Annotated in this window: 33 protein-coding genes (1 of these 33 running past the window's edge); 32 read left to right on the top strand and 1 reads right to left on the bottom strand. The window is 36.6% G+C overall.

Annotated elements, in window-relative coordinates:
* From ACUNWD_RS13105 to ACUNWD_RS12960, 30 genes are all read left to right on the top strand, one after another.
* Positions 1-1101, top strand: the 3' portion of a protein-coding gene (locus ACUNWD_RS13105) for a hypothetical protein (protein WP_445588275.1). Its footprint begins 285 nt before the window's first position; only the last 1101 of its 1386 coding nucleotides appear in the window; its start codon lies off the left edge, out of view; it ends in the stop codon at positions 1099-1101.
* Between the two features lie 23 nt (positions 1102-1124).
* Positions 1125-2174, top strand: a complete 1050-nt coding sequence (locus tag ACUNWD_RS13100; protein WP_445588274.1) for a nucleoside hydrolase — start codon at positions 1125-1127, stop codon at positions 2172-2174.
* On the top strand, positions 2171-4288 hold the full coding sequence (locus tag ACUNWD_RS13095) for a glycosyl hydrolase (protein ID WP_445588273.1): 2118 nt from the start codon (positions 2171-2173) through the stop codon (positions 4286-4288). Before ACUNWD_RS13100 ends, ACUNWD_RS13095 begins: the two co-directional genes overlap by 4 nt.
* A 28-nt stretch (positions 4289-4316) precedes the next feature.
* A complete protein-coding gene (locus tag ACUNWD_RS13090; protein ID WP_445588272.1) occupies positions 4317-5117 on the top strand; it encodes a DUF4886 domain-containing protein in 801 nt (266 codons plus the stop codon).
* 43 nt (positions 5118-5160) lie between these two features.
* Positions 5161-6999, top strand: coding sequence for an arylsulfatase (locus ACUNWD_RS13085; protein ID WP_445588271.1), 1839 nt, complete (start codon positions 5161-5163; stop codon positions 6997-6999).
* A gap of 26 nt (positions 7000-7025) precedes the next feature.
* A complete protein-coding gene (locus ACUNWD_RS13080) occupies positions 7026-9329 on the top strand; it encodes an alpha-L-rhamnosidase-related protein (protein WP_445588270.1) in 2304 nt (767 codons plus the stop codon).
* 33 nt (positions 9330-9362) lie between these two features.
* A complete protein-coding gene (locus ACUNWD_RS13075; RefSeq protein WP_445588269.1) occupies positions 9363-13235 on the top strand; it encodes a DUF5722 domain-containing protein in 3873 nt (1290 codons plus the stop codon).
* 219 nt (positions 13236-13454) lie between these two features.
* The gene (locus tag ACUNWD_RS13070) at positions 13455-16616 is read left to right on the top strand and encodes a SusC/RagA family TonB-linked outer membrane protein (protein WP_445588268.1); all 3162 of its coding nucleotides are present in this window, start codon (positions 13455-13457) and stop codon (positions 16614-16616) included.
* Positions 16617-16649: 33 nt separating this feature from the next.
* Positions 16650-18122, top strand: coding sequence for a RagB/SusD family nutrient uptake outer membrane protein (locus tag ACUNWD_RS13065; protein ID WP_445588267.1), 1473 nt, complete (start codon positions 16650-16652; stop codon positions 18120-18122).
* A 353-nt stretch (positions 18123-18475) separates the two neighbouring features.
* Positions 18476-19045: an RNA polymerase sigma factor gene (locus ACUNWD_RS13060; protein WP_445588266.1), complete on the top strand. Its 570-nt coding sequence runs from the start codon at positions 18476-18478 to the stop codon at positions 19043-19045.
* A 59-nt stretch (positions 19046-19104) separates the two neighbouring features.
* The gene (locus ACUNWD_RS13055) at positions 19105-20100 is read left to right on the top strand and encodes a FecR family protein (protein WP_445588265.1); all 996 of its coding nucleotides are present in this window, start codon (positions 19105-19107) and stop codon (positions 20098-20100) included.
* A gap of 93 nt (positions 20101-20193) precedes the next feature.
* On the top strand, positions 20194-23565 hold the full coding sequence (locus ACUNWD_RS13050) for a SusC/RagA family TonB-linked outer membrane protein (RefSeq protein WP_445588264.1): 3372 nt from the start codon (positions 20194-20196) through the stop codon (positions 23563-23565).
* An 11-nt stretch (positions 23566-23576) separates the two neighbouring features.
* Positions 23577-25031, top strand: coding sequence for a RagB/SusD family nutrient uptake outer membrane protein (locus ACUNWD_RS13045; protein ID WP_445588263.1), 1455 nt, complete (start codon positions 23577-23579; stop codon positions 25029-25031).
* A gap of 333 nt (positions 25032-25364) precedes the next feature.
* Positions 25365-27296 (top strand): FG-GAP repeat domain-containing protein, encoded by a 1932-nt coding sequence (locus tag ACUNWD_RS13040; protein WP_445588262.1) that lies wholly within the window; start codon positions 25365-25367, stop codon positions 27294-27296.
* 18 nt (positions 27297-27314) lie between these two features.
* Positions 27315-28838 (top strand): sulfatase, encoded by a 1524-nt coding sequence (locus tag ACUNWD_RS13035; protein WP_445588261.1) that lies wholly within the window; start codon positions 27315-27317, stop codon positions 28836-28838.
* Between the two features lie 8 nt (positions 28839-28846).
* Entirely contained in the window at positions 28847-30328 is a 1482-nt protein-coding gene (locus ACUNWD_RS13030) for a sulfatase family protein (protein WP_445588260.1), read from the top strand.
* A 331-nt stretch (positions 30329-30659) separates the two neighbouring features.
* Positions 30660-31238, top strand: coding sequence for an RNA polymerase sigma factor (locus ACUNWD_RS13025; RefSeq protein ID WP_445588259.1), 579 nt, complete (start codon positions 30660-30662; stop codon positions 31236-31238).
* 104 nt (positions 31239-31342) lie between these two features.
* Complete coding sequence (locus tag ACUNWD_RS13020; protein WP_445588258.1) at positions 31343-32353, top strand: FecR family protein; 1011 nt, start codon at positions 31343-31345, stop codon at positions 32351-32353.
* A 93-nt stretch (positions 32354-32446) separates the two neighbouring features.
* On the top strand, positions 32447-35896 hold the full coding sequence (locus ACUNWD_RS13015) for a TonB-dependent receptor (RefSeq protein ID WP_445588257.1): 3450 nt from the start codon (positions 32447-32449) through the stop codon (positions 35894-35896).
* A 12-nt stretch (positions 35897-35908) separates the two neighbouring features.
* Entirely contained in the window at positions 35909-37723 is a 1815-nt protein-coding gene (locus ACUNWD_RS13010) for a RagB/SusD family nutrient uptake outer membrane protein (RefSeq protein WP_445588256.1), read from the top strand.
* Positions 37724-37821: 98 nt separating this feature from the next.
* Positions 37822-39690, top strand: coding sequence for a hypothetical protein (locus ACUNWD_RS13005; RefSeq protein ID WP_445588255.1), 1869 nt, complete (start codon positions 37822-37824; stop codon positions 39688-39690).
* A gap of 356 nt (positions 39691-40046) precedes the next feature.
* Positions 40047-40616, top strand: coding sequence for a YhcH/YjgK/YiaL family protein (locus tag ACUNWD_RS13000; protein ID WP_445588254.1), 570 nt, complete (start codon positions 40047-40049; stop codon positions 40614-40616).
* A 14-nt stretch (positions 40617-40630) separates the two neighbouring features.
* Entirely contained in the window at positions 40631-42937 is a 2307-nt protein-coding gene (locus ACUNWD_RS12995; protein ID WP_445588253.1) for a TIM-barrel domain-containing protein, read from the top strand.
* Between the two features lie 82 nt (positions 42938-43019).
* Positions 43020-43859, top strand: coding sequence for a DUF4886 domain-containing protein (locus tag ACUNWD_RS12990; protein ID WP_445588252.1), 840 nt, complete (start codon positions 43020-43022; stop codon positions 43857-43859).
* Positions 43860-44304: 445 nt separating this feature from the next.
* A complete protein-coding gene (locus ACUNWD_RS12985; RefSeq protein WP_445588251.1) occupies positions 44305-44877 on the top strand; it encodes an RNA polymerase sigma-70 factor in 573 nt (190 codons plus the stop codon).
* 112 nt (positions 44878-44989) lie between these two features.
* Positions 44990-46021, top strand: a complete 1032-nt coding sequence (locus tag ACUNWD_RS12980; protein WP_445588250.1) for a FecR family protein — start codon at positions 44990-44992, stop codon at positions 46019-46021.
* A 114-nt stretch (positions 46022-46135) separates the two neighbouring features.
* Positions 46136-49513 carry a TonB-dependent receptor gene (locus ACUNWD_RS12975; protein ID WP_445588249.1) on the top strand — a complete coding sequence of 1126 codons (3378 nt, stop codon included), beginning with the start codon at positions 46136-46138 and terminating at the stop codon, positions 49511-49513.
* Positions 49514-49525: 12 nt separating this feature from the next.
* A complete protein-coding gene (locus ACUNWD_RS12970; RefSeq protein ID WP_445588248.1) occupies positions 49526-50980 on the top strand; it encodes a RagB/SusD family nutrient uptake outer membrane protein in 1455 nt (484 codons plus the stop codon).
* 200 nt (positions 50981-51180) lie between these two features.
* Complete coding sequence (locus ACUNWD_RS12965) at positions 51181-52644, top strand: sulfatase (protein WP_445588247.1); 1464 nt, start codon at positions 51181-51183, stop codon at positions 52642-52644.
* Positions 52645-52692: 48 nt separating this feature from the next.
* The gene (locus tag ACUNWD_RS12960; RefSeq protein ID WP_445588246.1) at positions 52693-54057 is read left to right on the top strand and encodes a sulfatase-like hydrolase/transferase; all 1365 of its coding nucleotides are present in this window, start codon (positions 52693-52695) and stop codon (positions 54055-54057) included.
* Positions 54058-54095: 38 nt separating this feature from the next.
* On the opposite strand, the gene ACUNWD_RS12955 is transcribed toward ACUNWD_RS12960, so the two are convergent.
* Positions 54096-54947, bottom strand: a complete 852-nt coding sequence (locus ACUNWD_RS12955; protein WP_445588245.1) for an AraC family transcriptional regulator — start codon at positions 54945-54947, stop codon at positions 54096-54098.
* A gap of 155 nt (positions 54948-55102) precedes the next feature.
* Here ACUNWD_RS12955 and ACUNWD_RS12950 point away from each other — a divergent pair, with 155 nt between their 5' ends.
* Entirely contained in the window at positions 55103-56017 is a 915-nt protein-coding gene (locus tag ACUNWD_RS12950) for a dihydrodipicolinate synthase family protein (protein ID WP_445588244.1), read from the top strand.
* 34 nt (positions 56018-56051) lie between these two features.
* Positions 56052-57533, top strand: coding sequence for a sodium:solute symporter (locus ACUNWD_RS12945; RefSeq protein WP_445588243.1), 1482 nt, complete (start codon positions 56052-56054; stop codon positions 57531-57533).
* Positions 57534-57671: the final 138 nt, after the last annotated feature.

The raw sequence follows: 57671 nt of genomic DNA, 5'->3' as shown, positions 1-57671 counted from the left end.
CCGTATAAATATGCCTATGGCCTACCTGGCCCCATGTTGCTCACTCAGTCTATTGAGGAGATGAATTATCAGGTAAACAAAGCCTTTGATTTAGCTGAAGAATTTGATGTGCCTGTTTATTTTCAGTTAGATGATTGCAATAATTATACAGATGCTTTTGGTTCGGGAGCTACACCAAAATTTTATGAAAATCCAGACTGGTGTGAGTGGGTGGATTTTCCAACGGCAGAAGAAGACTGGGGCGGACAATCACATGGAAGGTTGCCGTATTATTGGTTTAATTGGGGGTCATGGATACATGTGGAAGCTTTTCCTTGTTTTCAATCTCCAGGTTTTTGCAAATTTGTGACCACTCAAATGCAGGATGGAGTTCTTGATCCTTTGATGCAAAGATATAATCAACTAATTGCAGAAGGAAAAGAATATCTGTTTGCAGGAATGGCGATTGGTTGGGAAACCCATATTCCTGACTATTCTATTAATAACACGAATATTAACCGAAATAATTTGCCTGTCAATTCCTTGGCAGGAGATCAAATGCCTTTGTGGGAGGCTACAGAGTTTGGTTATCATTCGTTGCATTTAAAAGGTTATGACGAATATAGTCTCTCAGCACTGGATACAGTTTTACACGACTATATTGAATTGCTTTCAAAAACTGCGTATAATGCGGGAGTTCCGAAGGAAAAAATATTCAGTCATATTGTTGGAATCCGATCTGCTCAAAATAAGGTAATTTCTAACTATCCACCAATTTGGACTGCTGTAAACGACTACTGTATTCCTGGGTTTACCATGTCACCTGTTACGGCTCCTTACGACTTGTACACCTTAACCTTACGAATAAAAGAAGCTGATAATACTCAACAAAGTTTTGCATGTGCGGAAGGTTATGCTCGTGGAGTAGATGGATCATTCGCTATTGCTGATGATTATTTTGATTCCATGTTTAAAAAAGGGGCTTCATTGGTCACTGTTTATGGCTGGGGAAGAGCTGCAGCCACATCAAAGTTTGCGGTCTCTCATAGTACGGATAACCCTTTTGTTATAGCTGCTGGGAAATGGTTGGGAATGAATCCGGCAGATAATACTAAGCCTTAATTTTTGCTATGAATAAAATGAAAATGACAAAAAGAAAATTTAATTTGAACTTTATCAATCTTATCAATTTCATATTGATTAGTAGTTGCTTCCTAATTATATCCTGTACAACAGGAAAGCAAAATCAAAATGCAAAAAATCAATCGACTAATCCTATATCGGTAATCTTTGATACAGACATTCAAGGCGATTATGATGATGTGGGTGCAATAGCCATGCTGCATGCATTTGCCGATAGCGGGTACATTGAAATATTAGCGACGATGGCATCCAATCGAAGTCCGTTGGTTGTTCCTACGATAGATGTAATTAATACTTACTTTGGTAGACCAGAAATCCCAATTGGAGTTTTGAAGGAAGGCGGTGTTTCTCAAGATTCGAGAGAACTTCACTGGCCCGATTCCCTGATTGCACATTTCCCTCATAAATACCAATCGAACGATGAAGCATCGGATGCGGTTGAAGTTTACCGAAGAATTTTATCTGAACAACCGGATACCTCAGTTACTATTATTTCAGTGGGTTTCCTCACAAACTTAAAAAACTTGCTGTTGTCGAAGCCAGATTCTTTGTCATCTCTAGATGGTCGTGATTTGGTTGCTCAAAAAGTCAAGCATTGGGTTGCAATGGCCGGTGGCTTCCCTGAGGGTAAGGAAGCCAATGTTCGAAAAGATTCGACATCTTCTGTTTACGCTATTGATAACTGGCCAACCCCAATCATATTTAGTGGATTTGAAATAGGCCTACAAATCAAGACTGGATTACGCTTGATAAATGATTGCTCTGAGGAGAATCCGATAAGAATGGCCTACGCAATAAGTATCCCTAAACGCCCTTACGACAAAGAAGGCCGACGAAGCTGGGATCAAACAGCCGTATTAGCTGCGGTAAAAGGTTTTGATCCATATTTTAAATATCAAGCAGGATGTTTTATTACAAGTAAGGACGGTAGTAACTATTGGAAAAATGACCCGAATGGCAAGCATAAGCACCTAGTAATGAAAATGCAGCCAGATTCATTAACAACCATAATTGAGGATTTAATGATGCATCAGCCAAAATCACAAAAATGATAAGAGCTTTTCTTTTAATAATATTTCTGATAGTTGGTTCATGGAGTTTGATAGCACAACAGAAACAAGCTCCTGATCATTTGCCCAATACATTTCGGATGAACCAGAATATCCATTATATATCTTCAGATAAGGATAAACAACTGAGTTTGATTGATAATTATCTTTCAAAAGGATATGGAGGGTTTGCTGTAAATTTCAGCTACAATGATTATTTGACAGAATCAGGCATGAATGCTTTTAAGTCGTTTTGTGAATTGGCAAAAGCCAATAGCATGGAATTGTGGCTGTATGATGAACAAGGATATCCTTCAGGAAGTGCTGGAGGAAGAGTTTTTCTGCAAAATGAAGAGTGGGAAGCAAAAGGAATTTTTAAACAAGATACACTGGTAACTGGAGGACAGTTTAAATATGGTTTGCCTAAGGGTGAAATAATAAATGTTTATGCCATAAATAAAACGGATACTTTAGATCTTGAAGGTTATCTAGTTGAGAATATATTGAACTGGAAAGCTCCTGATGGAGAATGGCGGTTAATTGTTTTCTACAAAAATAACTTATATCATCATTTTCAGGTATCCATGAACCCCCATGCACCACGGGAAAAACTTAGTTCGCATTACCCTTCATTAATGATCCCGGAGGTAACTCAGGCATTTATAGATATCACGCATAAGAAGTATGCAGAGTTGTTGGGGAAAGATCCGGGCAAATACTTTGCATCAACTTTTACCGATGAACCTTCGCTAATGGCGATTTCTTTTTTTAAGGAGAAATGGAGTGTTATCCCATGGACAGAACTAGTTTCACAGACTATAGAAAAGAAATATGGATATAAGCCGGAGGACAAACTTTTGGAATTATTTAATGACAAAGGGGGTGGGGGGCAGAAAATTCGGCACCAATATTTTCATACCATTAGTGAGTTGATTTCACTTAATTATTTCAAACAGCTAAAAGATTGGTGTGCTCAGCATAACATCAAATCAGGGGGACATTTGCTATTGGAGGAAACCATGATGGCTCATGTGCCTTTGTATGGTAGTGTCATGTCATGTTTTAGGCAGATGGATGCACCAGGAGTTGATGCTTTAAGTTGCTTGCCGGAAAATACGCCTGTTCACGCTACCAAACTTGCATCAAGTGCTGCTGAGCTCACTGGGGCGTCACGTGTAATGTGCGAGCCGTGCCCGGTTATCGACAAGCGGGCTTTGGGAGGCAAAGAACCAGCCACTGAACGGGTTCGTGGTTTTATGAATATTCAGTTGGCAGCGGGAGTAACGGATTTTAACAACTACCTGAAACTCTCGAATGCAGATGATGAAGAGAAACAAGAATTTAATCAGTATGTAGCACGTATTGCTGAAAGTCTTCGCGGAGGACATAGTGTTGCAGATATTGCAATTCTTTATCCGATAGAGTCTCTCTGGGCCGATTTTATTCCTGAACCTATGCAGGTTTCTGGCTGGGACTCAGTTAGAGGTGGTAATCCTAAAGCCATTTACATTGAGCAGTCTTTTAGAAATACAGCTCGCATTTTATACAAAAACAGGTGGGAATATAATATTATCGACATCAAAGCTATTGAAGATTCAAAAGTTAAAGATGGCAGACTTGTTCATGGTAAATTGAAATGGAGACTGGTAATTCTTCCCAACGTCAGTACTTTGTCGATGGCTGCAATGACGAAATTGAAAGATTTTGTTGAAGAGGGTGGTTATGTAATTGCAATTGGTCAAACTCCCGTTAATTCTACTATAAACTTTCCAGATAGCAAGATTGAAGCTATTGTAAAGGAACTATTTGATTCGCCAAATACCATAAAGCTGGATGCAGTTTCTGGAAAAATAGATAGTCAAATTGAAAAATGGATACAAAGGGATTTAATGGTTGGTTCTACCGAGTCTGCATTGAGGTTTACCCATCGGTTTATTAATAGCAAGCATGTGTATTTTGTCTTTAATGATTCCAATTCAACTGTTGATTCTAAAATTTCATTGAGAGATTTAAAAAAAGGTTTTCTGTTGCATCCGGTTGATGGAGAGGTGTCAAACGTGAAGGATGAAATGGCAATCCAGTTAACCTCATACGAAGGTGTAATAATTAAAGAGTGATATAATAATTTAAAATGAATTTTATTAAATGAAAAGATTAAACCTTTTTCTGATAATACTGGTTGGTGCCTTAATATTGTTGACAAACCAACAGACAAGTGCAAAAAGTAATAGGCATCAAGATTTATCTGATACTATTCGAATTCTAACAATTGGTAATAGCTTTGCTGATAATGCATGTCTTTTTTTACAGCGGATAACTGAATCAGTAGAAGGATGTAATATTATTATCGGTAAAGCCAATATTGGAGGTTGCTTTTTGGAGAAACATGCGAATCTAATACAACAATGTGAACTAGATTCAATGTTAAAGCCCTATTCCGGTAAATCTTTAAAAGAAATTCTGCAGCAAGATTATTGGAATGTTGTTACCATTCAGCAAGTAAGCTATTTAAGCTTTAAGGCAGAAACTTACCAACCATATGCAAATGAGATATGTGACTTTGTTAATAAATATGCCTCGCAAGCCAAGATATTTATTCATGAGACTTGGGCATATGCGCCAGACTGTTCTCGTCTTGAGGAATTTGGAATGACTTCCGGACAAATGTATAGGCGATTGAAAAAGAACTATAACATTTTATCCAGAAATAATAGTTTGCCCATCTTGCCTTCCGGCGATGCTTTTCACCGTTCATCAAGAAAAAATAAAGAGATAAACCTTTGGAGCATAAAAGACAGGTATCATGCCAGTATTAATGGTTGTTATCTGGCAGGTTGTGTATGGTTTGGAAAATTATTTGGTCGATCCCCGAATGAAATCACCTATATACCGAAAGGGATGAAAAAAGAAACTGCAAAATTCCTCCAAACTATTGCATCCAGATAAGCTGTTTTAAAGCGTTAATTTGTAATCCTTAAATAAAAGAACAATGAGAGTTAAAGTGTTGATATATAGTATTTCAGTGTGGATTGCTTGTTTTTTATTATCATGTACAAGCGAGACTTCACAGTCAAACGTTGACAACAAAGAGGTGAAGCGTCCAAATGTTATTATACTAATGACAGATGATCAGGGGTATGGTGAGCTTTCGGTTCATGGAAATCCTATTCTGCAAACCCCTCAATTGGATAAACTACATGACCAAAGTATTCGGTTTACAGATTTTCATGTTGAACCGATGTGTACACCAACTAGGGGGCAATTGATGACCGGTTTGGATGCAGTGGTTAATGGAGCTGTTAATGTAAGTAGTGGACGGTCGCTAATGAGAAGAAATGTGAAAACGATTGCCAATTATTTTTCAGACAATGGGTATAAAACCGGAATCTTTGGCAAATGGCATTTGGGTGATAATTACCCATTTAGGCCGGAAGACCGGGGCTTTGATGAAACGCTTTGGTTTCCATCATCACATATTAGTTCTGTTCCAGATTATTGGGGTAATGACTATTTCGATGATGTATATACAAAGAATGGGAAACGAGAAACTTTCAAAGGATTTTGTACTGATGTGTTCTTTCAGAATGCTAAAGAATGGATGAAAAAGTGTTTTGATCAGGGGCAACCGTTTTTTACTTATTTACCAACAAATGCACCTCACCAACCATTTTTTGCAAAAGAAGAAGATATTGCAGAAATGAAAGAAGTGGTTGAAAATTCACAATGGTCATCGATGCCAGCCAGAAAAAGGCATGACTTTATTCGCTATCTGGCTATGATTCGAAATATAGACTGGAATGTCGGTGAGCTTATGAAATTCATGGATGATGAAGGCCTGACAGATAATACCATTTTTATATTCTTAACTGATAATGGGAGCACCTTTGGACCTGATTATTATAATGCAGGTATGCGCGGTAAAAAAACGCAATTGTACGAAGGAGGTCATCGTGTACCATTTTTCATTCGTTGGCCTAAAGGAAAAGGGTTCGATCAGCCACGAGACATCGATGGCCTGACACAGGTTCAGGATATTGTTCCAACACTTATGGATCTATGCGAAATAAGCTACGCCGAAGGCAGTTTCTCAGGACAAAGTTTAGCTTCAGTTTTAGCGGGGGATAAGACGATTGATGAAGACAGAACTTTATTTGTCAATTTCAGCGAAATGCCATTTATGTTTGACTATCCGTCTCCCTATAGCAATACCATTATGAAAGAGAGTGGAGCGGCTGTTCTTTGGAAAAACTGGCGATTATTGAGAGACTCAGAATTATATGACTTGGAGAACGATCCACTTCAAAAAAAGAATATTATTGATGAACATCCTGAAATCGTTAGCTCATTAATGAGCAAAAGAGCCAAATGGTGGTCTGGTGTTGAGGATATCGCAAATAAGCCGGTAAGAATCATTATTGGCAATGAACATGAGAATCCACTATTGCTTTCATCGTGTGATTGGATGGATGTTTTCGTTGATCAGCAGGGGCAAGTAAAACAAGGTGAACGAAAAAACAGTTACTGGTTGCTGGAGGTTGAACAGGAAGGTCTTTATGAGTTTGAATTAAGGCGTTGGCCAAAAGAATATGATATTCCTTTAAATGAAGCCAGTATAAATGAAACTGCGTTACCTATTGGAGTTGCAAAAATATTTATTACTGGAGAAAACGCCGATTTTAGAAGACGAGTTGAGGTGAAAAATGAAGATACGAAGGTGGTTTTCCAAACGATATTAAAACCTGGTACAATTACATTACATACTTGGTTTGATGCTTCAAATGGTGAGGCGATTACAGGTGCCTATTACGTGTATGTGACCAGAAAATAAATTCAACCACTAAATCTAAAAAGCAGATGAAGACGATTATAATTTCAATGTGGCTGTTAAGCTTTATTTTCTTAAATCTACATGCTGAAAATAAAGCACAATGGATAACTGCTGCTGATTGCCAAAATACAACTAATCTCTGGATGTGTTTTAGATACAATTTTGATGTAGATAAAGTTCCACAATCAGCAAAAACCCGAATTGCAGTTGATACAAAATACTGGCTCTGGATTAATGGAGAAATGCTTGTTTTTGAAGGAGGAGTTAAGCGTGGTCCCAATCCAAATGATACTTATTACGATGAGGTTGATGTTGCACCATATCTTCAATCAGGGAAAAATACCATAGCATTTTTGGTTTGGCATTTTGGCAAAGAAGGCTTCTCACACAACCCGAGCGGTAAGGCAGGATTATTTGTTGATTGCCATGCTGCGAATGGATTCGAATTGGTAAGTAATAATCAGTGGTTTTCATGTGTTCACCAGGCTTATCAAACAGCATCTCCACCAATCCCAAACTACCGATTGCCAGAATCCAGCATTTCTTATGATGCCAGGTTTGAGATTAAAGATTGGCAAAAACCATCATTTCAACCTAGAGGATGGAAAAGATCAAAAACACTTGGCGAAGAGGGTGTGGCTCCATGGAATAAACTTCATCCAAGAATTATTCCGCAGTGGAAAAATTATGGTATCGCTAATTACATCAAAACGGAGTTGAAAGTAGGAGAAGATAAAGACACATTGGTAGCCTATCTTCCATACAACGCACACATTACACCTTATTTAAAATTAAAAGCTCCGGCAGGAGAGAAAATCATTATGCACACTGATCATTTTCAGGGTGGTGGTCCCTATAATATTAAAGCAGAGTATATCACCAAAGAAGGTATTCAGGAATACGAAAGTTATGGTTGGATGAATGGACACAAAGTTTTTTATATCATCCCTAAAAATGTTGAATTATTGTCTGCCAAATATCGTGAAACCTCTTACAATACTGAATTTGCAGGGCTTTTCGAGTGTAGCGATCCGTTCTTAAATGAGTTGTGGGAAAAATCACGCAGAACCTTGCTGGTAACCATGCGTGATACCTATATGGATTGTCCGGACAGGGAACGTGCCCAATGGTGGGGTGACGCGGTTAACGAGTCGGGCGAAGCGTTTTATGCATTAGATACCATGAGTCACTTGTTGATGAAAAAAGGGATGTATGAGCTAATTGAATGGCAAAAAGATAATGGTGTATTAATTTCTCCAATTCCTTCAAATTACGAGTTGGAGCTTCCCGGGCAGATGTTGGCTTCGATTGGTCAATATGGTTTTTGGAATTACTATTTAAATACTGGTGATAAACAGCCGATAGCTGATTTGTATGACGGTGTGACCAAGTATCTTGATTTATGGGAATTGAATGAAAATGGAAATCTGAAGTTGCGAAAAGGTGGCTGGTTCTGGGGAGATTGGGGACCTAATGTAGATAAAGAAATCCTCTTTAATGAATGGTATTATCTTGCCATGAAAGGAGCAAAAAACATGGCGAACCTGTTAGGCTTGCAGGAAGATGTTAATTACTATTCCCAACGCATGGAAGCATTTAAGAAAGCATTCAATCAAAGTTTCTGGAATGGAAAATCTTACCGACATCCTAAATATAATGGAGAAACAGATGATCGTGCTCAGGCGCTTGCTGTTGCAGCGGGTTTGGCTGATCCTAATATATATCCGGCCATTCTTGAAGTTTTAAAGACGCAGGAATATGCGAGCCCATATATGGAGAAATACGTAATTGAGTCGCTGTTTATAATGGGCTATGAGGAGTATGGTATTGAACGATTAAAAAATCGTTTTGGAGAAATGGTAAATGATTCCGGTTTGACGACTCTTTACGAAGGATGGGGCATTGGCAAGAAAGGTTATGGTGGTGGTACTACTAATCATGCATGGAGCGGTGGCGGACTTACGATCATGTCACAGTATGTGTGTGGTGTTGCTCCAGTTGAACCCGGCTATAAAGTCTTCCACGTTCTCCCACAACCGGCAGGACTTGAATTCGCAAATGCAGAAGTCCCAACGGTTGCGGGGGAAATTAAGACTTCGTTTCAGAATAAACCTGATCAATTTATTCTGAATGTGCATGTTCCAAAAGGTAGCTCAGCTGTTGTGGGAGTGCCTCGTGATAATTTTTCCGAGATAAAGGCAGGTGATAAAAGTATATGGGCGAAAGGTAAATATATTTCGCACAAATCATTTAAAAAAGCAGACACCAATGAATCCCATATTCAATTTGAAGTTGGAGAAGGGACTTATGAGCTAAAAGCCTTTCGATAGAATGAGATGATTTTAATCTAACAAACCTATATCATGAAAAAAATATTTATACCAATAATACTGATACTTGGACTTATTCTGAATACCTCAATTATCTATTCACAAGATAAAACGACTACAAAACTGGAAATTGAACAGGACTCAATCTCAGGAATAGAGATAGATAAAGTTGATGGAAATGCATTTAAATTTCATACAATAAGTTTAACTCCACGAATTGTAACAAAACCATTGAAATATAAAAGGCAAGCAGAGAATCTGGTGCTGACTTTCGAATACATTTGTCCCAAAGGAATGGATATAGTTACCATTTGGTTTGGACCTGATTTTGATAATGAACGCAAAAAATTTATCCGTCGAGTTTCTCCCTCAAAAGATTGGGTTGTTTGCTCAATTGATTTAAGTGAGAATATTCAGGATTGGGGCAAACCTGGTGATGTATTAAGAATAGAATTAGGAGATGACCCTAATGAAGAAATCCAGATTCGTAGTATTCAGCTTCGTCCTATGAATAAAGAAGAAGAAAGGATTTCGGATGCCAGGAAGGCAAAGAAAAAGCAAGATGCTGTTTTAGAAAAGAATTTGAGATGCTACTTAAATGGGAATTATGGTTCTTCAATAGAAAAGGTTGTGGTAACTGCCGAAAAGATTAGTATTGAGGGAGAAGTCGAGAAAAATGAAAATATATTTCTTTGCGAAGTACCTCCTTATATGGATGTGACCGAAGAACAAGAATTTGCAACAGTGATTTCAATTACTGATTTTCAATTTACAGTAGATCAAAATCGTTTTGTGGAGCGAGATGGAACTACATATGACCGCTTACTTTCAAAATGGGTGTTGGCAGAAAAAACTAAAGCAGCTTATCGTTTGGTTTCCAATGCTCGTTATGCAGATGAGATAGAGTCACTTTATAAACTTCCTAAAGAAATACCTGCTACTAAAAAAGGGTTGGGTGGTTTTTACCTGGGCAAAGGTCCGGTTAGCGATCTGGATGAACTTGGTATTTCAAGTGTTACTGTTAATATTCGTTTTGCAACCTTTATGTATTCAGAACCGGCTAACGACAGAATAGCTTATTCCTACAATGGAAAGGATTATTATTTCGGGACTAAAGCTGTTGAGCGTTTGGATGCAACTTTGTTGGAAACTGCAAAACGTAACATCATCGTAGCAGCAATTTTGTTGGTTAATAAAGCAGAACAATGTCCTGATCCAAAGATCGGAAAGTTGTTGCAACATCCAGATATGGATCCGGCCGGGAATTACAGCATGCCCAATATGACAACTCCTGAAAGTGTTGATTGCTATGCTGCCGCACTGGATTTCTTGGCTTCCCGTTATAGTCGTCCCGACAAGAAATATGGCCGTGTTCATCACTGGATTATCCACAATGAGGTAAATATGGGAACCGAATGGACTAATATGGGAAAAAGAACTGAATTGGTATTTATGGACACATATATTAAGTCAATGCGAATGTGTTACAACATCGCCAGGAATTATAATCCACATTCAGAAGTGATGATTTCAGTAACAAAACAATGGCTTTGGAAATCAGCACCAAGGTTTTATCTGGTTAAAAACTTGATGGATATTTTACTGGATTATACCAGGGTTGAAGGCGATTTTCAATGGGGAATGGCCAATCATCCTTACCCCCAATCGCTATTTGAACCTAAAACCTGGCTGGATACAAAAGCTCAGTTTCATTTTGATACTCCAATTATTACATTCAAAAATCTGGAAGTTCTGGATGCGTGGATCAAACTTCCTGAGGTTTTATATAAAGGGAAATACAAAAGAACTTTATGGCTTTCCGAAAACGGTACTAATTCGAGAACATATTCAGAAAAGGATTTGGAAGAACAGGCTGCAGGACTGGCTTATGCCTGGAAGAAAATTGAAAAATTGGATGGTATTGATGGTATTCAGTGGCACAATTGGATCGATAGCAGAAGGGAATATGGTTTGCGGATTGGCCTTCGTCGTTTCCCGGATGATGAAACTGAGCCAATGGGGAAGAAACCCGTGTGGTATGTCTATCAGGCAGCAGGAACTAATAATGAAGACGAAGTGCTGAATCCTTATAAGAAGACAATTGGGATTAGTGAATGGGATGAAGTGAACTATTGTGGTGAAATTGATCAGAATAATAAAAAGAAATCATACCGGGATATTCAATCAGATACTTGGGTAGCTACAGATGCTTTGGGGCGAGAGCTGTCTACTACTGAAGAATGCAGCGATCCCAAAGATGATCGTTTTGTTGGGATGTTTTATTTCCTAACCAAAATACACCCTGGGGAAGAGGGTTTTTCTAATGATGTAAGTAAAATATTGAAGGAAAATCCAGATAATCCGAAGTGGGGAACTGGAAAGCATTATTGGGCAGAACCGGAAATTGGTTATTACCTGAGCTATGATGAATGGGTAATTCGTAGGCATGCTTATCAATTATCTGATGCAGGTGTTGATGTTGTAATTTTTGATGTGACAAATGATAAAACTTTCCCAGAGGTTTATTTGCCAATTTGTAAGGTTTGGAGACAGATGCGCAAGGAAGGGGAACGAACACCATATATTACTTTTTTAGGTAGTGAAATTTCAATTAATCAGTTGTGGACAGATTTTTATAAAAAGGGTATGTATCCTGATTTGTGGTTCTATTGGAAAGGAAAACCATTATTGCTGTATGGCCAGCATGAAGTTCCGGTGAGAAACAAAGTAAATGACATTGAATTCTCAGAGGATATAAAAAAATTCTTTAATCTTCGTCAGAGTTGGGCATGGACTTCACTTCCATGGTATGATGATGGGCACGATGAATGGCCTTGGGTTGATCACTTCCCTCAAACAATTGGTTGGCATGAAAGTCCTGATAAAGCGGAAAATGTACCGGTGGCTGTTGGACAGCATCCGTTGTCAAATATCGGAAGGAGTTTTCATCAATTTCATCAGCCTGAAACAGACAAATACGATTTGACCCCATATACTGATCAGGGATTACATTTTCAGGAACAATGGGATTATGCATTGAAGGTAGACCCTGAGTTTATATTTGTTACAGGGTGGAATGAGTGGACTGCCAGTTGTAAAGTAATGGAAGAAAATGTTACTGAGGAATTATTAAAATGGAAGTTTTATCCTGGGGCACATTTAGGAAGAGCAGGCAAAGAATTAAAGGCTGGTGATCGATATTTTTTAGATCAATACAACCAGGAATACAGCCGTGATATTGAACCTATGAAAGGTGGACACACCGACAATTATTATTATCAGTTAATTAGTAATGTGCGGAAATATAAAGGAGCAAGAAAAGGCCCTGATGCTGGAGAAATGAGAACTATTGATTTATCAAAGGGATTTGATCAGTGGAAGGACATCAAAACAGTTTATTACGATCACGTGGGCGATGTGGCAGAACGTAACAGTCAGGGAGAAGGGAAATCTGGTGTATATAAAAATAGCACAGGAAGAAATGATATTATTGAGTCGAAAGTGGCACGAGATGAAGACAATATTTATGTCTATGTCAAGACAATGGAAGCATTGACCCTTTATTCTGATAACAATTGGATGCTTTTATATATAGATGCAGATCAGAACAAAAGTACTGGTTGGGAAGGTTATGATTATTTAATTAATAGTGAGATACTGTCAGAGAATAAAACAACTGTAAAAGACTGGGTAAAAAATAAATGGAAAAAACTTGATGAAGTTTCTTATACCTATTCTGGAAATGAATTGATGATTTCAATACCTAAAAGTTTAATTGAAGAAGAAAAGGTTTCTTTTGATTTCCACTGGACTGATAACATTCAAGAACTAAACGATATCAATGAATTCTTCTTAAATGGAGATAATGCCCCGGAGAGAAGATTCAATTATCGTTATGCCGAATAAGAACCTTTACTTCTTTTGAGTAAGAAGTATGAGATAAAAGAAAAGTAAAATTAAAACTGATATGTATATGGATTGAAAAAAGTTAAGTAAAACAATGAAGGCCACTCTTAGAGAGAAGCCTTCACGAATGGTAATTAATTAAATTTTTAACAGTAGTTCTCAAATGAAAAATTTGGCGATTTGACATATCTGAGTAACTGCAAAAACCTAAACAAAAATATGAAAAAAAAATCTGAATCAGGAGGATTCAGAGTGCTTGAATTCTCCGTGTTTGAAATGTTAAGGATTATCAACTTAATAGTTGTAATGATCTGTTTTGTAGGTTTGTTGAGTAGTATTGGTTATACAAATTCCTTTGATGAAAAACAAGCTGTACACCAACAGTTAACAGTTTCCGGAAAAGTTACAGATTCTTCAGGTGCAGCTCTGCCGGGAGTGACTGTTGTTATTAAAGGTACAACTCAAGGTACTATTACAGACCCAGATGGTAACTATATTCTTTCAAACCTTTCGAAAGACGCGATACTGGTTTTTTCTTTTGTTGGTATGAAACCCCAGGAAATTGCAGCTAAGGGAGAATCTGTAATTAATGTATCCCTTGAGGATGAGTCTTTTGGGATTGGAGAGGTGGTTGCAATTGGATATGGTACAGTTAAAAGACGAGATTTAACTGGTTCTACATCGTCTGTTCATGTTGATGAGCTGAGTGAAGGTGTTACTACTTCTGTTGATCAAATGATTTCTGGAAAAAGTGCTGGCGTAAGCGTTGTTCAAAATAGTGGAGAACCTGGAGGTGCAGTTTCGATAAACATTAGGGGCTCGAGTTCAATTGGAGCTTCTAATAGTCCTTTGTTCGTAATTGATGGAATTCCCTTTAATGATGATAAACCTATTAACAGGAACAACATTGGATATGGGAATAGTGATACTCCCAGAAATCCATTGAGAGGAATTAATCCCGGTGATATTGAAAGTATTGAAATCTTGAAGGATGCGTCAGCTACAGCAATTTATGGTTCTCGGGCTGCTAATGGAGTTGTGTTAATAACCACTAAAAGTGGGAAAAAAGGTGATGTTGGCACTCAAATCAACTATCACAGCCAAGTTGGAATTCAGAACTGGTCGAATGAGATAGATGTGTTAAATGCACAGCAATATAAAGAAGCATTAAATGAAATAATTGATGCAGGAGCTGCTGATCAATCTTTTAAAGTTGGGGAAATAGCAAATGGAGGACAGGGAACTGATTGGCAAGATGCAATCAAAAATATTAATGCTCCTATTTTAGATCAGCAAATTTCGGTAGTCGGCAAATCTCCTAAAACTTCTTATTACTTTTCATTAAATTATAAAAATCAAGAAGGAACTATAAAAGGATTTAACTATCAAAATTATTCTTCCAGAATTAATCTAGACTCTGAATTATCCGAAAATCTAAGAATTGGGTTAAAAGTGTCTGGCAGTTACAGTCGGGACGAATTTGCTCCGCATGGCCGTGGAAAGATTGAGGAGTCTGGGGTTGTTCGAGGGGCTATCAATTTTGATCCAACTTTTCCAATTAAGAATCCTGATGGAAGTTTTGCTTTAAATGAACTTCTTAGTCTTGATAATCCTGTTGCATTGATTGAAGGGGTTGATGACGAATCCAATATCATTTCAATTTATTCCAACCTATTTGCTGAGCTTGATATAACTAATTCATTGACAGCAAAAGTAAGGGTTGGAGGTGATTTTATTAATGAAAATAGAAAGTCTTTTATAGATGATCAGACTAAAAAAGGACGGGAACAAAATGGGTATGGGAGACTTCAAAATTCCGAATCATCACACTATCTGATTGAAGGGTTACTGACCTATCTAAAGTCAAATGACAATTATAGTATTAATGCAGTAGGCGGTATTACTTATGAACGATTTGTTACAGATTATTTAACCACAGCTGCATCTGACTTTCCCTCCCTAGAACTAGGGGCAAATAAGCTCAACTTGGGAGACCAATCAACTTATATTATTGGGAATAATAAATATGGTAATAGGCTTTCTTCATACTTGGGAAGGGTAAATTATTCACTTTACGATAAGTACTTATTTACTATCTCGGGTCGTTTGGATGGATCATCACGATTTGGTAGTAATAACAGGTTTGCGTTTTTCCCATCTGCTGCTATTGGATGGAGATTGTCAGAAGAAAATTTCATGAAAGGGGTTGAGGCTATTGACAATCTCAAGTTAACCAGTAGTTGGGGGAAATCGGGTAACCAGGCAATCGGAAATTATACACATCTTTCAACATTCAGTACTGGCAATAAGGCGGTTCTTGACAACAACTTGGTAAGCACAACAACCCCCACCAGAATGGGAAATCCCGATCTAAAGTGGGAAACGACTGATCAGATAAACTTCGGTTTGAGTTTTGGCTTATGGAATTATAAGATAGAAGGTAATGTTGATTATTATATTAAAACAACTGAAGACCTTCTTCTGGATGTTCCAATTCCAACTTCAAGTGGATTCAATACAATGAAGTCCAATGTTGGTAATATGGAAAACAAGGGTTTTGAATTGGCTTTAAATACCAGAAATATAAAAACAAATAAATTTACATGGAATACTACTTTTAACTTCACAACATTTAAAAATGAAGTAACTAAAAACGGAGGATTCGACATTTTTGTTGAAGACATTGGCTGGGGGATTAACACCGGAATTATTAGAGAAGGAGAGGCTCTTAAATCATTTTATGGCTGGGAAGTGGAAGGTATTTGGCAAACGGATGATGACTTTTCAGTTACAAAAGAAAATGTTCAGCCTGGTAATATTAAATTTAAGGATCAGAATGGTGATGGATATATTCGTGATGACGATAGGGTAATCCTAGGGAATTCTTTCCCTGACTTTTTTTGGTCTATTGGTAATACATTCAATTATAGGGGTTTTGAGTTGTTCGTGTATGTAACTTCCGAACAAGGCTTTGAAATATTTAATGAGAATATAATGGAAACTTTTTATCCTATAAATATTCGAAGAAATAAATATGCTGAACCATTTTTGAATCGATGGACTCCTGAAAATCCGACAAACCAGTATCCTTCCTTTGTTCATACAGATGCACAGGGAAAGAAAGCCCCTAATACATTCATGATTGAAGACGGGTCTTATGTAAAACTTAAAAGTGTCAGACTAAGTTATGACCTTAAGAATTTATTCAAATCATTAAGATCAGCACAGGTGTATGTGGTTGGTGAGAATATTTATACAATTACAGATTTTAATGGTATTGATCCTGCTGCAAATCCAAGAGGAAATGCTAACTACCGAATGGAAAGAAATCCGTTCCCTACTTCTACAACATTCATGCTTGGCCTTCAATTAGGATTTTAACACTTTAATTGAAATATAAAATAGTTTATCATTATGAAAGCAAAATATATACAAATAATTCTATTCTTGTTTTTAATTCAGGGATGTAAGTCTATTTTGGATGAACCTGTTCATTCAGAATTTGCAGGTGGAAATTTGTTAACTACCGAACCTGGAATAGAATCTTTACTTTTTGATGCCTATAGCTGGTCTTCGAATATGCTTGGTCCGCAAAGCCAGCATGAAATTAAGAGAGCGGAAATGACCGCAGATATATTGACTCAAACAGGCGGAGGGGAGCATGGGAATGCAACCTATCTTTTAAATTTCACATGGGATGCAACTACCAACGATGACAATGCATTCATGTGGGGATCATGCTGGAACGCAATTCGAAATGCAAACATTGTATTGGATAACATTATGAATGTTGAAAATATCAATGAACAAGACAGGGAGAGAATATCTGCGGAAGCACGTTTCATTAGAGCCATAGAGTACTACGATCTTTGGAATCAATATGGAGGTGTTCCTTTAAGAAAAAGTACGAATGATCCATTGGAATTACCAAGAGTCGGAGACGATGAGTTAATAAGCTTTGTTATAGCTGAATTGGAGGATATAGAACAGATTCTTCCAGCGCCAGGAAATGAACCTAATCATGGTAGGGCAAATAGTGGTGCAGTAAGAGCATTTCTGACAAAAATTTATCTGAACACAATGCAATGGCAAGATGCGGCAGATATGAGCCAAAAAATTATTTCAAATGGCTACTATGAATTGTATCCGGATTATAATGAAATGTTTGCACTTGAAAATGAACAAAACAGTGAATTTATTTGGGTTCGTTCAGCGTATACCAATAATGAAGCTACTTCCAATACTTGCACCGCAACGGCATTCCCTTGGGGATTTTACAAAGCATTGGATGGGGGGATTGAAGGAGTTACGCAGCAGGGGTGGACGAACTGGGCTTCTCAGTACAGGCTATACGATGAATTTTATTTCTCCTTTTCTCCAAACGATACCCGTAAAAAGAGAATATTAACAAAATATATTCATGCAAATGGTGATACAATTAATTTGCTGGCGACCCCTGATAATACAAGATCTATGAAATATCCTCCGGATCCTAATGCTACTGGTAATATGCATGGTAATGATATTCCATTTATCAGGTATGCAGATATTCTATTGTCAAGAGCGGAAGCTTTGAATGAGATTCAGGGACCAAATAGTGAAAGTATATCACTAATCAATCAAATTAGGTCCCGGGCAGGGATTGAGGATTTGAGTTTATCTGATTATAATTCAAAAGATGAATTGAGAGATCATATTTTAGATGAAAGAAGATGGGAATTTTGGTATGAAGGAAAGCGCAGAAGGGATCTGTTGCGGATGGGTAAGTTTATTGAGTTTGCACAAAGTAGAGGAGTTACAAATGCACAGGAATTCCATAGGAAATTTCCGATTCCACAATACGCTTTAGAAGCAAATCCTTTGCTGGAGCAAAATGCTGGATATTAACTTATTAGTCTGGGTTTTGCTGGATGTAAAATAGCCAGACTAATGTTAGGGAATGCTGTTGAAATCCAAATGTTTAATATCAGAAATTTGGTTTTGACAGCATTTTTATTTTACGTTTTTTATTTTCGATTATTTAAATCGTCAAGAATAATCAAGTTTTTGCTATAACTATATAATGATCATCAAAGTTTTTTTCTGATTTTTCTCCTTCAACTTTTTTTCTAAATGCTTTGGTTAAGGAACATTATTTTAGGAAAACATATAAAGATGTTGGATCGAGAACTCTTTTTTGTTATTGGTTACCTTCAAGAAAATTTGATTTTTCTAACTTTGGCTGAAGTAAAACGGGTCAAATGTCAGGAAATGATCAAATGATTTGGGAAGATATTTGTAATGGGAATGTTGATTCTCTTCGTATTTTACATGATCGTTACTACTTGCAATTATGCTCTTACGCCAGGAGATATGTGAATAATTCTATTCATGTGGAAGAACTTGTTTCAGATTGTTTTGTAAAGCTTTGGGTACATCGAAAGAATATAATGATTGAGAAATCAATCAAATCATATGTTTTTCTCATGCTTAGAAACCGAATTGTTGATGAAGCAAGAAAATCTGAATCAAATATTGTACTGAGTTCTGAGTCATTGCCAGACATCCCGGATGAGGCTGTCATTAACAAAAGTGATTTTTATGCAGAGCTTTATGGGGCGATCCAAAGACTTCCAGAACAAAGGAAAAAGATACTTGAATTGGCAGCATTTGAGTCATATACATATAAAGAAATTGCATCTGAACTCAGTATATCTGTAAATACTGTTAAAACTCAAATGAGTCGGGCCTACAAGTTCTTAAAAGAAGAATTAGATCCTAATAGCTTTTTATTTTTGTATCTCCGAGTTAAAAAAGATAATAAATTGTAAGATTGCTGTCACCCTCCAACTTAATTATATCCGTCCTATAAGTAGAAACCTGTTTTGGGATGGACAAAAAAGACAAAATATTTTGGGAGATAGTCACCGGTGATTTATACAATGAACTGGATGAAAAGGAAAAGAATACTTTTCACGAAATTTCTCGGAAAATTGATCACGAATCAACTTTGAGAAAAATAAAGAAAATTAATAGTGGACTTGTTGAAGCCCATGAATTAGATGCTTTTGATAAAGAGAAATCGTGGAACACAATATCTATCCAGGTTAGGAAATCGAAGGTGAGGCAGTTATCGGTCTCTGTTTTGAAATATGCTGCTATTTTGGTTTTTGCAATTTTAACTGGGTGGATATCAAAAGGATATTTAACTCAGACAACTGTGGAATATACCGAAATCGAAGTTTTAGATGGACAGATGGGGCATATATTTTTATCAGATGGAACAGAAGTTTGGTTGAATTCAGGTAGTCGGTTTAAATACCCAAATCATTTTAATAGAAGTACAAGGGAAGTTTTACTAAACGGTGAAGGTTACTTTGATGTAGCATCAGATAAAGAAAAACCGTTTTTTGTTAAAACCAGCAAATTGCAGGTAAGGGTTTTGGGTACAGAATTTAACGTTATGGCTTATGAATCGGAGAATAAGCAGGAAGTAGTTCTGGAAGAAGGTAAAGTGCAAATATTCAATTTGTCAGGTACGAAAATAGGCGAACTTGATCCAGGAGAGAGAATTGTGAGACTAAATAGCTCTTCTAAATTTATTCAAGATAAAGTAGACACACAAAATTTTACAGCCTGGAAGGATGGAGTAGTGGTTTTTGAAGAAGAAACACTTGAAGATATAGCAAGAAAACTTGAACGTTGGTATAATGTTGAGGTCAGGTTTGACGAGCAAAATACACAAACCTATAAAATTACAGGTACAATGCTTCGAAATAAACCGATTGATCAGGTGATACAGGCAATTGAGCTACTTGCCCCAGTAGATTGTATTTGTCAAACTAACTTGGGTGAAAAAGACTTGGTTACTATTAAAAAACGTTGATGCCTATGAAATAAAAAAAAAGCGGAAAAACGCTGGTACCGTTTTCCCGCGGGTTAATAAAACAAATTGTTTCATTAAAAACTATTCAAATTTATGAAAAAACATCGAGAATTTGGCGGCCATTTTTGGTTGCCCCAAAAATTAGTACGCGTTATGAAACTAACCTGCTTTTTGATTCTAGCTTTTGCACTTACAGTAAGTGCTTCGAGTTACTCGCAGTCTTCAAAACTTAGTCTTAGTCTTAAAAAAGGCTCATTAATTGATGTTTTGAGCCAAATTGAAGATCAGTCTGACTACTATTTTTATTATAGCAAAGAGGAGTTAACTGATATTGATGGTCTGTCTGCGGAAATTAGAGGTGAAAATATTAATGTCATATTGGATCGGTTACTTATTAATACAGGTCTTGAATACAAAATTATTGATAAATATATTGTAGTAAAAAGAGCATCGGAAGGTAATTCTGTTGTTGGTCAAAAAACAAGAATTAAGGGTAATGTAACTGACCTGTTAGGAGCTCCACTTCCGGGTGTAACTGTATTTGTAAAGGGGACAACTCAAGGAACTGTTTCCGATAGTGATGGAAACTATACGTTGGATGATGTTGTAACAGATGCCATCTTAGTTTTTTCTTTTGTGGGTATGCAGACTCAAGAAATACCTGTAGCAGGACAAACATCCATTGATGTGATAATGGAGGAAGATGCTATTGGAATTGAAGAGGTCGTGGCTATTGGCTATGGCTCTGTAAAAAAGAGCGATTTAACAGGATCTGTGAATTCAATTAAAGCTGAAGATCTTCGCAAAGAAGGAGCAAGCTCAATTAATCAGTTGTTGCAGGGAGCATCCACAGGTGTACAGGTTGTTCAAAACAGTTCTGAACCAGGTGGCGGTCTTTCTATTCAAATTCGTGGTTCCGGATCTATTAATGCAGGAACAGCTCCCTTGTATGTAATAGATGGCATGCCAATTGACAATGGTTCGCCAGTTACAGGAGGCGGCTCAGGATACGATAATCAAAGAACTCCAAGAAATCCATTAAGCAGCTTAAATCCAGCAGATGTAGAGTCGATTGAAATATTAAAAGATGCTTCAGCAACAGCTATTTATGGAGCACGTGGTGCCAATGGTGTAATAATCATTACAACTAAAAAAGGAGAAGCTGGAGAATTGAAAGTGAGCTACGATGGGTATGTTGGTATTCAAGGAAATGTAAAAAAACTGGATATTTTGAATGCTGAAGAGTATATGTCTGAGATGAATGCTATTCAGGAAGCAGGTGGAGCTGATGCCACTGAACATGTAAGTGGTATTGTCAACGGCGGCAATGACTGGCAAGATCTTATCTATAATAATAATGCAGTTATTCAAAGCCATAATTTGTCCTTTTCCGGAGGGAATGATAAAACTAACTTTTATGCGTCATTTAGTTATTTCGATCAGGATGGTGTTATAAAAAGTTCAGGCATTAAGCGATATACCGGAAGGGTTAACCTTAATTATAAAGCTTCGGACAAATTTAACATGGGAATCAATGTGACGAGTTCATATACTTTTGATGATTTCAATTCAGGTGGTTTTGGAACAAACGAAGCTGCAGGAGTGCTGTATGCCGCATTAAATTGGGATCCAACAAGTCCCGCATATTTTGATGATGGTTCCTATTATATTTCTGATTTCATAAATACGGATAATCCTTTAGCATTATTATACGGTGAGGATGCTATTTCGAATAAGTACAGAACCTTTGGAACCGTTTTCGGAGAATATAGCTTACTTCCCGAATTAAAGGTAAGATTGAATGTAGGTGGTGATATGCACTATCAACGAAAGGATGTCTATATTGATAAAACGACAATCGATGGATATGCTTCTTCTGGCATAGGTACTATTCTACAAGGACATAATTCAAATTACTTAGTGGAAGGTTTAGCTACTTATGAAAAGCAGTTTGATCAGCATAAATTAACTGCCTTGGCTGGTATAACAGCTCAGAAATTTATTTATGAAGACGTTACAACCAAAGCTGAAGGTTTTGTTTCTGACGTTACAAGAACCTACAATCTTAGTTCCGGTGATCCTTTGCTTTATGGTGTTGGAAGCGGTAAATCAGATAATAAACTGTTGTCTTATTTGACAAGGATTAACTATTCCTATATGGGAAAATATTTGTTGACCGCAAGTTTTCGTGCTGATGGTTCGTCTAGATTTGGGGCCAATAATAAATTCGGATATTTCCCATCAGTGGCATTAGCATGGAGAGTTGATCAGGAAGACTTTATTAAAAATATTGAAGAATTAAGTTCGCTGAAGTTACGCTTAAGTTGGGGACAAACAGGAAACCAGTCGATAGGTAATTTTCAATCATTAACTACTTTTAGCAATGGGCCTTTGTATGTTTATGATGAAGAATTGGCTAAGTCTCAACAACCTGCCCGTTTTTCAAATCCAGATTTAAAATGGGAGACCACGGAACAGATTGATATAGGAATCGATTTTGGGCTTTTAGATAATAGAATCTATGGTACCCTGGATTATTTTGAAAAGACTACTTCCGATATGCTGCTGAATCTTCCTGTGCCAACTACTACTGGATTTAATATCAAAAAGACAAATATTGGTAGTGTAAAAAACAGTGGATTTGAATTTGGTTTAACGACCCGGAACTTGGTTAATAAGTTAAAATGGACTACTTCCATAAACATGACTACCTTGAAGAATGAAGTTCTTGATTTGGGAGGAATATCTGAAATAATTACAGGTGGTGCTGGTTGGGCTAGTCAGATTTCGATTATTAAAGAAGGGGAACCGGTTTATTCTTTTTATGGTTATGAAATAGAAGGTATTTGGCAAACTGGTGATGATTTTTCTGTAACAACAGATAATGTTAGTCCCGGTGATATCAAATACAAAGATCAAAACGGGGATCAAACGATTAATGCTGATGATCGGACCATCTTGGGGAATTCAATCCCTAAATTAATTTGGTCAATGAATAATAACTTGAGCTACAAGGGATTTTCATTGGATATTTTATTGGAAGGTGTGCATGGGGTTAACATGTTCAACAATAATTTGGCTGAAACTTACTTCCCTATTTCATTTAGAAGAAATCGATATGCTGAACCAATTTTGAACCGCTGGACTCCTGAAAATCCATCTGATGAATTTCCTTCTTTTGTTGATCCGTTAGGTCAAGGTCAAAAGTATGTAAATTCTTATACTGTTGAAGACGCTTCCTATATCAAGTTGAAAAGTGTGAAGCTTTCATACAATATCAATGCGAGGAACTTATTTTTTGACTCAGCAACCGTATTTGTAAGTGGTGAGAATCTTGCACTGTTTACTAATTATAAAGGTTTGGATCCATCGTTGAATCCAAATGGTAGCGCTGATTTTAGAATAGATTTTAACGCTTATCCAAGCTCTACTACTACGATGTTGGGTGTAAGTCTAAACTTTTAAACTTAATCAAGATGAAACGAGTATTTAAATATATTTTAATATTAATTGTTGCAGTTTCATTTACAAACTGCGAAGGTTTCCTGGATGAAACCGTCTATAATCAATTGGCTCCTGATAATTTATTAAAAACAAAAGAAGGAATTGAGTCGGTGCTAACAGCAGCTTATGCGGAAACAAGTTTCGGAAGTTCCAAATATCATCAGATAGAAGCTGAATGGTCTACAGATATCTCCTGGCAATCTGGAGGTGGCGAGAATGTTTATGCCTTATTGTATATGAACTTCACAATTGATGCCTCTGAAGGAAACTTATTTTCCCGTTTATGGAGTCAACCGTATCAGGGGATCAGGAACTGTAATATTATTTTGGATAATATTGATGATACTGGACTAGCTGAGGATGTTGTAAATGAATTTAAAGCAGAAGCAAGATTCTTAAGAGCAGTTAACTATATCAAATTGTATGAGTCATTTGGTCCAACTGTATTACGAACTAGTGACAATGATGAATTATCAAAACCCAGGGCAACTGAAGAAGAAATTCTAAATTTCATAGAAACTGAATTGGTTGAAGCCATTCCTGTTCTTCCAGATTGGGGAAACGAAGAAGCCTATGGAAGGATTACCAAAGATGCGGCCAAAGCAGTTTTATGTAAATTTTACTTAAACAATAAAGAGTGGCAAAAAAGTGCGTCTTTAGCACAGGAAATTATTAGTTCCGGAAAATTCGATTTATATCCTGAATATGTAGACTTATTTAAAGTTGAAAATGAACGTAATTCAGAATTTATTTATGTACGTCCAAGAACAGCTCTTTCTCGAGAGCAAAGTTTAGACTGGATGGCGTCTGCTTTTCCTGCAGGATTTATGAAAGACCCTAAGTCTGGCCTTACTTTCCAGAGCAATTGGAAAAATTTTGGGTCTCAATATCGTCTATATGATGGTTGGACTAATTCTTTTGAAGATGGTGATAAACGGAAAGAATTAATTTTAACAAAATATATAAGGACGAGTGGTGATACCATTAATTTATTAGGGAACAATGACTCTCGTTCATTTAAATTTTGGCCTGACCCAAATGCAGATGGTGCTGCGCATGGAAATGATTGGCCAGTAATTCGTTATGCCGATATTTTGTTGTCGCTAGCAGAGGCGCAGAATGAGTTAAACGGTCCAACACAGGAGGCTCTTGATTTAATTAATCAGGTTAGAAATAGAGCTGGTTTGGCAGATATTACATTATCTCAGTTTTCGTCGAAAGATGAATTAAGAGATCATTTGGTTAAAGAAAGAGGTTGGGAATTGTATACTGAAGGACACCGTAGGGTTGATTTAATTCGTATGGGTAAATTTATAGAATATGCTGTTGCCCGAGGTAAAAATGCAAAAGCTTATCATGTTCGTTATCCTATTCCTCAACGAGCAATAGATTCTGATTCGGCTTTGGAACAGAATGAAGGATATTAATCCATATAAAAGCAATTCAATTAAACCGGGAGAGAATTTTTACTCCCGGTTTTTACCAAGGATTTAATGAGCTTAATGATATTGAAAGATTGCATATGCTATTGTATGTAAGACGGGATTGGATGTAGAGTTCATATACTACATTATGGCTGCATGATATATTAACTATGTTTTGGCTATATTGGTTTAATTTCCAGATAGCGAGTTAAAATATCACAACTAATGGTTAAAATTTGATATGATGAATTGCGTTGATTTGTATTCTTTTGACCTTGTAAATAGTGTGTTGCAAGAAGAACCTAACAGTTTGAATCATTTAAACCGAAAGTAAAGATGAAAAAAGAAAACATTTTATTGCTAATATGTATTGTACTTATGGTTGCTCCAAGACCATTACTAGCTCAAGACTCAAAATCAGAACTTACACGATTAAAATATAATCAATCAGATTTGGTTGTGGATTTAGCCGTAGGTTTATGGCCAAGTCCACTTCCAATGGATTACGATAAGGATGGTGATTTGGATTTGGTAATTAGTTGTACAGATGTTCCTTTTAGCGGAACATATCTTTGTGAAAATAAAGCTGGCAAGCTATCTGCACAAACAGCTTTGGCAAATCCAGTTTACATTGGCCCTGGTAAGGTTAATCTCACCATTTCTCATATTGGGGATGAGGATTATGTTTTGGCTCCTGGTTTAGAATATAAAGATTTTACAAAAAGTGGATTCAATAATCCGGAAGGGGTGTATCATGTTGAAAGATTGCATGAGCAGTATCCTAAAAGAAGGGTAAGTCAGTGGAATTATGTGGATTATGAAGGTGATGGTGATCTTGATCTAATTGTCGGGATTGATGATTGGGCCGGATATGGCTGGGATAATGCCTTTAACGAAAAGGGAGAGTGGACCAGGGACAAACTTCATGGTTACGTTATTCTGATTTTAAATGAAGATGGAGAGTATCATATCCAGGGCAGATTGCAAGCTGAAGGTGAAGATATTGACGTGGAAGGTAATACTAATCCATCCATGGCTGATTTCGATAATGATGGAGATTTAGACCTTATTTGTGGTGAATTTGTTGATCGATTTTCTTGGTTCGAAAATATTGGTACAAGAGAAAATCCGGTATTTGCAAAGGGCAGGCTTTTGAATAATGGAGATGGGCTTGTTACTATGGATTTGGAAATGATGCGTCCTACTGCCATTGATTGGAACCAAGATGGAAATATGGATTTGTTAGTGGGAGATGAAGATGGACGTATTGCTTTTATCGAGAATACTGGAGAAGTTAATAATAATATGCCGGTATTTAAGTCGGTTGTCTACTTAAAACAAGAAGCTGATTTCGTAAAGTTTGGTGCTTTAGTTACGCCATACAGTGTTGACTGGGATGAGGATGGAGACGAAGATTTAATTTGCGGAAATTCGGCTGGCTACATTTGTTTCTTTGAGAATTTGGATGGTAAGGAAATTCCAACATGGAGTAAGCCTCAATTTTTAGAGGCTGACGGAGAAATCATTCGCCAATTAGCTGGATATAATGGATCTATTCAGGGACCTGCCGAACGCAAATGGGGATATACTGTACTGACAGTTGCAGACTGGGATGGAGATGGATTAAAAGATATAATAACCAATGGCATCTGGGGTAAAATTCAATGGTATAAAAATGTGGGAGAAAAAGGTGCTCCAAAATTAAGCTTTAAAGGAAGTGTAAAAATAGATACCAAAGAGAATCCAAAACCTAAGTGGAACTGGTGGAGCCCTGAAAAAGATGAATTATGTACACAATGGAGAACTACACCGTATACTATTGATTGGAACCAGGATGGTTTAATGGATTTGGTGATGCTGGATCATGAAGGATATTTAGCCTTTTTTGAACGCTTCAAAAAGAAAGGCAAATTATATGTAAAACCAGGCAAAAGAATTTTTAAGGAAATTGGCAAGGAAAAAGAAGATGGTTTGTTGAGATTGAGTGCTCGTGAAGCGGGTGGTAGTGGAAGAAGAAAACTCTGTTTTGCTGACTGGGATGGAGATGGTGATCTTGACATTCTTGCCAATAGTAGGAATATTGAATTATGGGAGAATACTGGTGAATCGGATGGTTTCATTAATTATAAAAATAAAGGCAACGTAATCAATACTCATTTGGCAGGTCATACTACTAGTCCTACCACTGTTGATTGGAATAAGGATGGTGTTCCGGATCTACTAATAGGTGCTGAAGATGGACACTTGTATCTGTATGAAAACAAGTAATTTAAACTAAAAATGAGGTTGTCTAATTTTAAAAATATAAATACTTCAGCAATACTATGTTTTGTTTTCTTGATGGTGTTTTCGGGAATAAACTCAAGTAAAACGCTTGCAACAAACAAAGTGAAGCAAAAGCCAAATATAATTTTGATCTATATTGATGACTTGGCTTATTCCGATGTTGGCTGTTACGGTCGTGAGTTTGGTAATTCTTTCACAGAAACTCCAAATATAGATCGATTGGCATCTCAAGGAATGAAGTTTACCAATGCATATGCTTCTGCGCCAATTTGTTCTCCTTCAAGAGCAGCATTGTTGACAGGAAAAACACCTGCAAGATTAGGATTTGAATTTGTAACTAAATATGAAGGTGACACCTTTTCCTGGGACGATGAAAGTTGGAAAGAAAAGTACAAGGATTTTCAATTGTCGTGTCCACCATACACTACAACTTTGGTATTATCCGAAAATACCATTGCAGAAGAATTAGTTGAAAATGGCTATGAGACTGGGATGGTTGGTAAATGGCATGTTGCCCCTCACCACCTGCATTACAATGGTTGGAGTTTAACACATGGCCCCAAGCAACAAGGTTTTGAATGGGCTGAAGATACATTCGGAGCACATCCGTATGCATATACCAAAAATGATCCGAAACAGGAATATGAAGAAGGAGAATACCCTGAAGATGAATTAACTCAAAAAGCTATTGAGTATTTGGGGATGAATCATGAAAAGCCATTCTTCCTATTTGTAAGTCATTATTTTGTACATACACCAATTGATGACCGTTTGGATTGGCTGATTCAAAAATACAGAGATAAAGCGTCGGGGGATAAAAAAATTCCGGAACGCGTGATACAATATGCTGCATTTGTTGATAGAATGGATCATTATGTAGGTCAATTGTTAGATGCAATAGATCAAAACAACTTAACTGAAAATACCTTGGCAGTGTTTACTTCAGATAATGGAGGGCACCCGGCTTTTGCTTTTAACAGGCCATTTCGGGGAAGTAAATGGAACTTATATGAAGGAGGTGTACGAGAACCATTTATTGTTCGCTGGCCGGGTGTTGTAAAAGAAGGTTCTGTATGCAATTCGCCAATTATTCAAATGGACTTGATGCCAACTTTTAGTGAAATAAGTGGGAATGATCTGCCAATGGCTTCAGATGTTGATGGTCAATCTATTCTACCTCTTTTGAAGGGAAAAGAAGTAGAAAAGGAAGACAGAACATTTATTTGGCATTTCCCATATTATCATCCTGAAGGAGAGGAATATGGTAGGGCAATTGAAAATATTGGTGTTGAAGATTTGGCAATAGCTCGAACAAAGCCTCAATCTGCGATAAGAAAAGGCAATTATAAACTGATCTATTTTTATGATGATGACAGGTCGGAACTTTATGATTTAAGTAAAGATATTTCAGAAAGTAATGATCTAAGTAAAGAACGTCCCTGGGATACGGCTAAACTGAAATTGGAACTATTCAATTACCTGAATCGTGTTAATGCCAGGTATCCAAGGAAAAACATTAAATAAAAAACGCCATGACAAAATTTATAAATACAGTATGTCTGTTGTCAATAATCTTTTTGATTTCCTGTGGATCCAATAAGGAGCAGGTCAATAGTAAAGAGAAGCCTAATATTATTTTTGTGTATACAGATGATCAGGCTGCTTGGGATATCGGAGTTAGTGGTAATCCACAAATTCACACTCCTAATATGGATAAGTTGGCAAGTGAAGGGGCGTATTTTCGAAATTCATTTGTAACGACTCCGGTATGCAGTCCGGCTCGGGCAAGTTTAATGACAAGTCAGTATGCCAGTGAATACGATATTTTGGATTTCATACCTCAGCCGGGACATCGCTTATACGATCCCGATCATGAGATCGGACTTGATCCGAGCAGCATAACTTTTGCTGAGGTGTTGCAACAAAATGGATACAAAACCGGCTTAGTTGGTAAATGGCATTTGGGAGATTGGTTAAATGATGATACGAAAAAATTCCATCCAACCAACAATGGCTATGATTATTTTATGGGTATTACCGGTGGAGGAACTTCCTCCAAAAATCCAACTTTGGAAAAAGATGGAGTTGTTGGAAAAATAGAAGGCTTTACTTCTGATATATTAACCGAGAATGCATTGAACTTTATCAATGAAAATAAAGACTCAACTTTCTTATTGTGTGTTCATTATCGAGCTCCACATGGGCCATGGTTGCCAGTGCCCGAAGATACATGGGCTCCATATGAATCGTTAGATCCTGAAATTCCGAATCCTGATTATCCTGACCTGGATATCACCAAGGTTAAAAATCACATGAAGGAATACATGGCCAGTACTAGTGGTGTTGATGAAAATTTGGGTAAAATTATGAGCTTGGTTGAAGATTTAGGTTTAGCTGATAATACCATTTTCATTTACAGTTCGGATCATGGATACAACATGGGGCACAACGGAATTGAGCATAAAGGGAATGGTTTCTGGGTAACTAAAACTGTTCATCCGGCTCATGGAAATATTGCGGAAAATTCGCGTCCTAATTTGTACGATAATTCTTTAAAAGTTCCTGCAATTATTAAATGGCCGGGAGTTGTAAAACCGGGGACAGTGATCGAAAAAGTAATGACATCATTAGACTGGTATCCAACAGTGGTTGCCATGGCAGGTGCTGATTTGCCGGAAGGAAAAATTGTCAGAGGCAGAAGTTTATTGCCATTACTAAAAGGTGAAATCCCGGGGGATTGGAATGATGATGTATACAGCGAATACAGCCAAATAAATTATAGTAAGGCATATATGCGTACCTATCGCACGTCGGAATGGAAATTGGTAAGGGACTTCCTAAATGAAGGTAGAGATGAGCTCTATCATATTTCAGTTGATCCGGAGGAAAGCACAAATTTAATCAATGAGGATACTGCAGAAATAAAAGAAGTTATCCAGGAACTAGATGCGAAGATCATTGAGAAAATGACTGAAATTGGTGATCTATTATTAGAACAAGTAAAGAGCAAGTAGAAACTGAACGAAATCTTACTTAGAAATAATATAAGTGAAATGGTTGTTTCCAGTTGATAAAATATACACTACAATAAAATGCTTGTCATTTATGATCTGCATTTTAAGAAGTGCCAACTCTTATTATCTTTCATGATAGGAGTTGGCTTTACTCTTTTGGGGATGTTGTCTAGATTGGATTTATGAATGTATTTGAATTTTTGGATGTAAAGTGATGAATGTTCTAAGCAAAGAAGCAGAGCTGCCTTTTAAGGTCAAAATGAAATTACAGTGTGAAAAATCTTATAATTTTGTAGAGAATTATTTGGAAAGGAAGGGTAATTTTCAATCAATGACCTCTGATAAGGAAATATGGTTACGTTTTATAAACGGTGAAGAAAATGCATTTTGTTATATTTTTGACGAATATCATCTCCAATTGTTCGAGTATGGACAAAGATTTACAAAGAACGATGAGTTAGTTCGCGATAGTATTCAGGATCTTTTTTTTGAATTGGCACGAAAAAAAGAGAAGCTCGCTTTGACTGATAATATTTCCTTCTATTTACTTAAGTCAGTTCGTCAAAAAATATTCCAGAATATCAGGAAAAGTAGAAATTCGCAAACGAATATAACAACCGATCAGATTGATGAATTTAGGTTAGATTATTCGATAGAAGTTGATCCTTTGGAGAAAGAATTGAAACTGGATAGATTAGCACAAGCAATTTCAACCTTACCACCTCGTCAAAAGGAGACAATATATCTTAAGTACTACAAAAATCTATCGAATAGCGAGGTTGCAGATGTAATGCAAGTAAAGTATCAATCAGTCTCAAATACAATACAAAAAGCAATAAGCAAATTGAGGTCAATTTTGGAAACTGATGCAGAATCAATAATTTTTTTCTTCCACACATATCTCAAATAACTTTTTGGGTAGCTAAAATTGAAAGTGTGTTTTACAGCATGTAATCTGCAGGGGTATAAATTTCTTTTCTCAGCTTTTAAGGTTGAGATGTAAAGAGAGGTGCTATGAATAGAAAGATTACAGAATTTTTATTCAGCCGAAAAAATAAAGCTGAAATATCGAAAGATACATTAAGAAATATTTCTTCCATTAAGAAGACTCATCCTGAAAAAGCAATTGCTCAGTTAATTTCATATGTCCTGAAATTTAAAAGGACGGAAATCTTATCAACTACTAAGTATGAACATGATTTTGCTGCAATTAGAAAGAAGTCATTAGAAATATATAATGACGACAATTCAAAATCAATAAACTTAAATAAAGGGTTACGGTTTATAGTTGCAGCGAGTGTTGTCTTATTTTTTAGTGTGGGAAGTTACTTCCTGGGAGAATATAAGTTCTTCAGTAATCAAGAAACTGCATCAGAAATAATAGAATTTAAAACACCTAAGGGGCAGCAAACTGAAATAGTTTTGCCAGATGGAACATTCGTTGCCCTTAATTTCGATTCCAGACTCAACTATCATATATCAAGAAGTAAAAGCCTGCAAAAAGTTGAACTTCATGGGGAAGCATTTTTTAAAGTTACGAAAAATGAGAATCGTACATTTCGTGTAATAACTGATAAGATGAATGTCAATGTTTTGGGGACTGAGTTTAACATACGTGCATATGATGAGGATAATAAAGTAGAGACGACTTTATTAGAGGGTAGTATCGAAATAAGAAACATTTCAAATCACCGAAGCGGCGTATTGTTGAAGCCAGGACAAAGATGGAGTTATAATAAATTAGACAATACACAGGAAACATTTAATGTAAATGCCAATCAATCTACTCTGTGGAGAAATGGTGAGTACTATTTTGAAAAAATATCATTCGGGGAATTAGCAAAAAACCTCGAACGGATGTATGACATTACGATTCATTTTGAAGATTCTAAATTAAGGAATGAGGTTTATTCAGGGAGCGTGTTTAAAGATGATAAAATTGAAGAGATATTAGAGATAATAGATTTAACAATACCAATAAATTACAAAAAAGAAAAGAAAGAAATATGGATTAGTAGTGAATAAAAAACCGGAAGATGATCCACCATCCTCCGGTTCAATAATCAATTAACGAATAGTTGGACGCTATTCATTTTATTAATTAAGCAAAACAAATGTATGAAAAAAAAGGTGAAACTACATGCCTTCCGTAGTGGAGGTATGGCTAAATTATGGCGTATTATGCGGTTAACTTTCTTTATTGTCCTTGTTGGGTTGCTTGAGGTATCAGCTAGTGTATATTCACAACAAACTCGGTTGAGTTTGGATTTGGAGAATTGTACCCTGGAAGATGCTTTCAGTAGAATTGAGGACAATTCCAAGTATGTGTTTTTTTATAATGCGGATCAAGTTCAACTTGATCAAATAGTGAACTTGAACATAGAGAATCTGAATATTGAAGAGATATTGACAGAGTTATTAAAAGACAAGGGGATCTCATTTAATATAATTGATCGAAGAATCGTTTTATTTCCTGAGAAAGATAATTCTCAAATATTAAATCAAAATAAGAAGGATATATCAGGTAATGTTTCAGATTCATCAGGGGAAGGACTTCCTGGTGTAACTGTTGTCGTCAAAGGAACCACTTCTGGTACCATTACGGATGTGGATGGTAACTATACTTTATCAAATGTTTCAGGTGATGCGGTTTTAATATTTTCTTTTGTTGGAATGAAAACAGAGGAAATTCAGGTAGCCGGTAAAAACAAGATAAACTTGGTAATGGAAGAGGAATCTATTGGCTTGGAAGAGGTTGTTGCTGTTGGATATGGTACAGTTAAAAAAATTGATTTAACAGGTTCTGTAGGAAAAGTGTCTGTTAATGACTTGCAAAAAGCTCCGGTGAAATCGTTTGATGATGCATTGGCAGGTCGTTTAGCAGGAGTGCAGGTAGTTACTTCTGATGGGCAACCTGGTAGCCTACCTACGATTGTGATTCGCGGTGGAAATTCAATTACCCAAGATAATTCACCTTTGTATGTTGTTGACGGTTTTCCAATCGAGGATAATGACAATAATGCAATAAATCCAGCTGATATCGAGTCAATTGATGTTCTAAAGGATGCATCTGCAACAGCTATATACGGAGCACGGGGGGCAAATGGTGTAATCATTATTACAACCAAGAGAGGGCAAACAGGTGAGCCGGTAGTTACCTACAATGGTTCGATCGGATGGAATCACGATACAAAACGAATTGATGTAATGGATGCTTACGATTTTGTGAATCTACAGTTGGAGATTGACAGTGTGAATGCCACCAACCTTTATTTGGTAAATCAGAATATGAGCCTGGAGGATTACAAAAATGTTGAAAGTTTGGATTGGTATAAAAAAGTTGTTCAGACGGCACTGACCCATAACCATAACCTTTCAATAACTGGAGGTAATAAGCAAACAAGATATTCGTTTTCCGGATCATATATTGATCAGAGCGGAATCTTTACAAATACTGGATTCAAACGCTACCAGGGGCGTTTATCTCTGGATCAAACGATCAATGAGAAGATAAAAGTTGGTATAAATACCAATTACAGTGAGGCAACAACTTATGGGGTTGTAGTGACCGATTATGACGGTGGAGCAGGAGCAGCAATCATGCTTGATATTTGGGGATACAGACCGGTTCTGCCTAATGATGAAGGTATTGATGCAGAAGACATGCTAATTGACCCAAGTATTAATACTTCGGTTGCATTTCGTGTAAACCCACTTTTACAGTTGGAAAATGCGTTAAGAGAAAAGATATCGAAAAACCTTTTAGCTAATTCCTATGTCGAATATGAAGTAATCCCAAATCTTAAATTGAAGGTAACCGGCGGGATGAACAGCCGAAACTTTCAACGGAATGTTTTTAATAATTCTTCAACAAGGACAGGAAGTACTTACTTCCCTTTTTCGTTGGGTGTTAATGGTAGTGAAACGTTTACGAACAGTGTTAGTTTAAGCAATGAAAATACCTTGACATATAATCTCAAAATCAAAAAACACAAGTTTACTTTGCTGGGGGGATACAGTCAACAAACGAATAAGACGTCAGTTTATGGCGCAACAGCAAATCAAATACCAAATGAGGAGTTAGGCTTAAGTGGAATAGATGAGGGTACTCCATCATCTATTAATTCTTCGGTTTCTGAATGGGCCCTTCAATCGTTTATCGGAAGGATTAATTATAATTACAAATCGAAATATTACTTTACCAGTTCCTTTCGGGCTGACGGGTCTTCAAAATTTGCCCCTGGTCATCGATGGGCCTATTTCCCCTCTGGTGCAATTGCATATCGGCTAAGTGAAGAGAAATTTATGAAACCACTTAATTTTCTTTCAAATCTTAAATTAAGAGCAAGTTGGGGGTTGACAGGTAATAACAGGGTGAGTGATTTTGCTTACCTCTCAAGTGTTGATGTAAATGTATCTAACCGCTATTCATTTGGTAATCAAACGCCATCCCAAGCCAGTATAGTTGGTAGTTTAGGAAATCCTGCTTTAAAATGGGAGACTACTGAACAGTACGACGTTGGTCTAGATATTGGGCTGTGGAAGAATCGGTTGGATATTTCAGCTGATTACTATTATAAGAAAACCAATGATTTGTTACTACGAGCTGAACTGCCAAATTCATCCGGGTACCTTAGAGCTTTTAAAAATATCGGATCGGTATCAAATGAGGGTTTTGAGTTTTCAATAAACTCAGTAAATATTGAGCGCAAAAACTTTAGCTGGACAACGAATCTAAATATGTCATTTAATAGCAGTGAAGTTTTATCATTAGCGGAAAATCAGGATTTTATGACTACCAGTATGACTGTGTCTGGTTCGACTAATAATGCCTTGTTTATAGCTAAGATAGGGGAGCCCATCGCACAATTTTATGGACTGATTTATGAAGGAACCTACAAATACGATGACTTTAATTTGTTGGAGGATGGAACTTATGTTATCAAAGACGAGATCCCTGGTAATGGAGGTGTAAGAAATCAAATTCAGCCTGGTGATGCAAAATATAAAGATGTCAATGGTGATTTGAACATTACTGCTAATGATTACACTGTTATTGGTAATCCTAACCCCGATTTTATTGGTGGGCTTAATAACAACTTTCATTATAAGTCTTTTGATTTGGGGGTATTTCTTCAGTTTTCTTACGGTAATGATATTTTTAATGCAAACAGGGTATTGTTTGAAAATGGAAGGTTTATTGATCTTAATAGAAATCAGTATGCATCACTAAATGACAGGTGGACAGTTAATAATCCGGAGAGCAACATGCCTGCTCTTAACCGCCTGGGAGGTAATTTTTATTCTTCAAGAACTGTTGAGGATGGATCATATCTTCGTCTGAAAACCGTTTCATTGGGTTATAATTTTAGTAATAGAATTATCAATAGATTAAAGATTAAGTCTTTAAGGGTGTATTGTTCTGCACAGAATTTATTAACATGGACTAAGTATTCCGGACTGACTCCGGATGTGTCAACTAGGAATTCTACTTTAACTCCGGGATTTGATATCTCTCCGTATCCGGTTTGCCGGACAATAACATTTGGCACAGAAATAAAATTCTAAAAAAGGAAAGTTATGAATCGAATATATATACTAATTATAATTGCTGCACTAGGAATTGTTTCCTGTGCAAAGCTCGATACCGAACCTTCAGATTTTGTGGCTCCTGAATATTCCTATAATACGGAAGATGAAATTAATGCTGCACTTGTTGGTGTTTATGATGCCTTAGGGGAACGTTTTTTATATAGCGGTATAAATAAAGCGCTCAATGTGAACTTTAATTGTACTGATGAAATGTTTTTAAGTTCTTCGAAAGCCACCAATGCGGTGGATATATATAGTTACAGTTCAACTGATGCCTCACCTAATAGTATTTGGGGTGCTCTTTATAAAGGAATTGAAAGAGCGAACATTGTTTTAGACAATATTGAAAAACCAGAGATGGATGAAGCAAAACGAAACGTAGTTAAAGGTGAAGCAAAATTCTTAAGGGCATACTTTCATTTTGTTTTAGTACAGAATTTTGGTGCTGTGCCATTAAGAACTGAGCCTACAGCTTCTGTTAAAGATATTTATAATGAGCGTGTACCAGCAGACTCTGTATATAACTTCATTTATAACGAAATGGTTGAAGCGGAACAGTTGGTGAATCCCATTACAGAATATGACTATGCTGAAAGAGTTACAAAGTCTGCTGTTCAGGGGATACTTGCAAGAGTCTGTTTGTTTATGGCTGGTTTTCCAAACAATATGACAGAAAAGTATCAGGATGCATTGTACTGGGCAGAGAAAGTTATAAATTCAGGATTACATGAATTAAATCCGGATTATTCCAAGGTATTTATAAATTTAAGTCAGGATTTATATGATACTAAGGAAAGCATCATGGAGATCGGTTATTATACAACTGGTGCTGGGGAGATTTATAGTGAGCGTGGTTATCTGGGAACTACAATGGGGATAAGGCAAAATTTAGTATCCTATGGTAAAGCTTCTCCAAGATTCCTGATCCAGGATATGCTTTTTAAGAAGTTTGATGTTCAGGATCTTCGTCGTGACTGGTGCATTGCTCCATACAGTTATAAAGGGAATAAAGCTCCGACTCGCGTTTATTGGAATGATTCTCAGATTTACAATCGATATATTGGAAAATATCGTAGGGAGTATGAAACACTCAGTAATAAATCAAATTATAATAGTACCAATTTTCAATTACTTCGCTATTCTGATGTCTTGCTGATGGCAGCTGAAGCTGAAAATGAAATTAATGGTCCAACTCAAAAAGCAATTGACTATGTCAATCAAGTTAGAAGAAGGGCTTATGGTAGTGGTAAATCATTAAAGAGTATTTCGGTTACTAATCCTGGTACTGGTTATGATGCTGGTAGTACAACCGTTACTGTTGTGGGCGGAACCGCTGTTGCCGGGCTTGATCCAGTATCGGTAATTCCTGTTGTAGAGGATGGTGCTATCACTGCAATAAATATCTCAAATTACGGAACAATGTACAATGGAGAGCCTACTATTAGCATAGAGAGTTCTGCCGGAGGAATTGGAGCTGAGGCTGTCGCTGTTTTGACTGAACCTGAATATGCAGATATTAAGTTAGTTGATTTCACTTCTGCTGGTGAATTAAGGGAGTTTTTACAAGATGAACGGGCTCGTGAACTTTGCTTTGAAGGCTGGAGAAGACTGGACTTGATGCGATGGGGAATTCTCGTTTCAAAAATGCAGGAGGTGGCTGCTTATATTACAGAAACAGCACCTTCGAATTTTAAATATGCAGCAGCAGCTGGTAACAATATTGAGGATAAGCACAATTATCTTCCAATTCCTAATTGGGAGACTTCTACCAATCATTTGACCTATCAAAACCCAGGTTGGTAAAATATTTTAGATAAAACGTATTGATAACCAATACCCATTATCTTTCTATGTTGATTTTAGTGATCGTGGGAGGATAATGTGGTATTTATATGCATGCAATGAATACAAATAGAGAGAATAATGTTAACAGAAGACAATTTCTGAATTATACAGCATTGGGAGTAGTTGGGAGCGCAATTACAGGTAATGTTTTTGGTAAAAGTATTAATGAATTTGGTGTTGATCCAGAGTCGGAAGTTGATCAAACGGAAAAACTGCAAGTGGCAATTAATGAGGGAGCTTCAGTCCTGTTTTTTCCTGATGGGAATTATAAAACAGGTACATTGAATATTCCTGCAAACAAGACTTTAATCTTCTCACAAAAGGCAACTCTTCTGCCTATACCCAATAAAATTGAAGATAAAAACTTGCTTGTGGTAACTGGTGATGATGTCAGAATTGAAGGCATTAATTATGACTTCACATGGAACGGTGCGACTTTAAATGAAACACCAGTATGGAATTTGATTTTTGCTGAGGGCGTATCTAATCTGTTAGTTAGCAAGTCAAATGTTCGTAATAGTGACAAAAGGGAAGTAATGCCTTTAAGTGCCAGAAAGCGCAGGGGAAGATTGTACAATCTTGATGGAACTGACCCGAAAGAGAATTACAGTCATTTGGGGTATTATAATTCGCAAACCATTGTATACACTAAAAATTGCAAAAATATTGTTTTGGAAGACTCCGTCGGCTCCAGGCTTCATGGGATGATTTGTGCTGATAATTGTTGCAATGTTACTTCTAGAGGAAATCATATGATAAGCGGGAATCATATAACACGATTTGCAGAAGGGGGTGAAAATTTACGTCATCATGATAATTGGTCAAGAGATGTGAAATATCAGGTGGTTTGGTTTGGTGGTTCTCCTGATCCAGGGCGTAAGAAGGATGTTCCTAATGGAACTTCAACTGTCGTTCATCGCGATGTAAAATTTGGTATGGAGGGATACAACAGGCATACTTCCGGGGCATTTGATATTCTTATCCAAAATAATTATGCTGAATATGGAAATACATTAGCTTGGGGGAATAAAGGACGGCAGGTTATTATTGATGGTAATATAGCCCGTTTTATTTCTGATTATGCATATGGTACTGAGGGTGGTGAGAATATAATCTTCTCAAATAATATTTCAATTAATTGTACGGCGGGAGGCATTGCTTCAATGTACTGGGGCGAAAAACTTCAGATAACCGGTAATCTGATAATGACAAGGCATGAACCATGGGAAGATGAGTGGAGTTGGTGGGATAATCCTTCAAAATATTTAGGACCGTTTATTCGCTTGCATCATGGACCATCTAATGTTGGCGATAGATATGGTGCGGGTACTGTTCAGATAAGTGGTAATCTGTTCACTAACGAACTGACTCAGCGAACAACCGATATTTTAATTCATAACGGACGCGATGTAACTGTTAGTGGTAATAAATTTATCAATGGTAAAGTGCGCAAGTTTGGTGAAGGTAAACTTACTGTAATGGATAATGAATTCATTTCCCGAATGGAATTTGATCCACTGGGTATTGAAGTTGAACCAAGAGGAACAGAAGCGGCATTTATCAAAGGGAACATATTCAGAAAAGAAGAAGCAATTGGTACAACTAATGAAGAGACTAAAAGTATGGAGTTGCAAAAAGTTCCGTACTTTTTATTTACCGGAGAAGCTAGTTTGGAAGAAGGTGCTGGTTCAATCGATAAGCAGGATATGCCGGCTATATCTGTGGGGGCAAATAGTAAGTTCTTCGGACTAGTTGAAGATAATTTTATTCAGGGGTGGAAACAAGCAATCGTTGGCAAGTTTAGCCGAATGAAGGATGCGAAGTTGGTTGTTGCGAAAAATACTACTGATGGTAAAATTCAGGTTGATCGTTCAGAAAAAGCGCCAGGAATTAAAATTGAGATGAATACATCTTTCAATGAATAGAATGGTGATGAAAATTGTCCTAAACTCCTTCCGGCATACGGAAGGAGTTTCTTTCATCATATTTTGAGATAATGGCTGACGTTTGCTGTGTTAATATCCTCAATTGCATCGATCTCACTATTTTTTATTAGCCTCTTGATCTAGTTTCCTAAATATTGTTTGTTAAATATTGACGCGTATTGCAGGTGAAAGTATTTTGAAAGGGTTAGAAGGGTTAAAATACAATGTGTTCTTGTTAATATTTGATATTTGGATGGAATTGAGATTATATTCCTTTGTGAAATATAATAGCATTTTCAGGTGTCGATATATTGTATGAATAATTGAAAAGTAGGAAACGTAAATCCATTATAATTATGATCGTTCTGATCTCATGTCAGTCAAATTCGATAATGGATAGCAAGGCTATTCGAGATTGGTTTGAAAAAGGGGAGTGGAAACAAGGTTGGCCCATCGTGGTTGATGAGTCTGCTGATCAAGTTGATTTTGCTAAATATTATCATCAAAACCCTAGACGATGGAATAAAGCTTTCGATTTTTTATCAGCAACTGATTTTCAAAATATTGAACCGGGTAAATATGAACTTGATGGTGAATCTCTGTATGCCAATGTGGATCAATATCGAACCAGAGATGAAGAAGATACCCGATTTGAGACTCATAATAAATATGCTGATATCCAGTACCTGATCAAAGGGAAAGAATACATCGGTGTTGTTGAGCTATCCAAAATGCAGAAAGCTATGTTTCCATATAATAAAGAGAAGGACATAACTTTTTACAGTAGTTCAGAAAACAATTATCGGTTGGCAGACAGTAGTCGGTTTTTTATTTTCTTGCCAGATGATGCACATCGGCCATGTTTGAAAGTGGATGATAATTTAGAGGTTAAAAAGATTGTTGTTAAAGTATTACTCAACGAGTAAAAATATTACCAGAGATGAATCAAATTAGAAATTATAATAGAAATATATTGCGATTAAATCAGATAGTTAGGGGCGAAAATCTTGTCATCGCTTTTCTGATGTTTTTTATGGGGATGAGTTTGAATTGTTTTGCTCAGACATCCTTTTTGTGTAGCGAGGGAGTTGCTGTATTTTATCCCAATCAATTTGACGCAGGTCGAGTAATGCCTTCTCTTGCAATTACTAAGAGTCTGTATCCTCAGTCATCTTTACCAGCAGATTGGGCTGTTAAGCCTTTGTTTTTTGAAGAGGATGGGCAGAAAGTGATTCAAATAACATGTGATCCTGATGCCGATTTGTATGGAACAGGAGAAGTAACAGGAGGTCTTCGTCGGAACGGAACCTCTGTGCAAATGTGGAACACCGATAATTATACATACACTAGATTTGGTGGGGAATGCTTGTATCAGTCACATCCGTGGATTCTTGGGGTGAGGAAAAATGGAACTTCATTTGGCATTATTTCAGATAATTCATGGAAGCAGGATTTTGAATTGAATCATCCTATTAGAATTACAACTAAAGGACCTTGGCCGAGACTGATTATAATTGAAAAAAATACTCCGCAGGAGGTGTTGGAAGAGTTGGCCAATCTGACAGGTAAAATGGAGTTGCCACCAATTTGGGCATTGGGTTATCAACAATGCCGGTATTCTTATTTCCCTTATACAAGGGTTAAAGAAATTGCAGATGAGTTTCGACAACGAAGAATTCCCTGTGATGTCATCTGGATGGATATTGATTACATGAATGAATTTCGTGTTTTTACCTTTGATAATGACAAGTTTCCTAATCCTAAAGGATTGAATAGTTACCTTCACGATAAGGGATTTAAATCGGTTTACATGATTGATCCGGGAATAAAAGCAGATCCAGATTATTTTGTATATCAACAGGGGAGTAAAATTGATGCCTGGATCAAGGATAAAGATGGAGAAGAATATCATGGTAAGGTGTGGCCGGGAATTTGTGCTTTCCCAGATTTTACAAGACCTGATGTTCAGAGTTGGTGGTCATCATTATATGATGATTTTATGTCAATGGGAGTAGATGGAGTATGGAATGATATGAATGAACCTGCTGTCTTTGAAACGGACAGTATGACCATGCCTTCTGGTAATATACATATGGGAGGAGGCTCTTTGCCTCCAGATATTCATGGCAGATATCACAATGTTTACGGTATGCTTATGGTGAAAGCCAGTAGGGAAGGCATATTAAAAGCAAAGCCGGAAAGCCGTCCTTTTGTTCTGTCCCGATCTAACTTTCTGGGAGGACAGCGCTATGGGGCTACCTGGACAGGTGATAATGTGTCCAATTGGGATTATTTTAAAATGTCCATACCCATGAGTATTAATTTAAGTTTATCAGGTCAGCCTTTTAATGGACCAGATATTGGTGGATTTTCCCAGGATTGCAACGGGGAATTGTTGGCGAACTGGATTGCATTAGGTGCTTATTATCCATTTTCGAGAAATCATTCATCAAAAGGTACAGTGGATCAAGAGCCTTGGGCATTCGGAAAAAAAGTTGAGGATGTCTCCAGAACAGCAATAAATAGAAGATACCGATTGTTGCCGTATTTATATACGTTATTTTATGAAGCCTCTCAGACAGGTCTTCCGGTGATGCGACCGGTATTTATGAGTGATGTTCAGGATACTACTTTACGTTTCGAGCAAGAATGCTTTTTACTGGGCGGCGATTTGTTGATAATTCCACGTTGGTCTTATGAGCCAAGGCTTCCTCAGGGAGACTGGGATATTTTGAAATTAGAGAAGAATGATGATGGATACCAACCATACGTTGCTCTTCGCTCTGGTGCAATTGTGCCTATTGGCAAGGTGATTCAAAATACAACGGAATATTCTACAGACTCTTTGACCCTTTTAGTCAATCCTGATATTAAGGGAAATGCTTTTGGACGTATGTATGATGATGCAGGAGATGGTTTCGGGTATAAAGTAGGGGATTTTGCTTTTTATCAATTCAAAGCATTTAAAACTGAAGAAAATAAGCTGAAGATTCAAATGATGCAGAAGGATGGGAAAAATGTTTCAGCACAAAGGTATTTACGTGTTGGCTATGTTATTGATAATAAAATTGTATACTCAAGCTGGACAGATAAAAGTGAAATAATAGTTGATGTGCTTCCAGATAACCAACATGGAATTGAGCTTTCGAAGCTGAAAATGACCCAAGTTAAATTTAATGATAATAAGGACTTAAATAATCTATTTAAAAAGGTCAAGATTGAGATTAAAGACGGTGAGAACTTTTAAGTATTTGAAGTTAAAAATGATCTTTCTTGGTGATGTTTTTAGCTGGTGATTAAAATTAGTATACATTTTGAATTTAAATATTATGGTAAATATTAAGTTTCTTGTAACAACTCTTATCTTCATTAGTAATATATTCTTTTCAGAAATTTCTTTTGCAGGAGGAGTTAGTAAAAATGATCAAGTTCAGTTAGTTAGGCTACTTGCAATAGGTAATAGCTTTTCTGATAATGCATGCAGGTATTTATCGCAAATAACCCAATCCGTGGATAGTTGTGATATTTTAATTGGTAGGGCTATGATTGGTGGTTGTTCTCTGGAAAAGCATGCTAAATTAATAGATGCATGTGAGCAGGATTCTTCGCTAAAACCATATGAGGGAAAGACTCTCAAAGAGATATTACAACAAGAAGAATGGGATGTAGTTACCATTCAACAAGTAAGTTATTTAAGTTTTAAGAAAGAGAGTTTTCAGCCATATGCTGATCAGATTTATGCATTTGTGGAAGAATATGCACCACAAGCCAGAATTTACATACATGAAACCTGGGCATATGGTCCGGACTGTGCGCGTTTTGAAAAGTTCGGTATAACAATGAAACAGATGTATCGAAAATTGAAGAAGAATTATAGATCATTGGCAAGACACTTTAATACTCCAATTTTACCATCAGGGGATGCCTTTTATAATTCATATAAGGGAGATAACAAAATTGATCTTTGGGATTCGAAAGATCGTTTCCATGCCAGTTCTAATGGATGTTATTTGGCTGGTTGTGTGTGGTTCCACTGCATATTCGAACAGCCTTCAAATTCAATTTCTTTTAAGCCTGATGATATGCCTGCGAAAACAGCAAAATATTTACAGACAGTTGCTCATATTAGTAGTGAAAACTCAGTAAAGGCAGAATATCAATCTCAATAATTTGAATTGGATATAGTGAAGACCAAAAGGTCAAGATGGTAAGTTTTGTGTAACTTAAAATTAATGGGAAGCTAATAAAAACTGCAAGTGAGGGAAATATACTGATTGATAAATTTTTGGAGAATATTCGGTTTAAATGGTAGATTTTGTCCGAATGAAGGATACAAACCCAGCTGTTTCAAAAATTATGATAGACGGAAAAATCAGATTGATCATTCAGAAAAATCCCTTCGTATTAAGATTAAAATGAATACATTTTTGAATGAATAGAGTGATGTTGAGATATTTAGAGAAACTTCTCCCTGTATTTGGAGAAATTCTTTTGTGGTTGGCGAGCTACTTTTAAGTTTCAGAATATAGCAGACGGCTTAATTCGTGTATCTTTTTAATTTTACCTTTATTACTTTTGATTGATTTTTGTTTGCAAAAACGTAATAAAAACCTGATGGTAGATAATTTTGATAAAAAGGTAGGAGAATTAGATCTGTTTCAAAAAATGAAAGAGGGACAGAGTAGTGCTTTTGATTACTTTTTCGAGCGATATTACCAGGGGTTGTGCGTTTATGCATTGAAAATTGTCAACTCTGAAAATATTTCAAAGGACATTGTGCAGGATTTTTTTGTAACTCTTTGGGTGAACAGGAAAACATTGCATGTTATTTCTAATGTAAAGGCTTACTTTGTTCGTTCGATACACAACAGGTGTCTTGACCATCTGGCCCATATTGATATTAAGGCTGCGCATGTCAAATATCAGCTTGCCTATAGTAAACCCGAAGAGTTTAATGATTATCCATTGTTGGATAGAGAGTTGCGGGAACAGATAGAGAAGGAGATTAACAAACTTCCTCAAGGAATCCGGGAGACATTTATTAAAAATAGGTTTGATGGATTAAGCTACAAGCAGATAGCAGATGAAGAAAACATTTCTGTAAAAACGGTAGAATACAGGATCAGTAAGGCATTGACAATTTTACGGAAAGCATTGAATGATTATTTGTATCTTCTATTATTATAGATTCTCTCGCCTTTTTTACGTTGCGATTCAAACGCATTTATCTAAAAAAAACTCAACTTCATTTTAGGGTGTAAGATTACTTGCCCGTCATTTAGATGAAAACAGCCAAATTATGGATACAAGTAGTCAAATACCGAAATATGTTCTTGCCAGTTTAAATCATACGGCTACAGAGGATGAAGATAATTTAACAAAGGAATGGCTTCGTTATGATGAGAATAGAATACTATTTGGGAAACTCAAACAGATCTACAGGATAAGCGGGGATCTAGATAATTTTAAAAAATTTAATTTACAGGAAGGTGAAAATGAATTGAAACTGAAGTTGCGAAAGTATCAGCAGAAAGTCATTTTGTTGAAAATCCAGAAGATTGCTGCTATCATTGTGCTTCCACTCTTATTGGCATCAGCATGGTTTTATTTTCAGAATTCAAAACTGAAAAATGAAATTGCATCGACGGCTATTATTCAGGAAATAAGAACACAGCCCGGTTTAAGATCCCATTTATACCTTTCTGATGGAACAGAAGTCTGGCTAAATACAGGTAGTACGATAAATTTTCCAGTGATTTTTAAAGGAGGTACCAGGACCGTTGAGTTGGAAGGAGAAGCCTATTTTCGGGTGTTCAAAAATAAGAAAAAGCCATTCATTGTAAAAAGTGGAACCATTGCAGTTACCGCTCTCGGTACAGAATTTAATGTTAGTGCTTATAAGGAAGACCATTCGATCAATACATCATTGGTTGAGGGAAGTGTGCTTGTTCAAAATATTTTAAATAAAAAGCAAAAGACGATATTGAGCCCGAATGAACAATTGATCTACGAAAAGCAAAATCATGAGTTTAAAAAATATTCGGTGAATGCGGAAGTTGTTAGTGCCTGGAAAGATGGAAAGCTCATTTTTATTGATACGCCTTTGCAAGAAGTGGCCATTAAATTGAACCGTTGGTTCAATGCAGATATTTCGATTGATGATTCGTCGATTGGAAAATACGAGTACACAGCCACCTTTACAGATGAAAACCTTTCTCAGGTCATGGAGTTGATTAGTCTGTCGGCACCATTTAAAATCATTGTAAATGGAAATCCGTTAGCCGATTTTAAAATAAAACCAGGAGATAAAATATTAATAGGGAAAAAATAGAAAGAACTTATGAAAAATTAAACCAAAAAAACAGGACAGTTCCCCAACTGTCCTGAAATTAAACCGTTAAGCACGGTGTAAATTTTTTAGTATTTAATAAAATCATTCAAACTTATGAAAAAATTGTGTAACAGCCTCAAGGCTGACGGTATTTGTCGCCCTTGGGTCAAATTTTTGATGGCGATGAAATTGATTGTAATTTTTAGTCTAATTCTGATTTCTCCGGTTCTTGCGGTAAAATCGTATTCGCAAAAAACCAACCTCGATTTAAAAATGCAGAATACCACTGTACGTGAGGTATTAAAGGCAATTGAGGACAACAGCGATTATTATTTTCTCTATAACCGGGAGTTTATAGATGTTGATCGTAAAGTTGACATTAGTGTGACGAACATGAATGTCAAAGGCATCCTTGATAAACTGTTCGAGGGTGAAGATGTTGAATGTCTGTTTAAAGATCGCCAGATTGTACTTTCACCAAAGATTAGTATCGATGATGTAAACTCCAACCAAACTCAAAATATTTCAGGAAAAGTAACTGACTCTTCTGGCACTCCTTTACCTGGAGTAACAGTCGTTATTAAAGGTACGACACAAGGAACTATTACTGATCCAGAGGGAAATTATTCAATCTCTAATGTATCTTCAGATGCGACTTTAGTTTTTTCTTTTGTAGGGATGGCCACACAGATAATTCCAGTAGAAGGCAAATCATCTATTGACATTTTGATGGAAGAAGATGCCATTGGTATTGAGGAAGTTGTTGCAGTTGGATATGGAACTCAGGTGCGTAGAGAAGTGACTGGCTCTATTTCTTCGTTTGATGAAGAATCGTTTAGTGATAATACTAATAGTAACGTAGAGCAAATGTTATTGGGGAAAGCTCCTGGTATACAAGTAATGCAAACTTCAGGGGAACCAGGAGGTGGAATGAATCTAAACATTCGTGGCACAGGATCTATAAATGCTGGATCTTCTCCATTGTTTGTTATTGATGGGATGCCAATAGACAACTCGGTATCTGATGATAACAATAAACATGTAGCGAAAAGAAACCCAATAGGATTTTTGAATCCTGATGACATTCAATCAATAGATGTTCTGAAAGATGCCTCAGCAACAGCAATATATGGTTCTCGTGGAGCAAACGGTGTCATAATGATTACGACAAAAAGTGGTAGCAAAGGGGGAGTAAAGGTTGATTATAACAGTCAGTTTGGATTGAACTGGGTATCTAATCGTCTAGACTTGCTAGGCGCAGAGGAATATAAGAATGGAATAAACTCTCTTATTGATGCAGGCGGCGGTGCTGAGTCGGAGAGAGTTGAAGATTATACTGGAACAGGAACAGATTGGCAGGATGTTATTTATAATGAGCCCGCCTTTAATATGAACAATAATATTGGAGCATCATGGGGAAATGAGAAAACAAATTATTTTATATCTCTTAATAATACGAGAGAGGAAGGGCTTGTAAAAGATACTGAGTTTGATCGCTCTACTATGCGTTTGAACGTTAATCACAGAGGTGAAAAAATTAGTTTCGGCGCAAGTACAACAATTAGTTACATTAAGGATACGTATGGTTACACTGGTTTTGATCAGAATTCTGCGACTGGTCCAATTAAAGCAGCAAGGCTATATGATCCAACTTCTCCTATAAAAGATGAAAATGGTAACTATGTCGCTTCCAGCTTTTTTGTGATAGATAACCCTGTGGTAACTATTAAGGGGAATCATATAAAAGGAAACAGGTACAGGAGCTTAGGATCAGCATTTTTGGAGTACTCAATTACATCAAATTTGAGCGCCAAAGTAAATTTTGGTGCAGATATAAGTAATATTGATAAAAGGATTTATCAAGATCGAAGCACTATTCAAGGAGGGCAAGTAGGAGGTATAGCGAATGCGTACAACACTACTAAAACTAACTATTTGATTGAGGGGAGTGTAGACTATAAGCGTATTTTTAAAGAACATTCAATCAAAGTTCTTTTAGGAGCAACAACTCAAAGGTTTGGAACTGATTATACTCAGCAGAATGGAACCGGATTTCCTTCAGATGCAACTTTTGCATATAATTTTGGACTGGCAGATCGTTCAACTGTAACAGTAAGCAGTAATAAATATGCTAACAGACTTCTTTCCTATTTGGGAAGGATTAACTATAAGTTACTTGATAAGTATTTATTAACAGCATCGCTTCGTGCTGACGGTTCCAGTCGATTTGGGAGTGGAAATAGATTTGGACTTTTTCCATCGGTTTCTACTGGTTGGTTGATTGATCAGGAAGACTTTATGGAGAACAGCATTTTTGGTACCTTGAAGCTTAGAGCTAGTTGGGGTAAGACAGGTAATCAGGATATCGGTAATTATTTAGCTTTATCCACATATGGACAAGGAGGAACCTACGTTGTTGATGAAGAGTTTGTAATAGGATTAGATCCGTCGAGAATAGCTAATTCAGAACTCAAGTGGGAAACAACTACACAAACAGATATTGGGATTGATTATGCTCTTTTAAAAAATAGAATATCGGGTTCTGTAGCATGGTATCGTAAACTAACTGATGACATGTTGTTATATCTTCCTATTCCTTCTTCAACGGGTTTTGGCAATAGAATGGTTAATATAGGAAGTATGGTAAATAAGGGGTTTGAGTTTTCTATTAATACGTATAATGTTGATAGCCGTAATTTTGATTGGAATACAAACTTCAATTTCTCCACGATTAAAAACGAAGTTATAGATTTAGGTGAATTAGAACAAATACAGGCAGGAGGATTCCCTCCATCACCAACTTCAACAGCAATTATTAAAGAAGGGGAGCCTTTAATGTCATTCTATGGTTACAAAATAGAAGGGATTTGGCAAACTGATGATGACTTTTCAAATGCGCCAACAGGTACCAAGCCTGGATATTTAAAGATTAAAGATACTGATGGAGAAGAAGGTATTACTCCTGCTGATCGGATAATTCTGGGTAATTCATTTCCTAAATTTCAATGGGGAATGACAAACGATTTTTCATACAAGAATTTTAATCTTAATGTGATGATTACGGGAGTTCACGGTGTTAGTATGATAAATGGTAACCTTATGGAGCAATATTTTCCACTCCAGGGAATTAGGGTAAACAGGTACCGCGAGCCTTTCTTGAATAGGTGGACACCAGACAATCCGACTAATGATCAACCATCATTTTTGAATATGTCCCAAAGAGCCTATGCAACCAACGATAGAACTGTTGTTGATGGTTCGTATATAAAACTGCAATCGGTCAGATTATCTTATGATATTCCTTCTCGATTATACAAGGACAAACTACGAAATGTAGCAGTTTATATGTCAGGTTTGAACTTACTAACGTTGTCAGATTATAATGGATATGATCCTGCGCTTAATCCCTCTGGGAATTCTAATACTAGGATAGATTGGAATGGTTATCCTTCTGCAAAGACAATTATTTTAGGAATTAATGTTGGATTCTAAACTTTGATAGAAATGAAAAGAATAAATATTTATATAGTGGTCTTATTCGCTTTTTTATTTGTTGCGTGTGAGTCAATACTTGAGCCAGAAGTGTATTCTGAATCGAACAATGAACAGATTTTTGATAAAGAGAATGGAATAGAGGCTGTACTTTATGGAGCATATGCCAAAGTTGCGAGTATGAAGGTTAATGATGCAGGAGATGAATTATGTTCAGAGGAATCAATGACAGATGTATTGTTCATGGAAGCAGGAGCTATTAGTGCATGGTGTTCTGATTTGATGAATTTTACATTGGATGGTGTGAATAGCAGGATGTACTCTGTTTTTTGGAATATACCTTACCAAGGTATCCGTAATTGCAATCTGATACTTGAAAATATTGATGGCGCAGATATTTCAGATGATGTAAAAGAGTTACTTAGAGCGGAAGCTCGATTTGTAAGAGCTTGGGCATATAATAATATGTATTTCCGTTTTGGACCAACTCCATTAAGGACCAATTCAACACAAGAACTTTATATGCCAAGAGCAACGGATGAGGAAATGAGGACTTTTATTGAAACCGAGTTGACAGAGGTAATTGAGGATTTACCAAATCCGGGAGAGGAATCAAATTATGGAAGGGCACATAAAGCCGCAGCTATGGGATTGCTTACAAAGTATTATTTGAATACGAAGCAATGGCAGAAGTGCGCAGATATGGCGAAGGAAATTGAGGATAAATTTAATTATGACCTTTATCCATCATATTTTGATATGTTTAAGGTAGCAAATGAGAGAAATGAAGAATATATTTGGGTGCGACAGTCAAAAGCTGACGCTGGTAGGACGGCGAGTCTGACTCTTATGAATTATGGATATCCGGATAACTTTTCGTATTGTTTGGAACCAGAATATCTTGAGGTGCTGGGACGTAATTTCGGTACCAACATTCTAATCAGAACTGATTTTTATAATTCCTTTGAAGTTAATGATGAAAGAAGAAAATCTTTAATAACCAGCTATGTTGATAATAAAGGTAAAACAATTCAGCTTGCGAATGCAGCTCCTTTCAAATACTGGCCTTCTGAAGATGTAATAAGTGCTTCATATGGTAATGATATTCCAGTCATTCGATTTGCAGATATTTTGCTCTCTAGAGCTGAAGCTCTTAATGAGCTTGATGGTCCGAATCAGGAGTCTATAGATCTGATTAATAAGATTAGAACGAGAGCTGGGCTCACAGGCGTTAACTTAGCCGACTTTACTCAAGAAACATTAAGAGACCATATCTTGAAAGAGAGAGGTTGGGAGTTTTACTTGGAGGGTAAAAGAAGAGAAGACCTAATCAGACATGGAAAGTTCATTAGTCAGGCACAAGCCAGAGGACTTCCGGCGCAAGACCATATGGTACTCTATCCAATACCTGTGGGTATGAAGATTGCAAATCCAGAATTGGAACAAAATCCAGGATATAATTTTTAAAGATTTTGTTTCTCTCGGATGTGTATGATCTTAGATTATATCAGCAATTTTTGATGAAAATTAAATATTGTAGTTATTATAGATTTAGAAGGACTGGTTTTGCTTTTTTGTGAAACCAGTCCTTAAATGACAAAAGTTAGTGTTGAAGAATTGAAAACAAATAGTTTTCATTTATCTGATAGGCATAAAAAATTATTTATATGAGTATTTACTATCGCATAATGAGCAGGAAAAGGACTCTTGTATTTTTTTTATTATTCTTATCCCTTGGTGTTTATGCAGTCAAAGATAATGGTGATAACGAGCAAAGAAAAGATAGACCGAATGTTTTATTTATTGCTACAGATGATTTAAGATACGACCTTGGTTGTTTGGGGAACCAAGTTGTTAAATCACCAAATCTTGATAAGCTTTCAAGTAATGCAGTTATTTTCGAAAGGGCTTACTGTCAGCAAGCATTATGCGCCCCTTCACGTGCTTCATTGTTAACTGGAATGAGGCCGGATAGTCTTAAATTTTGGAATCTTACTGGTGATATCCGAGAGCATAAGTTTGTGAAAACTCTTCCTGAGATTTTAAAGAAGGAAGGGTATTTTACTCAGGATATTGGCAAAATTTTCCATAATTGGCATCATGATGGGCATGTGGATTATCCTGAATCATGGAGTACAAAACCCATTTATCATTTTGGAACTCATGGGAATGATACGTTAAGAATTAGTGGGGAAATACCTCCATCTTATACTTTAACGCAATGGTGTGAATGTCGGGATGTCCCTGATACAGCCTATTATGATGGACGTATAGCAGTGGAGTCAGTTAAAGTAATTGAAGAGTTTGCGGAAAAACCAGACCAACCTTTTTTTCTGGCTGTAGGATTTTGGAAACCTCATATACCATTTAATGCTCCTAAAAAATACTGGGATATGTATCAACGGGAAGATATTCCCGAAATAGCCTTTAATCGAGCTCCTGTCGATGTTCCTCCAATTGCATTGCATGATAGTTGGGAATTTTTCAGGGGAAAATCATATGATTTATCTCCGGCTCAAATAATGGAACTTCGTCATGGTTACTATGCTTGTATATCTTATGTAGATGCACAAATTGGTATTGTACTTGATGCTCTCAAAAAAAATGGATTGGATAAAAATACAATTGTAATTTTTTGGTCTGATCACGGCTTTCATCTTGGAGAGCATACTTTGTGGGCTAAAACCTCAAACTTTGAACTGGATGCCCGCGTCCCACTTATAATTTCAATACCTGGTAATAAAAATAATGGGCAGCATTCCCGTTCAATTGTTGAACTCCTGGATATTTATCCAACTGTGTTGGATTTATGTGATGTGAGTATCCCAAATAATATTCAGGGAAAAAGTCTTAAACCAGTATTAGAAGACCTTTCATTAGAAATAAAGGAAGGGGCATTTACCCAGCATCCAAGACCTTCATATTACAAAGAGAAACCAGAGGTAATGGGACATTCAGTCCGCACGAAAAAATGGCGTTATACAGAGTGGAGATCCTGGGAATCGGGAGAAATAGTGGGTAAAGAACTCTATGATCATGAAAATGATAGTTTGGAGACGGTTAATATTGCTAAAGATGAGAAATATATTGATGTTGTTAGAAAACTATCCATGTTAATTAAGAATAATTAATTGTAAAGATTTAAAGGACATTCCAAATTGAACTAGGGATTTTATAGGATGGAAATATTAAGACAAGAGACGATAAAATATGTAGCCTGTTTGATATTTGTTGCAACGAGTGTTTTGTATGGTTTCGTGGGGCAAGCCCAGGATAAAGTAACCCCCAATGTAATTCTCATTCTTGCTGACGATATGGGGCTGGGTGATTTATCCTCGTTGAACAATGGTTTGTCGAAAACGCCAAATTTAGATCAATTAAAGAGCGATGGCGTTTGGTTTAGCCAAGCTTATACTTCGGCACCAGTATGTGCTCCTGCGCGGGCATCAATGCTAACAGGATTGTACCCGCATCGTACAGGGTGTGTTACCTTAAATTTAAAGCGTTTTCCTGAGTTGACTAGGATAAAGGAAGGCTTGGTGACTGTTGCTGATGTATTCAATATGAATGGTTATGCGACAGGTCTGGTCGGTAAGTGGCACTGTGGAATAGGAGATGGTTATGGCCCGTTGGATAGGGGATTCGATGAGTTTGAAGGTTATCATGGGTTCAATCTGAAAACATATTTTGATTATGAGTTCATTGTTCAGGATTCGGTTTTCCAGGTAACTGATAATTACTTAACTGATGACATAAGTGAGCGGGCAATTAAATTTGTACGTAAACATAGGGATGAACCATTCTTTTTGCATATAGCACATTCAGCTCCTCATTTACCACTTAGTGCGCCGCAGAATAAAATTGATTATTATAAGGCCAAAGGTTTTGATACAAATACTGCTACAGTTTACGCTATGATCGAGATTATGGACAGGGGGATTGGTGAATTAATGTCTGAACTGAAACATTTGGGGCTTGATAGAAAAACAGTTGTTATTTTTTCAAGTGATAATGGTCCGGCACCCATGTCTACAGAACGTTTTAACCTGGATCTGAAAGGCAAGAAATACACTGTTTATGAAGGTGGTCTTCATGTACCTTTTATCGTAAGATGGGCTGGTGCAATAGAAGCACACACATGCAATGAAACAATCCAATTTACAGATATTTTTCCGTCTTTGGTTGAGTTGTGTGAATTGGAAATCCCGTCAAAACTGGATTTGGATGGAGGTAGTTTTATACCCTATTTATTTCGTGAGGCAGGAGAAATGCCCGAATATCGCTTCTGGCAATGGAATAGGGGTGTGCCGGAATATTCGCATAATGCGGCAGTGCGTTTTGGTGATTGGAAACTAGTATACCCATATGTTTCAAATGGCATTATTTTTAGTGCCTCAGATTCATTGCCTGCAATGTACAATCTGAAAGATGATCCCTTTGAACAATATGATTTATCACAAAAACATCAGAGATTATATGAAGACCTGTTTGTCCGTCTAAATCAATGGGCAAAGGAAGTTGAATATGACCGAATAAAAGATTAGTTTATAATGAATGTTTGAGTGAAAAAGAAGATATTTCTTTACCTAAACTCCTTTCTGTATTCGGAGGGAGTTTTTTTCATAACTTTTCTAAAGTAGTGATTGAAGTTTGCAAGATTATTGTATCCACAATCGTACCCTATCTCGCTAATTTGTTTGTTGGTTTCGGCCAGCATTTTTGCGGCATAGCCAATACGGATTTTTATTACATATTCCATAAAAGTAAGTTGAGTCTTCTTTTTGAAGAAACGACAAAATGAACCAGGAGCCATATTTAATAGGGACGAAACTTCGTTTAATTTTATCTCTTCGTGAATATTTTTAAATACATATTCGTAAATTTTATTGATTTGATTGAAATCCTTGTCAAATGCTGAACCGGGAGTAGGTTGTTGAGAAAGAAATTCCCGCTTATCGCATTTATTCAATAGATTGAAGATATTGAGTAAGCCAATATAACTTTCAAGTCCTTTCTTCTGTGTTAAATCTTTAAGGAGTTCTTTTATTTGCGTTACAATTGGACCATTGAAGAAGATTCCCGCTTCGGCTTCCCGAAGCAAATCAACGATTGTTTCAAGCTCTGGTTTATTGAAAAAATCGGAGGTGATTAAATTTTCGTAAAAATGGATAACTATGCATCTGGGCGTGTCATTTGTGTCAGTATGGGTGATCTCCCAACAATGAGGAAGGTTTGGTGCCATTAAAACCAAATCATTTTTTTCAAATGCCGAAATATTATTACCAACTATTCTTTTTCCACTTCCAGATAAAATGAAATTCAATTCATAATTTTTATGTGAATGTACACGAGCAGAATTTTTCTTAAGCTCCATTTCACGTGTAATGAATGAGTGTTGGTGTGGCACATAGATTTTTTCGAAAATATATTCCATCTATTAAATATTAACATTTATGAGCAAAAATAACAAAATATATTATCGCATGGGTTAAAAAGCCATGGGTATTTGTCAATATTTGATATGAAATTGATTTCAAAAACATCTTCTTTTGTAATGTGAAATTGAAAATAATATTCAAAAACAAATAAATGACAAGCAAAATGATTAAGCCATTAAGAGGAATTGTACCTCCTTTGGTAACACCATTGAAGGATAACGATACATTAGATGTTGACGGGTTGGAAAGATTAATTGAACATACTATTGGTGGTGGTGTTCATGGGGTTTTCATTTTGGGAACTACAGGAGAATTTGCCAGTTTAAGTTACAAGTTAAGGAAGGAGCTAATTGAAAAGACTTGCAGAATGGTGAATGGGAGAGTTCCTGTTTTAGTAGGCATAGCTGATTCTGCTTTTCAAGAAAGCATTAATCTGGCTAATTGTGCAGATAAGAATGGTGCTGAAGCTGCAGTATTAACGCCTCCTTATTATTTTTCATCAGGCCAATCCGAGTTATTGGAATATTTGGAAAGAATTATGGTTCAAATTCCTTTACCATTATTCATTTATAATATGCCTGTTCATACCAAAGTAATGTTTGCCCCTGAAACAGTAAAAGCTGCCGCTGATATTCCTGGGATAATTGGAATGAAAGATAGTTCAGCTAATTTGGCGTACTTTAATCAAATTCGGTACTTATTAAAAGACCGTCCTGATTTTACGTTTATGGTTGGACCAGAGGAATTAACAGCTGATTTTGTTTTGATGGGAGGACATGGAGGTGTAAATGGGGGAGCTAATTTATTTCCTCATTTGTATGTGAAGCTTTATGAAGCATCAGTAGCAAAAGATTTTGATATGATTTATCAGCATCAGGACAAGATCATGCAAATTAGTACAAGCATATATAATATTGGGCATTACGGATCCAGTTACCTCAAAGGATTAAAATGTGCATTGTCGGTAAAAGGGATCTGTGACGATTTTATGGCAGAGCCATTTCATCGGTTTAGAAAGGAAGAGCGGGAAAAAGTTATTAAGGCTCTTGATGCCCTTGAGTTCTAAAAAGTATTATATTCAAATCAATTAAACTACAAACATGACTTTTGTCGATTTAACTGTATTTATTCTTTACTTGATCGGAATTGTCCTTTTTGGAAGTTCATTCTATAAAAAGAATAAAACTGCTTCAGCATTTACCCTTGGGAATAACAACATTCCTTCATGGGTAATTACTATGTCAATATTTGCAACATTTGTAAGTAGTATTAGCTATCTGGCATTACCAGGTCAGGCATACATGAGCAATTGGAATGCTTTTGCTTTTAGTTTATCAATTCCTATTGCTTCATTAATGGCAATCAAGTTTTTTGTCCCTTTATATCGAAAAGTTAATAGTCCTTCAGCTTACACCTATTTGGAGCAGCGTTTCGGCCCATGGGCAAAATCGTACGCATCCATCATGTATTTACTAACACAACTAATGCGTGCAGGTACAATCTTGTTTTTATTGGCTTTGCCCTTACATGTTTTATTGGATTGGAATATAACTGCGATTATTGTTGTGACCGGGTTCAGTGTTATGATTTATTCATTATTAGGGGGCATACAAGCTGTAGTTTGGACGGATGCAATCCAGGCGATTATATTAATTGTGGGTGCGTTGGTTTGCGGTTTTATTATAATGTTTTCAATGCCTGAAGGTCCAAACCAAATTTTAGAAATTGCGACTCAAGGTAATAAGTTTAGCTTGGGAAGCTTTAAAGTTGGATTAACGAGTTCGACCTTTTGGGTTGTATTAATATATGGTCTATTTATTAATTTACAGAACTATGGGATTGATCAGAACTATATACAGCGGTATATGACTTCAGGCTCGGAAAAAGAGGCCAAACGTTCAGCTTTGTGGGGTGGTTTACTTTATGTTCCTGTATCTGCGATGTTTTTGTTCATAGGAACGGCTTTGTTTAGTTATTATCAAAGCGGAGCTGGCATTTTGCCTGCTGGGATAGAAGGGGACAAAGTGTTCCCATATTTTATTGTGAATCAACTTCCGGTTGGCCTGACGGGCTTGTTAATAGCCTCTATTTTTGCAGCAGGAATGAGTACCGTTTCAACGAGTTTAAATAGTTCTGCAACCGTTATTTTAACTGATTTTTGCAAGTTGCCTGAAGATGATTCCAGGACAGCAAAACGTTCAATGAAAATTTTATATTTGTCTTCGTTTATATTTAGCGTGTTGAGTATAATTATTGCAGTTGCAATGATTAATGTGCAAAGTGCATTGGATGCATGGTGGAAACTTGCTTCCATTTTTAGTGGTGGCATGCTTGGTCTATTCTTGTTGGGCTATTTTGCTCCAAAAGTAAAGAGCAAAGGAGCTATTATTGGAGTTGTTGCTGGCGTGTTGATGATTGGCTGGATGAGTTTAACACCATACATTTTTACTTCTGACAGCCTGAAAGTGTATGCAAGTCCATTCCACAATTATCTGTCAATTGTATTTGGAACTGTAGCAATATTAATTATTGGCTTTTGCGTAGGAACGGTAATTCCCAGTAGCACAAGAAAAAGAGAATGATTTTCTTCATCACTTTTCTTAAAAGTTAACCTTTATATGTTGCATGAAATTTATTTTGCTACTGTTTGACTTCAAATGCATTTGGACACATTTTGATCTAAATTTAAGAGATACTTTTCAGGTTTGAAAATTTTATGT

It is taken from the genome of Sunxiuqinia sp. A32, from assembly GCF_052690465.1.
Note: the sequence above shows the minus strand (reverse complement) of the source record. Positions and strands in the feature narration are given on the sequence as shown.

Coding starts and splice junctions, on each gene's coding strand:
- ACUNWD_RS13100 (WP_445588274.1), top strand. CDS start 1,125: ATGACAAAAAGAAAATTTAATTTGAACTTTATCAATCTTATCAATTTC.
- ACUNWD_RS13095 (WP_445588273.1), top strand. CDS start 2,171: ATGATAAGAGCTTTTCTTTTAATAATATTTCTGATAGTTGGTTCATGG.
- ACUNWD_RS13090 (WP_445588272.1), top strand. CDS start 4,317: ATGAAAAGATTAAACCTTTTTCTGATAATACTGGTTGGTGCCTTAATA.
- ACUNWD_RS13085 (WP_445588271.1), top strand. CDS start 5,161: ATGAGAGTTAAAGTGTTGATATATAGTATTTCAGTGTGGATTGCTTGT.
- ACUNWD_RS13080 (WP_445588270.1), top strand. CDS start 7,026: ATGAAGACGATTATAATTTCAATGTGGCTGTTAAGCTTTATTTTCTTA.
- ACUNWD_RS13075 (WP_445588269.1), top strand. CDS start 9,363: ATGAAAAAAATATTTATACCAATAATACTGATACTTGGACTTATTCTG.
- ACUNWD_RS13070 (WP_445588268.1), top strand. CDS start 13,455: ATGAAAAAAAAATCTGAATCAGGAGGATTCAGAGTGCTTGAATTCTCC.
- ACUNWD_RS13065 (WP_445588267.1), top strand. CDS start 16,650: ATGAAAGCAAAATATATACAAATAATTCTATTCTTGTTTTTAATTCAG.
- ACUNWD_RS13060 (WP_445588266.1), top strand. CDS start 18,476: ATGTCAGGAAATGATCAAATGATTTGGGAAGATATTTGTAATGGGAAT.
- ACUNWD_RS13055 (WP_445588265.1), top strand. CDS start 19,105: ATGGACAAAAAAGACAAAATATTTTGGGAGATAGTCACCGGTGATTTA.
- ACUNWD_RS13050 (WP_445588264.1), top strand. CDS start 20,194: ATGAAAAAACATCGAGAATTTGGCGGCCATTTTTGGTTGCCCCAAAAA.
- ACUNWD_RS13045 (WP_445588263.1), top strand. CDS start 23,577: ATGAAACGAGTATTTAAATATATTTTAATATTAATTGTTGCAGTTTCA.
- ACUNWD_RS13040 (WP_445588262.1), top strand. CDS start 25,365: ATGAAAAAAGAAAACATTTTATTGCTAATATGTATTGTACTTATGGTT.
- ACUNWD_RS13030 (WP_445588260.1), top strand. CDS start 28,847: ATGACAAAATTTATAAATACAGTATGTCTGTTGTCAATAATCTTTTTG.
- ACUNWD_RS13025 (WP_445588259.1), top strand. CDS start 30,660: ATGACCTCTGATAAGGAAATATGGTTACGTTTTATAAACGGTGAAGAA.
- ACUNWD_RS13020 (WP_445588258.1), top strand. CDS start 31,343: ATGAATAGAAAGATTACAGAATTTTTATTCAGCCGAAAAAATAAAGCT.
- ACUNWD_RS13015 (WP_445588257.1), top strand. CDS start 32,447: ATGAAAAAAAAGGTGAAACTACATGCCTTCCGTAGTGGAGGTATGGCT.
- ACUNWD_RS13010 (WP_445588256.1), top strand. CDS start 35,909: ATGAATCGAATATATATACTAATTATAATTGCTGCACTAGGAATTGTT.
- ACUNWD_RS13005 (WP_445588255.1), top strand. CDS start 37,822: ATGAATACAAATAGAGAGAATAATGTTAACAGAAGACAATTTCTGAAT.
- ACUNWD_RS13000 (WP_445588254.1), top strand. CDS start 40,047: ATGATCGTTCTGATCTCATGTCAGTCAAATTCGATAATGGATAGCAAG.
- ACUNWD_RS12995 (WP_445588253.1), top strand. CDS start 40,631: ATGAATCAAATTAGAAATTATAATAGAAATATATTGCGATTAAATCAG.
- ACUNWD_RS12990 (WP_445588252.1), top strand. CDS start 43,020: ATGGTAAATATTAAGTTTCTTGTAACAACTCTTATCTTCATTAGTAAT.
- ACUNWD_RS12985 (WP_445588251.1), top strand. CDS start 44,305: ATGGTAGATAATTTTGATAAAAAGGTAGGAGAATTAGATCTGTTTCAA.
- ACUNWD_RS12980 (WP_445588250.1), top strand. CDS start 44,990: ATGGATACAAGTAGTCAAATACCGAAATATGTTCTTGCCAGTTTAAAT.
- ACUNWD_RS12975 (WP_445588249.1), top strand. CDS start 46,136: ATGAAAAAATTGTGTAACAGCCTCAAGGCTGACGGTATTTGTCGCCCT.
- ACUNWD_RS12970 (WP_445588248.1), top strand. CDS start 49,526: ATGAAAAGAATAAATATTTATATAGTGGTCTTATTCGCTTTTTTATTT.
- ACUNWD_RS12965 (WP_445588247.1), top strand. CDS start 51,181: ATGAGTATTTACTATCGCATAATGAGCAGGAAAAGGACTCTTGTATTT.
- ACUNWD_RS12960 (WP_445588246.1), top strand. CDS start 52,693: ATGGAAATATTAAGACAAGAGACGATAAAATATGTAGCCTGTTTGATA.
- ACUNWD_RS12955 (WP_445588245.1), bottom strand. CDS start 54,947: ATGGAATATATTTTCGAAAAAATCTATGTGCCACACCAACACTCATTC.
- ACUNWD_RS12950 (WP_445588244.1), top strand. CDS start 55,103: ATGACAAGCAAAATGATTAAGCCATTAAGAGGAATTGTACCTCCTTTG.
- ACUNWD_RS12945 (WP_445588243.1), top strand. CDS start 56,052: ATGACTTTTGTCGATTTAACTGTATTTATTCTTTACTTGATCGGAATT.